At 35.2% G+C, this 56,961-nt stretch carries 72 protein-coding genes and 3 other annotated features (1 of these 75 cut by a window edge); of the genes, 12 read left to right on the top strand and 60 right to left on the bottom strand.

Annotated elements, in window-relative coordinates; all coding sequences use genetic code 11:
- The first annotated feature begins 121 nt into the window (after positions 1-121).
- Entirely contained in the window at positions 122-487 is a 366-nt protein-coding gene (locus ACFPM4_RS14905; RefSeq protein WP_382353302.1) for a hypothetical protein, read from the top strand.
- A 28-nt stretch (positions 488-515) separates the two neighbouring features.
- Here ACFPM4_RS14905 and ACFPM4_RS14910 read toward each other — a convergent pair whose 3' ends face one another.
- From ACFPM4_RS14910 to ACFPM4_RS14925, 4 genes are all read right to left on the bottom strand, one after another.
- Complete coding sequence (locus tag ACFPM4_RS14910) at positions 516-1,169, bottom strand: DNA alkylation repair protein (protein WP_382353304.1); 654 nt, start codon at positions 1,167-1,169, stop codon at positions 516-518.
- A 151-nt stretch (positions 1,170-1,320) separates the two neighbouring features.
- Positions 1,321-1,785, bottom strand: a complete 465-nt coding sequence (locus tag ACFPM4_RS14915) for a GNAT family N-acetyltransferase (protein WP_382353307.1) — start codon at positions 1,783-1,785, stop codon at positions 1,321-1,323.
- 71 nt (positions 1,786-1,856) lie between these two features.
- Positions 1,857-3,047, bottom strand: coding sequence for a hypothetical protein (locus tag ACFPM4_RS14920; protein WP_382353310.1), 1,191 nt, complete (start codon positions 3,045-3,047; stop codon positions 1,857-1,859).
- A 123-nt stretch (positions 3,048-3,170) separates the two neighbouring features.
- Positions 3,171-3,677 carry a GNAT family N-acetyltransferase gene (locus ACFPM4_RS14925; protein ID WP_382353313.1) on the bottom strand — a complete coding sequence of 169 codons (507 nt, stop codon included), beginning with the start codon at positions 3,675-3,677 and terminating at the stop codon, positions 3,171-3,173.
- A gap of 171 nt (positions 3,678-3,848) precedes the next feature.
- Between ACFPM4_RS14925 and ACFPM4_RS14930 the strand changes: the two genes are divergently transcribed.
- Complete coding sequence (locus ACFPM4_RS14930; RefSeq protein ID WP_382353316.1) at positions 3,849-4,289, top strand: hypothetical protein; 441 nt, start codon at positions 3,849-3,851, stop codon at positions 4,287-4,289.
- Between the two features lie 18 nt (positions 4,290-4,307).
- On the opposite strand, the gene ACFPM4_RS14935 is transcribed toward ACFPM4_RS14930, so the two are convergent.
- The 8 genes from ACFPM4_RS14935 to ACFPM4_RS14970 all read right to left on the bottom strand — a co-directional run bounded on the left by ACFPM4_RS14935 (position 4,308) and on the right by ACFPM4_RS14970 (position 10,774).
- Positions 4,308-4,898, bottom strand: a complete 591-nt coding sequence (locus ACFPM4_RS14935; RefSeq protein ID WP_382353319.1) for a GNAT family N-acetyltransferase — start codon at positions 4,896-4,898, stop codon at positions 4,308-4,310.
- A 185-nt stretch (positions 4,899-5,083) separates the two neighbouring features.
- The gene (locus ACFPM4_RS14940; RefSeq protein ID WP_382353322.1) at positions 5,084-5,590 is read right to left on the bottom strand and encodes an AAA family ATPase; all 507 of its coding nucleotides are present in this window, start codon (positions 5,588-5,590) and stop codon (positions 5,084-5,086) included.
- Between the two features lie 148 nt (positions 5,591-5,738).
- Positions 5,739-6,353: a DedA family protein gene (locus ACFPM4_RS14945; protein ID WP_382353325.1), complete on the bottom strand. Its 615-nt coding sequence runs from the start codon at positions 6,351-6,353 to the stop codon at positions 5,739-5,741.
- Positions 6,354-6,373: 20 nt separating this feature from the next.
- Positions 6,374-7,012, bottom strand: a complete 639-nt coding sequence (locus tag ACFPM4_RS14950; protein ID WP_382353328.1) for a permease prefix domain 1-containing protein — start codon at positions 7,010-7,012, stop codon at positions 6,374-6,376.
- Positions 7,013-7,026: 14 nt separating this feature from the next.
- The gene (locus ACFPM4_RS14955; protein WP_382353331.1) at positions 7,027-7,341 is read right to left on the bottom strand and encodes a PadR family transcriptional regulator; all 315 of its coding nucleotides are present in this window, start codon (positions 7,339-7,341) and stop codon (positions 7,027-7,029) included.
- A 428-nt stretch (positions 7,342-7,769) separates the two neighbouring features.
- Positions 7,770-8,477, bottom strand: coding sequence for a Crp/Fnr family transcriptional regulator (locus ACFPM4_RS14960; protein ID WP_382353334.1), 708 nt, complete (start codon positions 8,475-8,477; stop codon positions 7,770-7,772).
- A gap of 64 nt (positions 8,478-8,541) precedes the next feature.
- Positions 8,542-8,775 carry a heavy-metal-associated domain-containing protein gene (locus ACFPM4_RS14965; protein ID WP_382353337.1) on the bottom strand — a complete coding sequence of 78 codons (234 nt, stop codon included), beginning with the start codon at positions 8,773-8,775 and terminating at the stop codon, positions 8,542-8,544.
- A 130-nt stretch (positions 8,776-8,905) separates the two neighbouring features.
- Positions 8,906-10,774, bottom strand: a complete 1,869-nt coding sequence (locus ACFPM4_RS14970; RefSeq protein ID WP_382353340.1) for a heavy metal translocating P-type ATPase — start codon at positions 10,772-10,774, stop codon at positions 8,906-8,908.
- Between the two features lie 326 nt (positions 10,775-11,100).
- Positions 11,101-11,333 (top strand) — a binding site (T-box leader).
- 38 nt (positions 11,334-11,371) lie between these two features.
- Positions 11,372-11,604 (top strand) — a binding site (T-box leader).
- A gap of 38 nt (positions 11,605-11,642) precedes the next feature.
- Positions 11,643-11,876: a binding site (T-box leader), on the top strand.
- A gap of 53 nt (positions 11,877-11,929) precedes the next feature.
- Between ACFPM4_RS14970 and thrS the strand changes: the two genes are divergently transcribed.
- From thrS to ACFPM4_RS14990, 4 genes are all read left to right on the top strand, one after another.
- Complete coding sequence (thrS, locus tag ACFPM4_RS14975) at positions 11,930-13,141, top strand: threonine--tRNA ligase (protein ID WP_382353343.1); 1,212 nt, start codon at positions 11,930-11,932, stop codon at positions 13,139-13,141.
- Between the two features lie 302 nt (positions 13,142-13,443).
- Positions 13,444-14,925, top strand: coding sequence for a spore germination protein (locus ACFPM4_RS14980; protein ID WP_382353346.1), 1,482 nt, complete (start codon positions 13,444-13,446; stop codon positions 14,923-14,925).
- 8 nt (positions 14,926-14,933) lie between these two features.
- Positions 14,934-16,028 (top strand): GerAB/ArcD/ProY family transporter, encoded by a 1,095-nt coding sequence (locus ACFPM4_RS14985; RefSeq protein ID WP_382353349.1) that lies wholly within the window; start codon positions 14,934-14,936, stop codon positions 16,026-16,028.
- A 4-nt stretch (positions 16,029-16,032) separates the two neighbouring features.
- A complete protein-coding gene (locus tag ACFPM4_RS14990; RefSeq protein WP_382353352.1) occupies positions 16,033-17,163 on the top strand; it encodes a Ger(x)C family spore germination protein in 1,131 nt (376 codons plus the stop codon).
- A 322-nt stretch (positions 17,164-17,485) separates the two neighbouring features.
- On the opposite strand, the gene bioB is transcribed toward ACFPM4_RS14990, so the two are convergent.
- The 33 genes from bioB to ACFPM4_RS15155 all read right to left on the bottom strand — a co-directional run bounded on the left by bioB (position 17,486) and on the right by ACFPM4_RS15155 (position 42,434).
- On the bottom strand, positions 17,486-18,508 hold the full coding sequence (bioB, locus tag ACFPM4_RS14995) for a biotin synthase BioB (RefSeq protein WP_382353355.1): 1,023 nt from the start codon (positions 18,506-18,508) through the stop codon (positions 17,486-17,488).
- Between the two features lie 18 nt (positions 18,509-18,526).
- Positions 18,527-19,126: a biotin transporter BioY gene (locus ACFPM4_RS15000; RefSeq protein WP_382353358.1), complete on the bottom strand. Its 600-nt coding sequence runs from the start codon at positions 19,124-19,126 to the stop codon at positions 18,527-18,529.
- A gap of 206 nt (positions 19,127-19,332) precedes the next feature.
- Positions 19,333-19,680, bottom strand: a complete 348-nt coding sequence (locus ACFPM4_RS15005) for a DUF4260 domain-containing protein (RefSeq protein WP_382353360.1) — start codon at positions 19,678-19,680, stop codon at positions 19,333-19,335.
- A 38-nt stretch (positions 19,681-19,718) separates the two neighbouring features.
- The gene (locus ACFPM4_RS15010; RefSeq protein ID WP_382353363.1) at positions 19,719-20,267 is read right to left on the bottom strand and encodes a GNAT family N-acetyltransferase; all 549 of its coding nucleotides are present in this window, start codon (positions 20,265-20,267) and stop codon (positions 19,719-19,721) included.
- 70 nt (positions 20,268-20,337) lie between these two features.
- A complete protein-coding gene (locus ACFPM4_RS15015; RefSeq protein ID WP_382353366.1) occupies positions 20,338-20,577 on the bottom strand; it encodes a DUF3923 family protein in 240 nt (79 codons plus the stop codon).
- Between the two features lie 158 nt (positions 20,578-20,735).
- Positions 20,736-21,578, bottom strand: a complete 843-nt coding sequence (locus tag ACFPM4_RS15020; protein ID WP_382353369.1) for a DUF2785 domain-containing protein — start codon at positions 21,576-21,578, stop codon at positions 20,736-20,738.
- Between the two features lie 201 nt (positions 21,579-21,779).
- Positions 21,780-22,280 carry a GNAT family N-acetyltransferase gene (locus tag ACFPM4_RS15025; RefSeq protein ID WP_382353372.1) on the bottom strand — a complete coding sequence of 167 codons (501 nt, stop codon included), beginning with the start codon at positions 22,278-22,280 and terminating at the stop codon, positions 21,780-21,782.
- A 12-nt stretch (positions 22,281-22,292) separates the two neighbouring features.
- Positions 22,293-23,333 carry a glutathione S-transferase family protein gene (locus ACFPM4_RS15030; RefSeq protein WP_382353375.1) on the bottom strand — a complete coding sequence of 347 codons (1,041 nt, stop codon included), beginning with the start codon at positions 23,331-23,333 and terminating at the stop codon, positions 22,293-22,295.
- A gap of 166 nt (positions 23,334-23,499) precedes the next feature.
- Positions 23,500-24,009, bottom strand: coding sequence for a GNAT family N-acetyltransferase (locus tag ACFPM4_RS15035; RefSeq protein ID WP_382353378.1), 510 nt, complete (start codon positions 24,007-24,009; stop codon positions 23,500-23,502).
- Between the two features lie 56 nt (positions 24,010-24,065).
- The gene (locus tag ACFPM4_RS15040) at positions 24,066-24,512 is read right to left on the bottom strand and encodes an NUDIX domain-containing protein (protein WP_382353381.1); all 447 of its coding nucleotides are present in this window, start codon (positions 24,510-24,512) and stop codon (positions 24,066-24,068) included.
- Positions 24,513-25,042: 530 nt separating this feature from the next.
- Complete coding sequence (locus ACFPM4_RS15045; protein WP_382353384.1) at positions 25,043-25,849, bottom strand: aldo/keto reductase; 807 nt, start codon at positions 25,847-25,849, stop codon at positions 25,043-25,045.
- Positions 25,850-26,002: 153 nt separating this feature from the next.
- Positions 26,003-26,803, bottom strand: coding sequence for a hypothetical protein (locus ACFPM4_RS15050; protein WP_382353387.1), 801 nt, complete (start codon positions 26,801-26,803; stop codon positions 26,003-26,005).
- 204 nt (positions 26,804-27,007) lie between these two features.
- A complete protein-coding gene (locus ACFPM4_RS15055) occupies positions 27,008-27,862 on the bottom strand; it encodes a carbohydrate ABC transporter permease (protein ID WP_382353390.1) in 855 nt (284 codons plus the stop codon).
- The gene (locus tag ACFPM4_RS15060) at positions 27,859-28,770 is read right to left on the bottom strand and encodes a carbohydrate ABC transporter permease (RefSeq protein WP_382353393.1); all 912 of its coding nucleotides are present in this window, start codon (positions 28,768-28,770) and stop codon (positions 27,859-27,861) included. The genes ACFPM4_RS15055 and ACFPM4_RS15060 overlap by 4 nt, the downstream gene beginning before the upstream one ends.
- Positions 28,771-28,905: 135 nt before the next feature.
- On the bottom strand, positions 28,906-30,123 hold the full coding sequence (locus tag ACFPM4_RS15065; protein WP_382353396.1) for an ABC transporter substrate-binding protein: 1,218 nt from the start codon (positions 30,121-30,123) through the stop codon (positions 28,906-28,908).
- 751 nt (positions 30,124-30,874) lie between these two features.
- Positions 30,875-31,378 (bottom strand): DUF6199 family natural product biosynthesis protein, encoded by a 504-nt coding sequence (locus ACFPM4_RS15070; protein WP_382353399.1) that lies wholly within the window; start codon positions 31,376-31,378, stop codon positions 30,875-30,877.
- Positions 31,379-31,447: 69 nt separating this feature from the next.
- Positions 31,448-31,837, bottom strand: coding sequence for a tautomerase family protein (locus tag ACFPM4_RS15075; RefSeq protein ID WP_382353402.1), 390 nt, complete (start codon positions 31,835-31,837; stop codon positions 31,448-31,450).
- Positions 31,838-31,901: 64 nt separating this feature from the next.
- Positions 31,902-32,423 carry a DUF6886 family protein gene (locus tag ACFPM4_RS15080; RefSeq protein WP_382353405.1) on the bottom strand — a complete coding sequence of 174 codons (522 nt, stop codon included), beginning with the start codon at positions 32,421-32,423 and terminating at the stop codon, positions 31,902-31,904.
- A complete protein-coding gene (locus ACFPM4_RS15085; RefSeq protein ID WP_382353408.1) occupies positions 32,420-32,596 on the bottom strand; it encodes a hypothetical protein in 177 nt (58 codons plus the stop codon). The genes ACFPM4_RS15080 and ACFPM4_RS15085 overlap by 4 nt, the downstream gene beginning before the upstream one ends.
- Positions 32,597-32,913: 317 nt before the next feature.
- The gene (locus ACFPM4_RS15090) at positions 32,914-33,360 is read right to left on the bottom strand and encodes an NUDIX domain-containing protein (RefSeq protein ID WP_382353411.1); all 447 of its coding nucleotides are present in this window, start codon (positions 33,358-33,360) and stop codon (positions 32,914-32,916) included.
- Between the two features lie 64 nt (positions 33,361-33,424).
- Entirely contained in the window at positions 33,425-33,625 is a 201-nt protein-coding gene (locus ACFPM4_RS15095) for a hypothetical protein (RefSeq protein WP_382353414.1), read from the bottom strand.
- Between the two features lie 369 nt (positions 33,626-33,994).
- Positions 33,995-34,915: a GNAT family N-acetyltransferase gene (locus ACFPM4_RS15100; RefSeq protein WP_382353417.1), complete on the bottom strand. Its 921-nt coding sequence runs from the start codon at positions 34,913-34,915 to the stop codon at positions 33,995-33,997.
- A gap of 266 nt (positions 34,916-35,181) precedes the next feature.
- A complete protein-coding gene (locus ACFPM4_RS15105; RefSeq protein ID WP_382353420.1) occupies positions 35,182-35,631 on the bottom strand; it encodes a DUF4871 domain-containing protein in 450 nt (149 codons plus the stop codon).
- Positions 35,632-35,850: 219 nt separating this feature from the next.
- Positions 35,851-36,162: a spore coat protein gene (locus ACFPM4_RS15110; protein ID WP_382353423.1), complete on the bottom strand. Its 312-nt coding sequence runs from the start codon at positions 36,160-36,162 to the stop codon at positions 35,851-35,853.
- 20 nt (positions 36,163-36,182) lie between these two features.
- On the bottom strand, positions 36,183-36,386 hold the full coding sequence (locus ACFPM4_RS15115) for a spore coat protein (protein WP_382353426.1): 204 nt from the start codon (positions 36,384-36,386) through the stop codon (positions 36,183-36,185).
- Positions 36,387-36,562: 176 nt separating this feature from the next.
- A complete protein-coding gene (locus tag ACFPM4_RS15120) occupies positions 36,563-37,351 on the bottom strand; it encodes a MetQ/NlpA family ABC transporter substrate-binding protein (protein WP_382353428.1) in 789 nt (262 codons plus the stop codon).
- 22 nt (positions 37,352-37,373) lie between these two features.
- Positions 37,374-38,036, bottom strand: a complete 663-nt coding sequence (locus ACFPM4_RS15125; RefSeq protein ID WP_382353435.1) for a methionine ABC transporter permease — start codon at positions 38,034-38,036, stop codon at positions 37,374-37,376.
- The gene (locus tag ACFPM4_RS15130; protein WP_382353438.1) at positions 38,029-38,784 is read right to left on the bottom strand and encodes a methionine ABC transporter ATP-binding protein; all 756 of its coding nucleotides are present in this window, start codon (positions 38,782-38,784) and stop codon (positions 38,029-38,031) included. The genes ACFPM4_RS15125 and ACFPM4_RS15130 overlap by 8 nt, the downstream gene beginning before the upstream one ends.
- A gap of 134 nt (positions 38,785-38,918) precedes the next feature.
- Positions 38,919-39,959, bottom strand: a complete 1,041-nt coding sequence (locus ACFPM4_RS15135) for a C45 family autoproteolytic acyltransferase/hydolase (RefSeq protein ID WP_382353441.1) — start codon at positions 39,957-39,959, stop codon at positions 38,919-38,921.
- 442 nt (positions 39,960-40,401) lie between these two features.
- Positions 40,402-40,839 carry a VOC family protein gene (locus ACFPM4_RS15140; RefSeq protein ID WP_382353444.1) on the bottom strand — a complete coding sequence of 146 codons (438 nt, stop codon included), beginning with the start codon at positions 40,837-40,839 and terminating at the stop codon, positions 40,402-40,404.
- Positions 40,840-40,873: 34 nt separating this feature from the next.
- On the bottom strand, positions 40,874-41,272 hold the full coding sequence (locus ACFPM4_RS15145) for a group-specific protein (RefSeq protein WP_382353447.1): 399 nt from the start codon (positions 41,270-41,272) through the stop codon (positions 40,874-40,876).
- An 18-nt stretch (positions 41,273-41,290) separates the two neighbouring features.
- Positions 41,291-41,572: a hypothetical protein gene (locus ACFPM4_RS15150; protein ID WP_382353450.1), complete on the bottom strand. Its 282-nt coding sequence runs from the start codon at positions 41,570-41,572 to the stop codon at positions 41,291-41,293.
- A 22-nt stretch (positions 41,573-41,594) separates the two neighbouring features.
- Entirely contained in the window at positions 41,595-42,434 is an 840-nt protein-coding gene (locus tag ACFPM4_RS15155) for a hypothetical protein (RefSeq protein ID WP_382353453.1), read from the bottom strand.
- A 168-nt stretch (positions 42,435-42,602) separates the two neighbouring features.
- On the opposite strand from ACFPM4_RS15155, the gene ACFPM4_RS15160 reads away from it, so the two are divergent.
- The gene (locus tag ACFPM4_RS15160) at positions 42,603-43,304 is read left to right on the top strand and encodes a DUF3888 domain-containing protein (protein ID WP_382353456.1); all 702 of its coding nucleotides are present in this window, start codon (positions 42,603-42,605) and stop codon (positions 43,302-43,304) included.
- Between the two features lie 239 nt (positions 43,305-43,543).
- Complete coding sequence (locus tag ACFPM4_RS15165) at positions 43,544-43,714, top strand: hypothetical protein (RefSeq protein WP_382353459.1); 171 nt, start codon at positions 43,544-43,546, stop codon at positions 43,712-43,714.
- 276 nt (positions 43,715-43,990) lie between these two features.
- Here ACFPM4_RS15165 and ACFPM4_RS15170 read toward each other — a convergent pair whose 3' ends face one another.
- Positions 43,991-44,176 (bottom strand): hypothetical protein, encoded by a 186-nt coding sequence (locus ACFPM4_RS15170; RefSeq protein WP_382353462.1) that lies wholly within the window; start codon positions 44,174-44,176, stop codon positions 43,991-43,993.
- A 121-nt stretch (positions 44,177-44,297) separates the two neighbouring features.
- Here ACFPM4_RS15170 and ACFPM4_RS15175 point away from each other — a divergent pair, with 121 nt between their 5' ends.
- Together ACFPM4_RS15175 and ACFPM4_RS15180 are read left to right on the top strand one after the other, a co-directional pair.
- Positions 44,298-44,783 (top strand): hypothetical protein, encoded by a 486-nt coding sequence (locus ACFPM4_RS15175; RefSeq protein ID WP_382353465.1) that lies wholly within the window; start codon positions 44,298-44,300, stop codon positions 44,781-44,783.
- A 197-nt stretch (positions 44,784-44,980) separates the two neighbouring features.
- Complete coding sequence (locus ACFPM4_RS15180) at positions 44,981-45,229, top strand: PepSY domain-containing protein (protein ID WP_382353468.1); 249 nt, start codon at positions 44,981-44,983, stop codon at positions 45,227-45,229.
- A gap of 252 nt (positions 45,230-45,481) precedes the next feature.
- Here the strand turns inward: ACFPM4_RS15180 and ACFPM4_RS15185 are convergent, their stop codons facing one another.
- From ACFPM4_RS15185 to ACFPM4_RS15200, 4 genes are all read right to left on the bottom strand, one after another.
- Positions 45,482-45,703 (bottom strand): YjcZ family sporulation protein, encoded by a 222-nt coding sequence (locus ACFPM4_RS15185; protein WP_382353471.1) that lies wholly within the window; start codon positions 45,701-45,703, stop codon positions 45,482-45,484.
- 140 nt (positions 45,704-45,843) lie between these two features.
- A complete protein-coding gene (locus ACFPM4_RS15190; RefSeq protein ID WP_382353474.1) occupies positions 45,844-46,608 on the bottom strand; it encodes a protein-glutamine gamma-glutamyltransferase in 765 nt (254 codons plus the stop codon).
- Positions 46,609-46,776: 168 nt separating this feature from the next.
- On the bottom strand, positions 46,777-47,283 hold the full coding sequence (locus tag ACFPM4_RS15195; RefSeq protein WP_382353477.1) for a hypothetical protein: 507 nt from the start codon (positions 47,281-47,283) through the stop codon (positions 46,777-46,779).
- Between the two features lie 51 nt (positions 47,284-47,334).
- Positions 47,335-47,817, bottom strand: a complete 483-nt coding sequence (locus tag ACFPM4_RS15200) for a GNAT family N-acetyltransferase (protein ID WP_382353480.1) — start codon at positions 47,815-47,817, stop codon at positions 47,335-47,337.
- 204 nt (positions 47,818-48,021) lie between these two features.
- Between ACFPM4_RS15200 and ACFPM4_RS15205 the strand changes: the two genes are divergently transcribed.
- The gene (locus ACFPM4_RS15205) at positions 48,022-48,438 is read left to right on the top strand and encodes a VOC family protein (RefSeq protein ID WP_382353483.1); all 417 of its coding nucleotides are present in this window, start codon (positions 48,022-48,024) and stop codon (positions 48,436-48,438) included.
- A 77-nt stretch (positions 48,439-48,515) separates the two neighbouring features.
- Here ACFPM4_RS15205 and ACFPM4_RS15210 read toward each other — a convergent pair whose 3' ends face one another.
- From ACFPM4_RS15210 to ACFPM4_RS15255, 10 genes are all read right to left on the bottom strand, one after another.
- Positions 48,516-49,589 carry a Ger(x)C family spore germination protein gene (locus ACFPM4_RS15210; RefSeq protein ID WP_382353486.1) on the bottom strand — a complete coding sequence of 358 codons (1,074 nt, stop codon included), beginning with the start codon at positions 49,587-49,589 and terminating at the stop codon, positions 48,516-48,518.
- A complete protein-coding gene (locus tag ACFPM4_RS15215) occupies positions 49,586-50,659 on the bottom strand; it encodes a GerAB/ArcD/ProY family transporter (RefSeq protein ID WP_382353488.1) in 1,074 nt (357 codons plus the stop codon). The genes ACFPM4_RS15210 and ACFPM4_RS15215 overlap by 4 nt, the downstream gene beginning before the upstream one ends.
- The gene (locus ACFPM4_RS15220) at positions 50,652-51,956 is read right to left on the bottom strand and encodes a spore germination protein (RefSeq protein WP_382353491.1); all 1,305 of its coding nucleotides are present in this window, start codon (positions 51,954-51,956) and stop codon (positions 50,652-50,654) included. Before ACFPM4_RS15220 ends, ACFPM4_RS15215 begins: the two co-directional genes overlap by 8 nt.
- A 201-nt stretch (positions 51,957-52,157) precedes the next feature.
- Positions 52,158-52,490, bottom strand: a complete 333-nt coding sequence (locus tag ACFPM4_RS15225; RefSeq protein WP_382353494.1) for a DnaJ family domain-containing protein — start codon at positions 52,488-52,490, stop codon at positions 52,158-52,160.
- A gap of 68 nt (positions 52,491-52,558) precedes the next feature.
- On the bottom strand, positions 52,559-52,993 hold the full coding sequence (locus ACFPM4_RS15230; RefSeq protein ID WP_382353497.1) for a hypothetical protein: 435 nt from the start codon (positions 52,991-52,993) through the stop codon (positions 52,559-52,561).
- A gap of 59 nt (positions 52,994-53,052) precedes the next feature.
- Positions 53,053-53,451 (bottom strand): GyrI-like domain-containing protein, encoded by a 399-nt coding sequence (locus ACFPM4_RS15235; protein ID WP_382353500.1) that lies wholly within the window; start codon positions 53,449-53,451, stop codon positions 53,053-53,055.
- 28 nt (positions 53,452-53,479) lie between these two features.
- A complete protein-coding gene (locus tag ACFPM4_RS15240; protein ID WP_382353503.1) occupies positions 53,480-53,812 on the bottom strand; it encodes a peptide ABC transporter permease in 333 nt (110 codons plus the stop codon).
- A gap of 55 nt (positions 53,813-53,867) precedes the next feature.
- Positions 53,868-54,221 (bottom strand): hypothetical protein, encoded by a 354-nt coding sequence (locus tag ACFPM4_RS15245; protein WP_382353506.1) that lies wholly within the window; start codon positions 54,219-54,221, stop codon positions 53,868-53,870.
- A 43-nt stretch (positions 54,222-54,264) separates the two neighbouring features.
- Positions 54,265-55,131 (bottom strand): serine/threonine-protein kinase, encoded by an 867-nt coding sequence (locus ACFPM4_RS15250; RefSeq protein ID WP_382353509.1) that lies wholly within the window; start codon positions 55,129-55,131, stop codon positions 54,265-54,267.
- Between the two features lie 135 nt (positions 55,132-55,266).
- Positions 55,267-55,866 carry a class I SAM-dependent methyltransferase gene (locus tag ACFPM4_RS15255; protein ID WP_382353512.1) on the bottom strand — a complete coding sequence of 200 codons (600 nt, stop codon included), beginning with the start codon at positions 55,864-55,866 and terminating at the stop codon, positions 55,267-55,269.
- 516 nt (positions 55,867-56,382) lie between these two features.
- Here ACFPM4_RS15255 and ACFPM4_RS15260 point away from each other — a divergent pair.
- Positions 56,383-56,961 carry the 5' portion of an STAS domain-containing protein gene (locus ACFPM4_RS15260; RefSeq protein WP_382353514.1) on the top strand. Its footprint extends 243 nt past the window's final position, so only the first 579 of its 822 coding nucleotides appear in the window; it begins with the start codon at positions 56,383-56,385; the stop codon falls past the right edge of the window.

Genomic DNA, 56,961 nt, shown 5'->3' on the forward strand with positions numbered 1-56,961 from the left:
CAAAATAATTTGCAGCCAACCTGAATCATAAAACTGGCTTATTTCTGTAAAAAAAGGACTTTGTTCTATATATGTGGAAGTCTATCATACAAATAAAAAATCAAATTAGAAGGCGGATAAGATGAAATTTTTTAAGGCTTTTATTATTAGTTTACTCTACTTTATTTCCACGTTTTTACTTATATTTATGTATCATAATGGTACGAAGGAAATTATCTCTGCACTAATTTTTCAAATCGTATATGTAACTCCCTTTGTTCTATTACTTTGTGCCATTTTAAACAGTTATTTAAAAATAGAAAATAACAAAAAATCGACTGTAGTATTCATAGGGTTTCTGTATGGGATCATCATATCCATACTTTTTTCCGCTACTGTAGCGAGTACCGAGATTATGCTTCATATCATGTACGGCTGTATTTTCAGTTTTGGTTCCTTCCTATTTACGATGATAAGAGTAAAACGAAATCCGCAAATCCCAATGTAAGGATTTGCGGATTTTTCACCTAAAATAATTATTTTGCTCTTTTGTTAACTTCCATCTCAATGAACTCCGGTAAATAGTTAGGAGTACATCCTTTCGATACCATTTCACCTTTATATAGACCCGTTTTCTCACCAATTTTAATGCAACGCTCGCGATACTTTTCATCATAAACGCCTATCCAGCCAGCGGTAAAATTCATTGCCCATTGAACTTCTGGTTCTTCCTGTGCAATATTAGCTTCAATTGCAGTTACTAAGTCTTCTGTGTTATCAGGAGGAGTTTGTCCTGTCCATCTCAAACGCGCTTGATAATACCAGAAAACTCGTCTTTGAAGAGCAGAAGGACTATTTTGCCATGACTCCATCAATGTAATTAACTTCTTGCTTTTAGTAAGCTGATTAGCCATTAACCAATCCATTATGTTATTTCGTTCATCTACAGTGTGAGTCTGCATATCGTTATCAAGTTCATTTAGCACATCTTCTGTAAGCAGCTTTTTGTCCATAATTAAGACGGCTAATAGTCTCGGCAAGTATTTTTCACTTGACCATAGTTCCATTGCTAGTTCATGATCTCGTTTAATCTCCTTCGCGATTTTCCGTAAGTCGCCCAGCTTCGTATCACTATTGATCTGAGATAGAACCTCTTCTGCTTTGGAAGAAAGTTTTATTTCTGTACTCATCATGTATAACTCCTTTATTAAAAGATGTTTCGTATGTAGTTATCTTATATTCAATTTCGTTATAAGTCTTCTTGCAGTGATGTGACTACAATGTTTACCTGCTAATATTGTAGCATATCTCTTATTAGAGCTTACTCTACCTGACTTTCTTCTAAAAGTGCAATTTCAATCCTTCATGCGATGCTTTAAAACCTAACTTTTCATAAAAATGAAGTGCTTCCGGTCTCTTTTTATCTGTTGTTAATTGTACCATATGACATCCTCGATCTTTAGCTCGTTGGATTGCCCATTGAATCAACATCGACCCTATACCCTTTCCACGTACTAAAGAAGCAGTACGGACACCTTCAATTGTCGCTCTCCATCCTCCCTGATACGTAATGAATGAAGTAAAAGTAATCTGTTGTACACCAACTATCTCTTCTCCATAACAAGCAACAATCAATTCATTATTGGGGTCAGAATTAATTGATTGAAATGCTTTTATGTAACTTTCTGGTAAAGGTTGCTTATATTGTTCTCTTTTATTCCCTAACACGTCGTCTGAAAGCAAATACACAATCCTATCAAGGTCTTCTATTGTTGCTTCTCTAAAGATAAGTTGATTTTTATTCATTTAATATCCTCTCCATGGAACCTTATTTGACATACTATATCCCCTTTAACCGTTTTATATTATCATCTATATCACTCTAATATAGAAATATCATAGGTTCCTAATCCTCCTTTCTGAATGTTTTCTAAGTAGATTTTAATATCAGGTAAAATTTGTTGGGAAACTCGTTCGCCATTGTCCAGGTTATATTTTTCTAATGTATACTCGTCTTTTCCGGTATTAAATCGAAAAAAATACATGAAGTTATTACTTATATCAACCAATTCTTCATGTAGACTATTTGGACTCGCCTTCTCATATTCAAGAAACTGAAAGAAAGGCTCTGCTGTTTTTTCACTTGTATTAAACTTATAAACGTGGCCCAATCCATCAACATAATACAAATTATCATCGTATATATACAAATTTTCACTAGTCATAAAAGGAGTTTTAGCTGACTGATCCTCACTACTCTCAAATTCATCTATAAAAAAATCTTCTCTTTCAAAAGTTTGTTTATCCATTTGAACGAGGTATGCTTTATTTCTTTTTGTAGCAACGAAGTAAATGAAGTTTTCATCTGCAACGATATTGGAGAAGTAGCGAAAATAAGTATATTCTCCCCAGCTTGTAAGATTTTCATATGTCATTTCTTTATTCAAACTAACTTTATCAAGTCTTACAGATTTATCATCTTCATATATAGTATAAATATGGTCATCACCCTGCCCGGAGGATTTTATAAAATAAGGTAGAACGTCATTATGTAATTCATTATCATTAATCCAATATATATCTGACCCATATCCTCCATCACTGGTAAATCCAGAATTAAAGATGGTATAAAAAATATTGTTTTTATGTAAATAACCAGATTGTTCCCCAGTATGTTGGTCGTTTTCTAAATCAAACTTTTTACTTTGTTCTCCAAGAAGTAATAGTTTTTCGCTATCTGAGACTAATAAATTTTTATTATGACTCGCCAAAGTGCCAACTTCCAATCTATTAGTTTTTAAGAAAGATGCATCACCCTTATCATCGACGAAGGTGACAAGTCCACTTCCTTTACCGAACATATTTTGATCTATAGTCATTGAAAAAAATACTGCAATACTCTTATCATTCAAAAAATCTTTTTCTTTCACATCATTTTCATCTAGTATAGTTAATTCTAAATTATCAATCTGTACTTCAATAGAACGTGTTATCGCATATTTAATAACGAATATCAGGATAACTGTTAATACACATGAACCCATAATAAGTATCCATTTTTTCTTCAAACTCATCACTCCTTCATATAAAGTAAGCGCTTCCTTTTTAATAGACTACTAATACAATAGCACATATATGTATGTTTGTAAGAAAATTACAGGAGATAATTTCACATCCTCTCCACAGTCCCCTTATATTTCCCATTCATGTTCCAAAACACTGTATAGCAATGAATCCCGCCAGCCATCTCTAATCAACAAATCTTCACGAATTCTGCCTTCCTTTGTCATTCCTACTTTCTCCAAAACTTTTGATGACCCTATATTCCTTGGATCACAGGTTGCAAATATTCGATGGAGATTTAATTGCTTAAACCCAAAATCAATTAATAGAGTTGCCACTTCTGTTGCTATTCCTTTCCCCCAGAAATCAGGATGAACCACATAAGCAACTTCCCCTACTTTATTTGTTTCATCGCGAATGTTAAGCTCCCCTGTCCCAATCATCGATTCATTATAGACAATTGCCAGAGCAAACCTTGTCCTTGGTTCTTTTGCTGCATCTTGTATCACTTGATACACAAAATCCTTCGAGTCTGATTCTGTATTAGGTCCCCAAGGTTGAAATTGACAGACTATCTCTTGTGATGCGTACAAATGTAGATCAATCCAATCACTTTCTGTAAATTCTCTTAACAATAACCTATTATTTGAAAGACTAATATTTTTATATTCGATGATTAATCACTCACCTTCGTTTTCCTCATATACAAACAGCAAGAATGATCTATAACTATTGCACTACATTCCATAACAGGAAGTAGTATTAAATTCACTTCTTAGGAAATGCTAACCTCTAGGGTGATATAAATGGTTCGTAAAACGCTAATTTTATTGGGTATTTTGTTGCTTCAATTTAATTTATGTATGGTGAAGGCTCAAAACCAAAATCTTGTTTTAGTGCTAGATATTGAAACTAATAAGATAATTAAAACAACACCTCCAAACCCTAACGTACAACTAGAAACTGTAAAAATCATGAAAGCAATTGACGGTATCGTAAAAAAAATAAATCCTATTCCTAACAAAGGTTTAATGGTGAAGATCCCTTTAGAGCCATCGTTTCACTTAGAAAATAAATGGGTGAATGCTCTAATTGATGAAGTAATCATAATTATTCCAGAAGATGAATTGCCCTATTTACTCCTATTTGATGATGAAAATAATTCATATTTTTTTACCTTTGAAACTAAAATCGATATGTTGATTAACAATATAGATATTCCCAGAACCAGTAAGGATTCCACTTAACAAGACATGATTTAAAAACTATATATTATTCAAATATTTTTCATAACAAACACATTCATGAATTCGTTGGTTGGAATTTTTAAATTGCTCTATGTCTTCTCCAACATAATGTGCGAATGAACTAACTAAGTAGAGTTTCGGATGGCTACTTTGAATTATATTTTTCATTTCATTTCCTTCAAAGTAAATATGGTAATATGAGTCAACTTTATTAAACGACATTTTTTCATACCAACTCTGTACCCAAGCGTCGTCTCTCGTCCATGCTTCAAAACGATTTAAACCTAAATTGATTGCTCGCTTTTCCGCTTCTTGAAGTAGCTGCTCACCAATTCCTTGTCGATAATAATCTGGATGAACTGCAATATGCCAGATCATTCCCCCTAAACCTTCTCCTCTTGAACAAACAGTCTTTTCTTCCACTTCATACTCTACATCCATGAGACCAACAATTTGTCCTTCTAATTCTGCAACTAGTTCGATTGCAGGGTTTTCATAGCTTTCCTTTCTATTTAAAACATTATCGTAGTAAGCTGTATTTAAAAACGATAGCGTTCTACATCGAACCCAGCCTATTTCATCAGTATCTTTATAGTCACGAATAATCAATTTACATCTTCTCCCTTTGATACAACATTTATGAATTTATTGGTTAAGTTAAGACCTTCCAGACGATCCCTTACTTGATTAAAAAAAGCAATCCTTCGTAATTGAAGCATTGCATCAACTAGAACTTCTCATTACTTTCAATCATAAAATTCGCTGGAATATATTGATTATACTTATTCGGTTCTTCATTTAACTTCTATACTACCAATCCACTTTTTTATTTTATGAGCAACTTCATTAGGGCTGGATTGAGTCGTATGAACAGTAGGCATTGGTGGGTTATATGCTATATCACTATTCTCTAATAACCACTTCGCAAATTTCTTATGATCCGCAATGAGTTCCTCAGCCCAACCTCTTTCACGCAAACGTGCTTCACGAGTTTCATCATCACAATGAAGGTTTAAATAATAAATAGCACTGAAATCAATATAGCTATCACATTTTTCAACATCCCATGGCATCATCGTTCCACAAAGGACTGTCATTCGGTTACTCTTCGCTATATTACTAGCAACTTTCAACCATACATTTTTCAACTTTTGCCAATCACCAATATCAGCATAAATATTATCAATATCAAACACATCAAAATCAGGCAAGATCTCGCGAAGGTATGGGACAACTGTACTTTTACCTGTCCCACTTGCCCCAGTTAAAATAAATAAAGGCAACTTTTTATCATCTAACAAAATGGCCATCTCCTCTATCTATATACGTTATTTTATACCAAATATCTATAACTACATTCCACATATTACTTACAATATCCTTTGTTCTTTGCTATCTTGTTCCATAAAAAAGACGTCTTCCTTTTACAGAAGACGTCGCTTGAAGGGCTTATTTATTTAGTATCATTTTCTTTCTTATAAAGAAAACTACAAATATCAAAAATAATAAAGCTAGCACTACGTACACTATATTGGAGTATACATCCATATAACCAACGATAGTTTCCCATGATTCTCCAACAGAGGCTCCTACACTAACTAGTACTACATTCCAAATTAACGTTCCTAAAGTTGTTAATACTAGAAACACTCCAAAATTCATGTGTGCCATTCCAGCAGGTAAGGATATTAAACTTCTAATCAATGGAATAAAGCGGCAGAAGAATACTGTCCATACGCCATACTTAGAAAACCATTCATTTGCTTTATGAATATCTTTTTTTGTAAGTCTAAGAATATGTCCCCACTTTTCAACAATTTTTTCTATTCGATTGATATCAATAAGTACCCCAATTCCATAAAGTACGATTGCCCCTGCAACTGATCCAATTGTTGAAGCTACAACCACTCCAAATACACTCATCGATGTATGGGTAGTCATGAATCCTCCAAAAGTAAGAATGACTTCCGACGGTATCGGTGGGAATAGGTTCTCTACTGTAATTAATAAAAAAATACCTATATATCCGAATTGCTCCATTATATCTGTAATCCAATTTTCCATTTCAAATTCCCTTTCTACTATTAAAATATATCATGAAACTTCTTATATATAGTGACGTCAATAATCTTATACAAGAAAAACATTCCAAAAAGCCCTATGGCATAAACTATAAAAATACTTTCAATTGTGAGCATCATGGATGGATAAGGTAAAATAGTAGCTTCTAGTACCCAGACCAAAATAGCAGCTACTATGGATACCATCATCCAACCAAATAAATAGTAATGGGCATGCAAATTAAAGAACATTGTATTTTTTGATAGTGATAAAAATTCTTTTACCTTGAATTGATTGATTGCATCTCTTATAGCTTCTTCTTCGCTATTCCCTTGCTGTATCAAATCTTGCACATAATCTTCTAAATAAGTTTGTAACTCTAACTTATCTTCCTGACTCATCGCTAACTGGTTAACATACAACCGTATGTCATCTTGTTTCTTATACATACTGTTCAAACGAATATGACTAATATAATTTAGCGCTCCCCAAAGAACTGCAATGGAAAACGAAATCCAATAACTAATAAGTATCCAAAGTGGATCATCTGAATACAATCGATCGATAAAATTTGTGATTCCAAAGAGAATGGAAGAGGATAGTAAGACCCAGCTATATTTGATATCTCTGAGGCTAAATATTTTCCATATGTATTGACTCATTATTTGTCCTCCTATTAAATAAACCTTTTAACGATTTCCGTAACCTTTTTCCAATCACTTGTAAGACTAGCCAATAATTGAACACCTTCATCTGTTATGGCATAGTATTTACGCCTACCTCCATGGCTTTCTGTCCCCCAAGAAGATGATAATGCCCCCTGCTTTTCTAATCTTTTCAGTGATAAATATAGAGTAGCTTCTTGAATTTCGAATTCTCCATCGGTTTTTTCCTTTATAGTTTTAGAGATTTCAAAGCCGTAACTCTCTTTTTCTTCCACTACCGAAAGAATAAGAAGATCGATATTTCCCTTTAGTAGCTCTTTGTTCAACACATATATCCTCCCCACCAACTACTTAACATTATTAAGTACTTTGTTAGTATAAGTTAAAGTACTTAAAATAACAAGGTACTTTTTTATCTAATGTAAAAAAACCAGCACTAATTTGCTGGTTTTAATCATTCTAATATACCTCCAACAAAAATAAGCAATCCATTTTATATGCTAATTGGATTGCTAGAGGTTTGTAATTTTTAAAGTTCATTGTTGTTAACAACTTAGTTGATTGTAGCGGATGTACACGAGACTCCTGCGGGAACAGCACGAGCCGAAGATCCACTTGGCAAAGCGGTTTACTTTGCCAAGTTAGCTGAGGCCGTGCCCGCGGAAAGCGAGTGTACTGGAGCGCAAATCAACAACAGAGTTTAACAGAGCTAATTTTAAAATTAACAGTTCATTCTTCTGCAGTATGATGACATTCATTTAGAATGAAGTAACAATTGATCTAAATCGATTATTTTAATTTCCCTTTTCGGTAACTGTTTAATTAATCCCAGTTCTTCGAAAGTGGTAAATTTACGGCTGATTGTTTCTGGTGTGGTTCCTAGATACGAAGCTAAATCCTTTTTCGACATTGGTAAGGTAACGGTTGGACTATCGCCGCTCCCCATTTCAATATTTTCAGCTAAAAAGGATATAATGCGGGATTCTACATTTTCAATCGCTACTTGTGTCGTTTGTTTTTCAGAATCCTTCAAGCGTAACGTTACTTCTGACAGTATTTTTAATGCAATCTGCGGATATTCCAACAAATACTTCTGTAAGTCCTCTCGTTTTATTAAACAAATCGATGTATGTTGGAGAGCTTCTGCATAACTTTCATGTATACTTCCAGGTTGAAAAATGGCCACTTCACCTGTAAAATCACCAGGATTTAATATGCGAATTAGTTGTTCTTTTCCAGACTCCGATAAGCGGTAAATCCGTGCCTTACCAGAATTGATAATATATAAAGTATCATCTTCTTCACCTGCACGGAATAACATTTCCCCTTTTTGTAGATGAAGTGTCTTGGCAGATTCAGCAATCAAATCCATTTGTGCGTCTTCTAGATGATTGAATATGGGAACGATACGAATACATTCTGCATGTCCATGCTGGTGATGACAACATTGGTTTTGTTCCAAAACAACCTCTCCTTTATATAACAAGCTTAAGAGAGCACCTTAGGCTTCCATTCTATTTACTCCATTATACAGATTTCACTTTTGATTTGATAACAGGATATCCTAAGTCTTCGATTGCTTTTTCAATATCGTTAATAGCAACTACTTCTGAATCAAAATCTACTTTTACCTTACTGGCATTGAATAATACTTTTAAACTATCTTGATGAACACCGTTTATTCCTTTCACACCATTTTCAATCTTTTGCATACAAGATGGACAAGATAGGCTGTCTAATTGAATAACTGCTTTTTGCATAATTTATTTCTCCTTTCATTTTTTAGTTTTTCTTATTCTTCTATACAATTTAAGTATAGCTCATGTACAACGAAACGAAATTGACGCAAATCAAGTTTTAAGAAAAAATGATTCGTCGTGTCTTTAAAATTTATCCTCTGAAACGGTATCGAAGCAATCTCATGCCATTCAAGATGACGATCAATATACTAGCTTCATGCACTAACATTCCAATGGACATATTCATCCATTCACTAAATAGGAGGCTGGCAAGTAAGACTAATACGACACCGACTGCTATCGCGATGTTTTGTTTCATGTTTCTTGCTGTTGATTTTGTTAAGCCTAATGCATGTGGTAAACGACTAAAGTCTGAATTCATTAAAACGACATCCGATGTTTCGATTGCAACATCTGTTCCACTTCCCATGGCGATTCCGATATCCGCTATTGCTAAGGAAGGACTATCATTCACACCGTCACCGACAAAGGCAATCATTTGACCTGTTGCTTGCATTTTTTCAATATATGCGGATTTTTCTTCTGGAAGCATATGACCATGTGCTTCTGTTAATCCAAGTTCTCGAGCAACTACATCTACAGTTCCTTGGTTATCCCCTGAAAGAACGACTAGGTTTTGGACTCCAAGTTTTTTTAGATTTTGAAGCACTTTTTTTACACCTGGACGAATTTGATCTCGAATCCCCATCAGAGCTTTTAATTCTCCGTCAACCGCTGTTAGCACAAGCGAATTACCATTATTCTCAAAGCGCTTGACGTCCTTTTTAGCTTTTTCGCTTAATGTCACATTTTCTTTTTCCATCAAAGCTATGTTTCCAACGGCTATGCGATGAATACCTATTTTTGCTACAATTCCAGCCCCTTTCACGACTTCGGTTTCTTCAACAGTAGAGAAAGTTGTCTCCCCAATATCCTGTAAGACAGCTTTTGCTAGCGGGTGATCTGATTCACGCTCCACACTTGCTAAGTAGCCTAGAATTTCTTCCCTATTGTTGCCGTAAAATTCTTTTTCAGCAACTTCCGGGTTTCCGACTGTCAATGTACCTGTTTTATCAAAAACGATTGTATCAACGATGCTAAAGTCATTGATTACTTCACTCCCTTTTAGGAGAATACCATGACGTGCACCATTTCCAATACCGGCAACATTAGATACAGGAACCCCGATAACTAATGCACCTGGACATCCTAAAACAAGAATCGTGATTGCTAGTTCCATATCTTTTGAGAATAGCAAAACAATAAAACCGAGGACTAAAACAGCAGGGGTATAATATTTAGAGAATCGATCAATGAACCGCTCCGCTTCTGATTTTGAATCCTGCGCTTCTTCTACTAACTCGATAATCCTACCGAATGTTGTATCTTCCCCAACACGGTCAGCTTGAATGCGAATCGTTCCATTTTCTAAAATAGTTCCAGCAAATACTTTCGAATCTATCTTTTTACTCACTGGAACAGACTCCCCGGTAATACTTGCTTCATTGATGTGACCTTCCCCTGCCAAAACGGTTCCATCTACAGGGACTTTTGCACCCGTTTTTACTAATAAAATGTCACCTTCATCTACATCGTCGACATCAACCTCTACAAATTCTCCATCTTCTATTTGCTTTAAAGCACTCTCTGGTGCCAGCTCTGTTAATTCCTTAATGGCAGAACGTGTTTTGTTCAAGGTTCGTTGCTCCAAGTAAGAACCAAATAAGAATAAGAAAGTCACGATAGCTGATTCCTCATAATTTTGTATCAAAACAGCCCCAATTACTGCAATGGTAACTAAAACATCAATACTAACAACTTTTACTTTTAATGCCTGATAGGCTTGAATCACAATGGGTGCAACACCAAGAATAGATGCAACGATGAGCGCCCAATTAAAAATGAACATGTTGTTTAAGAAAAATCGTCCAAAGAATGCAAGTGCAATCAAAATGGCACTAAGCAGTGTAATGGGATTCTTTTGACTTAATATATATCTTTGAATTTTGATTCCCTCCAAGTCATTTGTTTTTCTTCTGGATGACTTTAGTATAGGAGGTTTCTGTGAATTAAAAATTGATTCGTATCAAGTAATAAAAGAATCGTAAACAAAAAAACGCTCCGAAAATATTCAGAGCGTTTTTAGTTATTACTTTATTATATTTTTTTCATCTTATCGTTCTTAGAAGTATTCACCTTGCTTCTCCCCTCACTTTTATTTCCAATTTCCGCTTATATATAATTTCGTCATAAAAACACTAATACCTTTTAATTATTGGGTTACATTGCTACTTGACCTTTTTCATTTTGCGTATTAAAATATTACACAATTAAATTCGTAAATGTAATGAAGCTATGAAAAGGACATGAATCATTCTTCATTTTCTTATCAGAGAACAGGGCCATTGGCTGGGAGCCTTGAAGAAAAGTGAATGATTTACCACCTTAGAGCTATTATGGGGAAATGACTTAACGTCAGAGTATCTATAATCGGATAATCCGTTATCTTTCTTGAGCATAAAACAGAATGTTCTGTTTTTTGGAATCAGGGTGGAACCACGACCGCACTCGTCCCTATTGTTGGGATAAGTGCGGTCTTTTTTTTATAAAATCAAATAGTTTGGCGTTGAAAAGGACATGAATCATTCATGTATTTCTTTACAGAGAACAGGGTCTTTGGCTGCGAGCCCTGAAGAAAAGTGAATGATTTACCACCTTAGAGCTATTATGGGGAAATGACTTAACGTCAGAGTATCTATAATCGGATAATCCGTTATCTTTTTTGAGCATAAAACAGCTTGTTCTGTTTTATGGAATCAGGGTGGAACCACGACCGCACTCGTCCCTATTGTTGGGATAAGTGCGGTCTTTTTTTTATAAAATCAAATAGTTTGGCGTTGAAAAGGACATGAATCATTCTTCATTTTCTTATCAGAGAACAGGGTCTTTGGCTGCGAGCCCTGAAGAAAAAGGAGTGATTTACCACCTTGGAGCTATTATGGGGAAATGACTTTAAGTCAGAGTATCTATAATCGGATAATCCGTTATCTTTCTTGAGCATAAAACATTTTATTTTTGTTTTATGGAATCAGGGTGGAACCACGACCGTACTCGTCCCTATTGCTGGGATAAGTGCGGTCTTTTTTATATTCAATAAAAATTAGGAGGAATGAAAATGGTTCATCAATTAGAAGCAGAAAAAAGAAATCATCGAAAGTTAGGTCAAGAATTAGAACTTTTCACTTCGATGGAAGAGGCTCCAGGAATGCCTTTCTTCTTGCCAAATGGAATGGTAATTCGCAATGAGCTTGAAATTCTTTGGAGAAAAAAACACCAAAAGGCAGGCTATCAGGAAATTAAAACACCAATCATGATGAAACAGGAACTTTGGGAACAATCCGGTCATTGGGATCACTATCAGGAGAATATGTACTTCTCTAATGTAGATGATCAAAATTATGCGATTAAACCAATGAACTGCCCAGGTGCAATTTTAATTTTTAACAGCAAAAGAAGGAGTTATCGAGAATTACCCATCCGATTTGCAGAGCTTGGATTAGTTCATAGACACGAACTTTCAGGGTCCTTAAATGGACTTTTAAGAGTTCGTTCCTTTACTCAAGATGACGCACATTTATTTGTTCGTGTTGATCAAATTGAATCCGAAATTGATAAAGTTCTTTCACTCATTGATGAGTTCTATTCACACTTTGGTTTTGACTATAAGGTAGAACTCTCCACAAGACCTGAAGAATTCATGGGTTCTGAGGAAATTTGGGATAAAGGAGAACTAGCGTTGGAATCTGTATTACAGAACAAGGGTGTTGATTATCAAGTTAATCCAGGTGATGGAGCTTTTTACGGTCCAAAAATTGACTTTCACATATTAGATTCCCTTGGGAGAAGCTGGCAATGCGGGACTGTTCAATTAGATTTTCAAATGCCTGAAAAGTTTAATTGTGTGTATATCGACAATGATAACAAACTGCAACGCCCAGTAATGATTCATCGAGCTATTTTTGGTTCTGTAGAACGTTTTATGGCAATTCTAATTGAGCATTTTGCTGGAGACTTTCCACTTTGGCTGGCACCAATACAAGCAAAAATTATTCCTATTTCTGATTCACACGCAAATTTCGCAAGTGATGTTAAGTCCCAACTCGAATCAGCAGGATTACGTGTGGAAGTCGATTACAGGGTGGAGAAAATGGGATTAAAAATAAGAGAAGCTGAAAAACAAAAGATTCCTTATATGATTGTGATTGGGGATAAAGAGATGGAACAACAGTCTTTATCATTAAGAAAAAGAAAAGAAGGAAACCTCGGAATGATGAGCATACAAGGAATAATGGAAAAGCTCATTAACGAAATTAACCAAAGTATTTAAATGTTAAAGCCCAAAAAAGATTAAGTTCCTTTTGGGCTTTCTTTAAAATCCCTTTAATCACTATTCTGTCCTACTTCTGTTAGTTCATAGTTTATACATTCGAAATATTCCACCTTGACAAACTGTATATACCCGTTATTTGAAGAAGGATGAAGTATTACTATATAAGTAAAATTCTAGACACGATAATAGTTTATCACTGTCCATGATAAAGTAGTGGTTAGCTGTCCCTCTATCCATTTTTTGTATAAATTAATTGTTTTTACAGACACTATTAAAAACGGTTGAAGGATATGTTAAGAATGACAGATCGTCATAATAATGATAACTTTCCACGCTATGAAAAAATTAAATTGATTCTTAATGAATCGCCCGACTTGAATTGTCGAAAGATGGAAGCAGGTCAAGAGGGGATTCATATTATATACATGAAAAATTTAATTAAACCAGAGATTCTAAATGAATATGTCATAAAATACATAGAAAATCTTCCTAGAAAATTCTTACGTTACACCTATTTAATGAAAAACATACCTATAGAAGAAATAAAGGTAAATATAGGGGAACAAGAGGTAATCTCTTCCCTCTTAGATGGATTTGCTTATATTTATTTCTTAGACGAGAAAAAGGGATTCATTGTGAATTGTGCTAATCCCATTGAACGCTCTATTGAAAAAGCAGAAACAGAATCGTTAGTATATGGACCTAAAATTTCGTTTACAGAATCATTAACTTCTAACGTTAAGATAATAAGACAAAATCTAAAAGATAATAATTTGTGCACGGATGAAATGAAAATCGGGGAACGAGTTCAAAAGCAAGTAAGAATTGTATATATAAAAGATATCGCAAACGATGACACACTTCAGCTACTCAAGGATAGGATTAGTCAGTTAAAAACGGAAAATATAATTGACAGTTCCGTTCTGGCTCAATGCTTAGAAGATAATCATTACTCTTTATTTCCACATTTTATTTTAACAGAGCTTCCCGATCGGTTCATCTATTCGATTTTAAACGGCAGAATTGGAGTTTTAATAGATGGTAGCCCAGTAGGTATAATTGGGCCTGCTAATTTTTTCTCATTTTTCGAATCAACAGAAGATATCTATTTGAGATGGTCTTTAAGTACTTTTATTCGTTTAATCCGAATTATTGCTATGATAGGATCTCTTTTTTTAACAGCCATATATGTGGCTACCATGACTTATCATTTTGAACTTATACCATCTAAATTGTTAATTATCATTGGACAATCACGTTCACAAGTTCCTTTTCCACCCTTATTAGAAGCACTCTTACTAGAAATTTTAATTGAGTTACTTAGAGAAGCTGGGGCTCGTCTACCTTCAAAAGTTGGACAAACAATGGGAATTGTAGGAGGAATTGTTATTGGCCAAGCAACGGTTGAGGCAGGGTTAACTAGCAATATTTTAATTATTATTGTGGCATTTAGTGCATTAGGAGCATTTTCCGCTCCTATTTATGAAATGGGCACTGCTATCAGAATTGCTAGATTTCCAATCATTATTTTAGCGGGTGTTTGGGGATTAAATGGAATCATAGTCGGTATATGTATTCTCATGGTTCACTTGTTAAAATTAACTTCTTTAAATAAACCATATCTTGCACCTCTATATCCGCTAATAATGAAAGACTTGCAATATTTTTTAATACGTCTCCCCCACCATCTTTATATGAGACGACCGTTAGTAAATCGTCCAAAAGACTCCATTCGCCTTAAGAAGCGATTAAAAAATTCTACAGATTTTGATGAATCTTGAGGTGCAGAATGAAATCAAATACACGTATTATTAACGCTTTTATGGTTTTTTTCATCATACACACTTCGCAAATAGGTATGGGGATTCTTGGAGTTCCAAGAATTATATTTCTAGAATCAAAACAAGATGCTTGGATATCCATTTTACTTTCTGGGCTATTTATTAGCTTAATTACATGGCTAATGATAGCTATTCTAAATAAAAATGAAGGTGATACACTATTTGAAATTCATGTTCATATTTTTGGGCGCTTGATTGGTAGTATTTTCAACTTCCTTATTGTCATTTACTTTATTGCCGTATATTATTCCATTACGATTAGTTATGTCGAGGTATCACTAATATGGGGATATGAAGGAGTCTATGAATGGGTCGGGATTTTGGCTTTATTAATGTTAACCATTTATGCTGTATCAGGTGGATTCAGAGTAGTGACCGGTGTATGCTTCTTATCCTTTTTAATGACTATATGGCTATTATTTGTTGTTTACCAACCACTTCAATCCATAAACTTAACTAGGATTTTACCTATAATGACGGCAACACCTTCAGAAATTATGAAAGGAATTTTTAAGAGCAGTTTTACAATGATAGGTTTCGAAACATTGCTTTTTATTTTTCCATATATAAAGGAAAAAAATAAACTTCAACTTTTTAGTCAAATAGCAGTCTGGTTTACGACCATTCTTGTTTTAATAGTAACTGTAGTCTCTATATTATTTTTTAGCGCTAAAGAATTAGAAAAGAATATATGGCCAGTTGTCAGTATGATTAGTACTGTCCGTTTTCCGTTTATTGAACGTTTTGAATTTGTTGCGGTTCCCTTATGGATTTTAGTTATCTTTCCAAACCTATGTATTACTCTATATATTTCTTCCAAGGGTATTAAACAAATTTTTCATATAGAACAAAAATATGGGATATTGATCATCTCTATTGTCATTTTTATCTGCAGTTTTTTTATTACTAAAAGAGTAGATAATAATTATTTATTTGATCAAATTGGCAAAACTGGATTTTTCCTTTGGTTTATCTATCCGATTTTCTTGTATGGAATCACCGTTATAAGATCAAAATTCAATACTCGTACTAGACGGAGTTGAGGAAATGAAAAAAATTCTTATTCTGCTGTGTTCTCTTCTTTGTACTGCATGCATGGCACCTGAAAAAATAATAGAAATGCAAGGGATTTCAACGATTATTGGTTATGACTTGCTTGATGACGATACATACAAAGGCACTATCAGTTTGTTACAATTTGACCGAAAAGAAGAAAAGACCAGTGTAACCCTTTCAGCTGACGGAACGACTAGTAAACAAATCAGACAAAAACTAGAGGAACAGACAAGCCATGACATTACGTATGGTCAATTAAGGACCATACTGTTTAATAAAAATATGGCAGAAACAGTGGGAATTGCTTCTTTTCTGGATACATTGCAACGAGATAGTAGTATCGGTTCATTAATCTTTTTGGCCCTTACTGATAATGCTGAGAAAACGATTAACAATACAAACTATGAAGAATATCCCGAAATGGGATCCTATATCTATCAACTATTGGATAAACACGAAAAGAAAGAAATGTTAGTCAACTCCAACTTACATGACTTTATCACTACACTATATGAAATTGGTATCGATCCTACACTACCCATGATTACAAATGCAAATGGTGATGCACCTTCTATAGGTGGTGTTGCATTATTCAAAGATGATAAAATTGTCGGGTCTATTTCGTTGATAAACACCTTTTACCTAAAACTATTTACAAATAATAATGCTTTTTTAGGTGATATAACTTTAGAGATACCTGCTGTTGAACTAGAGATAAGAGGTATGGCAAAACTCAACCATCCTAAAAGTGATATTTATAAGATCACACTTCATCCGATAAAGTATAAAGGAAACATTGAAATAAAGAACGAAGAATTTGTTAATTTAAATGCAACGATATCCGTTTCAACATTAGAATTTCAACCCTCTATTTCTTTGAAAAACAAAGATTCACTAAACAGTATGGAGCAACTAATTGGTGAAGTCCTAAGCAAAGAATTTGGTTATATACTTGAGGAATTAAAAAATTTAAATACGGATCCCATTGGCATCGGAAGAAAAATAAGAAGTGTTAGAGAATATTCCCATTTGACTGAGGAAGATTTAAGACAAAAATATTCAGCACTAAACATAACGCCAAATATAAAAGTGGAAATTATGCGAACTGGAGCAGTTGATTAACATGTTTTTAGGAACAAAATCGGCAAGTGCAACATAACCACGACCCAAAATTCTGCATCAAGCGATAACAAAACAAAAACTCACAAAGTAAGGATTGATAGATATCTATCAACTTTAAGAGTCACGATTCTTAAGTGACAAGTCATCGAGCAGGTATCAATAAGAAAATTCATCAATAGGAGGGCGCCACAGTTATGCAGCACTCCTATTGATGTTATTCAGAGCTTGCTAGGACACTAAAAAAACGAGATCACTAGCTCACCAAACAATGATGTTTCAATAGTAAAGATAGGTACTTACAAAAAGAAGTACCTATTCCGCCCTAACCATTTGTAATCGATTCTTTTTGTTGGGACAGTGAACCTGACCCCATGTCCCAATCGATTTCGAAGCCAAGGTCTTCGAGCATTTTGTGGTCTGCGGTGCTTTCTTGGCCACTTGTTGTGAGGTAATCACCTACGAAGATGGAGTTTGCTGCAAAGAGGCCTAGTGGTTGTAAGCTTCGTAAGTTTACTTCCCTTCCTCCTGAGATTCGTATTTCCTTCGTTGGATTGATAAAACGCATGAGGCACAGTACCTTCAGACAGTAACGTGGATTAAGCTCGTTAGTCCCCTCCAAAGGTGTTCCATCAATGGCATGCAGGAAATTGACTGGTATGGAGTCTGCATCTAAGGCGCGTAAGCTTGTTGCCATGTCTACCACATCTTGCTTTGTTTCTCTCATTCCCACAATTACTCCAGAACAAGGTGAAATTCCTTGTTCTTTAATAAGTTCCACTGTGTTCACTCGATCTTGATACGTATGTGAGGTTGTAATGCTATCGTGATGATTTTCGGACGTATTGATGTTGTGATTATAGCGATCCACACCTGCTTCTTTTAATTTTTTTGCTTGCTCTTCTTTTAAGATTCCTAGACAGGCGCAAATTTTCAAATCATATTGTTCCTTAATTTCTTTTACTGCTGAAACGACATGGTCTATTTCCCTATTACTAGGTCCACGTCCACTCGCCACGATACAATAAGTCCCAATCTTCAATTGATGAGCTTTTTCCGCTCCTTTCAAAATCTCTTCCTTATCCATCATTCGATATTTTTTAATTGGCGCAGTTGAAATACTAGATTGCGAGCAGTAGCCACAATTTTCCGGACAAAGTCCTGACTTTGTATTGATAATCATATTTAACTTCACTTTATTCCCATAGTAATGATGACGAATGACGTATGCACCCCGTAGCAGCTCTAGTAATTCTTCATCCGGAGAGTGTAAAATATCCAACGCCTCATCATTACTTAATTCATATCCGTCTATTACTTGTAAAGCTAATTCCTTCCATCTACTCATCAGTTTTCCCCATCCTATCTATTTAAACGTTTTTTTCAAACTCGCAAAATACCCCCGACTTACAAACGTCCGCTCAAAGCGATGAGCAAATATCGCTGCTCCAACCGCGAGCGCAATATCTTTTGGTAACGGGACAATCATCCACAACCATGCCAGTGAATACGTAAATCCTTCTGGCGCTTCCGCCCAAAATTTATAAGAAAAATACATCCAGTTTGTTCCGAAAAGGTAATTAATCGACATCCCAAGGAGCGATGCAATGATATATGTATGAAGTCCTCTATTTTTCCCGATGATTAATCCTGTTACATATGCCGTAAAAATAAATGAAACGATAAAACCAAAAGTCGGACTAAATAAATGAGTAAACCCTCCGCTGAATTTTGCAAATACAGGGACACCTACTAAGCCAACAAATGCATACACACACATACTAATTGCACCAAGTCGTTTACCTAAAATGGAACCAGCCAAAATCGCGAAAAAAGTTTGCAATGTGATCGGAACCCCACCAACAACCATAAAAGGTGCAATCGAGGTAATATTTGCGCCGATTGCCATTAACGCAACAAACATTCCTACTAAACTAATATCAACCGTTGATAACTTCCTCTTCAATACCCTTAACCTCCTTTCAACATACAATAAGAATAATGAGAAAACTGATTATATGTCAACCTATTTTTATTTATAGGTTGACACATTTTGCGAAAAAATTGGAGCCTCTTTAGAAGAGACCCCTTAAAGATACTCATTTTCTCCTATTCAATAAAAAACTTTACTTCTTTTTGAAGTAAAGCCCAGTTAATGAAAATATCTAGTTTTTATACACGATTCAGATGATTGTCTTTAAAATCCGTTGGGTATTTTAATCCATATCCAAACATTCTATCCATACCAATATGAGCTGACCATATTAAACCGATTGCTAAAACCGTTTGATTCTCAAATAATACTCCACAGAAAATAACAATTATCACTATGGTGTATGTATGAAAAAGATTATAAACCCTTGCACCAATCTTATTATTAATTAAATAACCAAGCATAGAAATATCAGGAGCTAATAATAAGACAAAAAACAATAGCCAACTAAATTCCCCGTAACCGTAAAAATAAAGACTTAACACTAAGACCGCAAGACCTTCTATATGCAACAGAATTTTATTCAAACAAATCCCCCAAAAATATTATTTAATTAATTTCTTCTTCACTCCATTGAAAATCTCCTGTTATTTTTTAATAACGAATAAACATATGTATCATATGCATCTCCATTTTGATACATATAATCCCTTAGAATGCCTTCTTGTTGAAATCCCACTTTGAGGAGCAAATTAGAAGAAGCTTCATTATCTTTAAAAACTACAGCCCCAATACGGGTAAGACCTAAGTTATCAAAACCATACTCCATCACTTTTAATACAGCTTCCGATACATAACCCTTTCTCCAATGTTCGGGATCAAGTTCATATCCTATTTCTGCTCGTTTGTGTTTTGGTGCCCAAGCATTGAAACCAATCGTTCCAATAATTCCTTGAGTTCCTTTTCTTTCAATTCCCCAACGGATTCCTCTTTTTTCTTTATAGCTATTTGCAAAGAAATCAACAAAAGATTCCGCTTGTTCTATACTGTGTAGAGTCTCTTGACCATAATATCTAGTTACTTTTTCATTAGAAAAACAAGCGAATATGCCCTCAGCATCTTCCTTCGTTATTTCTCTTAAAAGCAACCGATTGGTTTCTAATGTTGGAAACAATTTTTTCTCCTCATCTCTTCATAATCTTATTCAAGTTACTAGCCCGTTTGTTCCATACATATGAAACGATTCATACGTTTACTTTTTCACTATTACTCTTTCTTAATTTAACAATTAGCCACACAACCTGAATAGCCAATGGGATCATAAACGCCATTAATAAAACGATAAATGCCACCAATTTAAGCAACGGGGTTTGCGTAACACCTGCACCATCGACATCTCTGACCCAAACAAAAACGGTCCCTATTACAAAAAGCACAAACCAAAAAATAGTCGCAATCCACCATGCTCCCCAACCTTTTTTCACGTCTTCATTCCTTTCATTTACTTATCTAAATTTTTCAATGACTTAGGTACGTTTTAGAAAAATTAAGGTTTCATTATTATACAGTTATGTCACTTTAAATCTAAAAGACTACATATCCCTTAAGAAAAAAGCTTTACTTCTTCTTGAAGTAAAGCATTTCACTCATTTGGACTATATAATTGGTTATGCCATTGTTTCAGAAAATCCGCAATACTTGTCCTCAACTCTGGAAACTCACCTCTATACATCAGACGGAAATATAACCCTCTCAAGAAAGTTATCATGTTGGACTTTTTCCAGAAAAAATTCAAACTATATCCTTCATTTCTTTTTAATTCTTCAAGAGTATCCGAGACATCTACAATCCAATTTTCTAATTCACTAATTGGAAGACCTTTGTCTATGAGTGCTTCCAAGACAAATAGTAGTCTTTCTTCCTCATCATCCACATAAGGAGTATTAGTTGTAGTCTCTTTAAATAGACATTGTTTAACGGCTGCAAGACAATCAACAAATAAATCATTATTAAAACTTGGATGTCTGACAGCCGCAGCTAATAAATCTGCTCCGTGTGCAATACTATGTGCCCAACCTTTTCCTTCCACATAGCCACGGATATCTTTTTCAAGGTTCAAATACTCCATACTTTCCTCTATTACCTTAATGGTAATGTCCCTCGGAAGAAATGGACTTTGTCTATCCTTTTCTAAGATGAGTGCAATAACCAAAGAGGAAAAAGAACGGGTAAAAACGAAATCACTTTCCTTTTCTTCAATCCCCAAAAACAAATTTTTGCGGCACACTTCGATGATATGTTCCATTTGATTGTCTGTTAAATAATCCTCTATAATCAATTTTCCAAGTGTATTAAAAATCAGTGTATCTCTCAACTCGGGGTCAGTAGAACCTATATGATCCAACATTCGTTCAATTAAATCATTATTTACATTATGTTTTCCTACAGCATTATAATCGATTGCTTTTAGTTCTGATTTTAGCATCCATATCCTCACTTTTTTCTATTTATATCTTTTGAATGAACGTGCACTTTATTTACATATGCTAGTTTACATGATTGCTATTATATTAACATATATGTATCCCTTTTATTATGTTGGCCACAAAACAAGCAGTCCGAAATTAATTGGACTGCTTGTGAAGGTATATTCAACTCTTCTAATCGTTTTTTTGTTAGGCAAACACTAAATCGCCAACCGAAACGCTTTAACGACAATCCCATCGTCTGCAGGGACAAAATCATACTGTGGTAAGCGCTCGAAGCCGTGTTTTGTATAAAGCTGTATTGCCTGCTCCATAAACTCGCCTGTATGTAATCCGATGTATTGGTAATTTTTTGCTTTGGACCGTTTAATGCATTCTGCAATTAAAGCGGAAGCGATGCCTTTTCCACGATTTTCAGGAGTGACGGCAAGCATTCTAATTTCTGGGTAATCTAACTCCTCTACTTGGCCTTCATATGCATCCGTTTTTGCTGGAAACAACACAACACTCCCGACGATTTCCCCTTCCACTTCACACACTATCAATTCCACACCAGGTTGACGATCCGCTTCGGAAGAGATTGCCTGCTTTAGTGCTTCCCAATGTGCATCTGGAATAACTGCAGCATGCTCTACATATGCCGCTACGCGTTGTTCGCGGATAAAATCCAGTTCCTTTATTTTTGCATCACGAATAATCATTTTTGCTGTCCCCTATCCTTTTATTAAAAACTTTTCTTTATGATTGCTCAGCTTTTCGCGATTGTGTTCTGTTAACCATACAGATGTATCAGGTCCTTTCGGAAGTATCATCACTTCCCCTTTTCCAGGATCAATCGTAATCGAGAGGTGGTAATGGCGTTTTATCGAGTCAAAATCAGTCGTTTCACCAAACCCAATTGTTTGATACAAATCACGCGCATAGCCCCATAAGTTCGTAAACTCTCGAATTAAGTTTCGGTTCGTTCGGAATGCCGTATAGTAAGCAGCATCGAAGCGAACCAATGTTGTATATAGACGCACATCGGAATCAGTAATAATATCCCCGAATAAGAAACGACGCGTTGATAAGCGTTCCTCTAATTCATCTAATCTAGCAAACAATGTATCATATGCTAATTCATATGCTTCTTGCGATTGGGCAAATCCACATTTGTACACGCCATTGTTTACATCATGAAAAATCATTTCATTCAATGTATCAATGTCCTCACGCAGATCTTCTGGATATAAGTCTGGTGCATTTTCCTTATGGAATGGAGACCATACTGTTTCGAAATAGTTTGTCAGCTTAAAATAATCATTGTTTACTGCTTTTTTCGTTTCAAGATCGACCATTACTGGAACTGTTGGTCTACCTGCATAGTCCGAATCAGCATTCAAATAAACTTCACTTACATACTGAACACCTAATACAGGATCTACACTATCTTTATCTAAGGAAAATTCCCAATCAACCCGCTCTATTCTTGGCCTTAGGGGACTTACTTTCCCTACACTAATCGTGTTTTCCAATCCCAGAATTTTTCGAACAATAACAGCGCGATGTGCCCACGGACATGCAGCCGACCAAAGCAACCGATAACGTCCTGCCTCAACAGGTAACTCACCAAGATTATTGCCAAACGGAGTTGTAAATCGATTCGTTTGCCGGTTAAACGAACCGTCTGCTTTTATTTCTGCTGGCTTCTCGGATGAATCATTGCTAGATTCATTGGGAATCGCACAGCTAATGGACGAATCTTTTTCTGTCATGTAACTCTCCCCCTTAATACAAAGTAACTCAATCTGTTTAATGTAATTTAGCCATTCTATACAGCATACGTCAAGGGATAATGCTTAAGACATAATATTTTCGCTAAAAAAAATCCCCTGTTAACAGGAGATCATTATGGTGGGATATCCTTTTGTAAAATAAAGCCTAATTTAATTCTTTCCCCATGATCACATATGGCTCTTTCGAATTTCCTGGATAAAAAGGGGCTTTTAATACTTTCCATTGCAAAGATTCATATAGGGAACGTGCGGAAGTGTTATCCATTTGTGTTGTTAATATGGTAGTTTTATTGTTAACGTCTTCTAATAGTTTTGTAATTAGCATTTTTCCATAGCCCTCTTTTCTAAATGACGGATGGACTGCTAATTCCACAAATTCAAAACAATCTTGTAGCCAAAGCTTGTATTCTTCTTCATTCAATTCCTTTGCAAGTAACTCGTGATAAAACTGGCCGGGTAATGAAGTATAGCCATATGCAAAGCCTATAACCCTATCTTCTTCAGTCATAATTATAAAGCCTCGAAAACCCTCATATGTACTATGTTTTAAAATCCGTTCTTTTATGGATAAATCTTCACTCTTCCAAACTTGCATATAAAGTTCGGATACTTGTTGTACTATTTCGTTGCTAGCTAATTCTAGTATTTTTACCATCCTACTCCCTCCAAAACAACGTACTATTTCAATAAGAAGGGTAGCTGCCCTCTAGCTTAATCATAGTTTTTTCGAATTTTAATATGTGATATATTATTGCTATTCTCCACCACAACGTCCAAAATTCCTTCTGGATAAAATGGCCTTTCACTTAATTGAGAAATTGTCCGCCAAACAAGTTTTACATTCGGATTCTCATTATGGATTAAATCATGCTCTATTTTCTCATGAATGGAACACCAATGAATTAACGTGCAGTGATGTTGCTTCCTACCATCATATTGAATAATGCTTTCATTCACACAGGCAAGTTCTCCGATATCAACAGATAGTTCGAATTCCTCTATCAGCTCTCGTTTTATCGCTTCCTCCGCTGTTTCTTCCAATTCAATCGTTCCACCAGGAAGACGATAAAATCTTTCATCTACATCACATTGCACCAGAATTTCTGTCCTATTTTCATTTATGATAATCCCTTCTGCCCTCAGCAAAGGCCTACTCATATAACCAACTCCATTATCGATTTACATGATTATTTCTACCTACTAATGATGAACTCCTGCATCAAAAAAAGATCCACTTGGGAAGTAGATCCGATACCTGCAACTTTTCCATTATCCAAAAAAATTTTTAATAGCTTCATAACGTATTTTATTATTACAATCTTCGCAACAATAAGTTTTAGTCCTATTTTTCTTAGCTAGTTGATAAGATGGTGAACCTTCATATGCTTTATAAGTTTTTTTACAAACATAACAAGTTAACGTAAAATAAAACATTTTCTTATCTTCATCATAAAACATATAAACCTCCAAAGAGTACATTACTTTTTAGTAATTGTGTCTCTTTATTATTTTAGTACAGGCGCACTAAAAATCGAATAAAAAATTCCATTTTGACAAAAATTATCCAAATCTTTTTTTACATACGACCTAAACAAATAAAAAAAGACCGCCGTATTGGCGATCTTATTGTTGTATTAATCCTCCCTAAGTTAAATAAAATGGAGAAACTTATTATGAAGGCTAACGAATTATAAGTTTTTAATTTTTTCCACATCTTCTGGAGTTAATTCGAAATCGAAAATATCTAAATTAGCAGCTTGGTTATCACGGTTGTGTGATTTCGGAATAACGACGATACCACGTTGGATTTGGTATCTTAATAAGACTTGGGAACCAGTTTTGTTATAAACTTTCCCGATTTCATCCAACACTTCTTTTTGGTGAGCTTCCGTTTTCATCGGTCCCCACGCAACAGGTGTAATACCTTCATCTTCTAATACAGCTAGGAGTTCATGGTTAGGTTCTTTTAAGTTAATTTGTATTTGATTCACAGCTGGCTTCACTTTAGCGAATTCTTTCAATTGATCGAGATGATGTTTTTGAAAGTTTGAAACGCCGATTGCTTTTAGTTTACCTGCCTCGTAATATTCTTCAAAAACTTCCCACGTATTTTTTAGTAGCTCTTTGTCTTCAATCGGGGAGTGAATAAGAAGCAAGTCGAGATAGTCTGTTTGAAAGTTTTTCAGACTGTTATCAATTGCTGCACGAGTAGCTTCCTTTGATGAAGTATACTCTTCAGCAGCTGGAACCTTCGTCGTAATGAATAGCTCTTCACGAGGCACATTGCTTTCTGCTAACACTCTTCCGACAAGCGCTTCGTTTCGATACGAAATGGCACCATCTATTGATCGGTATCCTAACTCAAGCGCTGAAACAAGTTCAGGAATATCATTTTTTATAGCACCGTTATATTCATTATTTTCTTTCCCATACGTATTTGTGCCCGTACCTACAATTGGCATTTCCAACCCATTATTCAGTGTTATGTATTCCATTTTTTATCCACTCCCTCTGCTAATTAACTTCCTTACCAAGTACATCATAACAAAATATTGAAATTTTAAAAAATGATAAAGACTATGGGAACAGAAAAAAATTCCAGTTTCTCGTTTTGGAAACTGGAACTATTTTTATTGACTCATCTTAACTTAAAACTCAACCCTAACTGTAGGACCCATTGCTTCTAAATAAATTACATTGTATTCTTCTACATACCCTCCATCGGTACTCATTCCACCTAGATCTAACTCTATCCAAGATAAATCATCGGCTGTATCATATTCTAGGAGTGAAATAATATTGGATACATAATCACTACCTACAATAGTAGCACTACTTTCAAAATTATCTGGTTCTTCCCACATCGTCTCATCTGTTGAATCTGGTACGTATTGAATGATTTCTTGACCTTCACTCGTTACTATTTTAGATATTCCCGGATACGAAATTGGAGAAAGATCCGATGCGGACGGGCGTACATCTTCCGCAACATATGTAATCTCAATACCGTATAAAGGTTTTCCTTCTTCTACCTTTACTTTTGAATATTTATCAATACCAATTTGCGGGTCAATGAATTTAATAATATTCACATTCTTTATTTCTACACGTAGTCCACCGAATTCATGGCTTTCATTTACGTTTACTTGCTTCACCAATTGAATTGTTTGATTCGCATCACGTGAATCGGTAACTTTCCATTGCCCAATATTCGTGAATTCTGCATTCTCTTCAATTTGATGCTCTTCCGGAAGTATCTGTATTTCCTTTTCCTCATTACCTTCCGCCGTCTGTGAATCTATTGATGACGATTCTTCCACTTCTGTTACCTCTTCACCTGAATGTACTTCAGTTGGTTTATTTGCTTCTGCGTCATTTTCATTACTGCATCCAATGATTAAAAGCAGCATAGCAATACCAATGAAAAGCATTATTCCTTTTTTAAGCATATTCTGTTCCCCCTTTGAAGCTATACACTATTAATTTCGGTATAAAATCTCCATTGTTAAGTAGCAATTATTTCCTTTCATAATAACAACTATATACATGGCGGTGACTCTCTATATACCCCGAGCTCAAAAGAAAAAGAGTTGCCTCAGCAACCCCTATATGACCTAATATTCATCCAGATTAACTTGCTATATTCCAATCGATTATTTTCCACCCGATTGCAAATTGATCCCTTGAATGAAGTACTTTTGGAAAAAGAAGAACAACAGTATGACCGGCAATAAGACTAGCAGAGACCCAGCCATCAAGTAGTTCCACTGTGTACTCATTTCACCTTTAAACACCTGAAGTCCAAGCTGCAATGTATACAGATTCTCATCATTCACGTAAAGAAGTGGTCCGAGAAAATCATTCCATGCTCCATTGAAAGAAAAAATCGCAACCGTTGCTAGTGCCGGCTTCGTCAATGAAATACCGATCTTTCGCCAAATATAAAAATGGCTCGCACCTTCTATTCTTGCTGCTTCAATCAATTCATTCGGAATGGTCAAGTAAAACTGCCGTAACAAAAAGATGTTGAATGCACTCCCGAAAAATGCTGGCACTACGAGAGGGTAATATGTATTAAGCCAGCCCAGGTTGGCAAAAACCACATATTGCGGTATAAGCGTGACGAATCCCGGGATCATCATCGTCGAAAGTACGATAGCAAACAGGACGTTACGCCCTCTAAATGGGATTTTCGCGAAACCATATGCTACAAAAGAATTAACAAATACTTGTCCTAACACAACCAAGATAGTGATAGTTAATGTATTCATTGTATACGTGACAAACGGGGCAGCTTCCCACGTTCGGATGTAGTTGTCCCACTTCCATTCTTCCGGGAAGAACGTCGGTGGAAAACTCATCACTTCCTTCATTGTTTTCAATGAAGTTGAAATCATCCACCATAAAGGGGACAGGAATAGAAGACTCCCGAAACAAAGCAGGACGAAGATGCCTACCTTAAACAGCTTTTCCCGATTTTTCATACTGTCGAAGTAAGATATTTTCATCGTTTCGCCTCCCCTTCGTAATGCACCCAACGTGGAGCAAGTTTAAGATTAATCATCGTCAGGATGAAGACGATAATGAATAGAATCCATGACATAGCCATTGCATAGCCCATATCAAACACCTTGAATGCTTTATTCCACATGTAATAGTTATAGAATAGTAAGGAGTTTACAGGCCCTCCAGTTCCGTTCGACATGACATATGCTTCCTGGAAAATTTGAAAGCCGCCAATCAAGCTTGTTACAACATCGAAAAAGATGACAGGAGTAATCATCGGGAGCGTAATATAGCGGAATTGTTGCCACTTCCTCGCCCCATCGATTTGCGCTGCCTCATAGAGAGATTTCGAAACCCCTTGGAGACTCGCCAAGTAAAGGAGCATTCCCCCGCCTACTCCCCAAAGCTTCATGAAAATAAGTGATGGTTTCGTCCATTCCGGATCGAATAGCCAGTTCGGACCTTCGATGCCTAACCACCCTAATACCAAATTGACTAATCCCGTACTCGGATCTAACAGCTGCATCCATAAGAGATATACTCCGACACCAGAAAGCACTGCCGGCAAGTAATAGATCGTTCGAAAAAAACGAAGACCCGGTATGTCCTGATTAAGAAGAACGGAAAGGAAAATAGCTCCAATTGTCGTGAAAGGAACAGAGAACGCCACGTAGTAAAGGGTATTCCAAAGGGATGTCCAAAAGAGTTGGTCATCAAATAGTAATTTCTCGTAATTTTGCGTTCCGACAAAGTCCATCTGAGATGTAATATTGTAATTGGTAAAACTTGCGACTAAAGAAAATAGGAGCGGTCCAGCCGTAAATAGTAGGAAGCCGATGATCCACGGAAGGACGAACACGTAACCTGCAAGCCCTTCCTGTCGCTTATAATTGAACTTTTTCCTTTTCATTTCTCAAACTCCCCTACATATTTCTGGTTGTCTTTTTTGTACTTACCATTAGAGTTTTACGCTTAACTAAGTATAAAGTTAGAGAGCAACACGGCCCTCCGGATATGCCCGGAGGAGTACTACTCTCCTTTTCTTTTACTTATTTTCTTCCACTAACTTCTCAACCGCAGCTTGGGCATCCTTCAAAGCCTGCTCTGGTTTCTTCTTACCTAAGAGGGCATTATCGATTTCTGGATTCAACAAATTCGGAAAATCAGGTGCCAATAGCGGGTATGGAGTAAGCAATGTGTTTTGCATATTATCAACGGCCATCTGGTATACAACCTGATCCTTCTCAGGCATTTCTGAACTTTTCGCCGCCGCTTCTGCTGCTTCCATATTTGCTACATTGTCATAGTTTTTGACAGCCCAGTATTCCTGCGCTTCTTTATCCGTCAAATACTTGATGAACTCCCATGCCTCTTCTGGATGACTGGAGCCTTCGGGAATCTCGGCTACAAAACCGCCGCCCCAGCTCGTGTGTCCGTTGCCTTCCTCTTTTTCAGGAAGCATCGCTACACCGAAATCGAGATCTGGTGCATAATCTCGGATTTGCGTATAGAACGTTGGTGTGTTGATGAACATAGCTAATTTGCCTGTGAAGAACGGGTTTGCTTGTTGACTGTCGATTTGAGACTTTACGGAATTAACAACATTCTCACCATATTGATTTTTCCAGTCCACCAACCAGTTCAATGTTTCAAGGTTAGTCTCTGTATCAATTTGTACTTCACCTTCAGGACTTACAAAGTTTTGACCGCTTCCGTTCAGCATCCAGACGTCATAGCTAATACCGAAAAGCGGATAGAATCCTACTCGTTCATATGTATCGCCATTCTTCTTGTCCAACTTCGCTGCATACTCTTTAAGCTCTTCCCAGGTTGTCGGCGGTTGTTCCGGATCTAAGCCTACTTCTTTAAACGCTTCTTTGTTGTAATAGAGAATTCGTGTATCGGTATTAAATGGAATTCCATATGAATCTCCATCATGTAATGTTGCTTCCCAAAGCCCCGGATAGAAGCGTTCAGAAATATCGTCCTTCTCCAAGAACTGCGATAAGTTCATCGCTTGTTTCTTTTGACCACGGACAGCAGTTGCATTAATGTCATTGATGACGACATCAGGTGGATCTCCCGCTGCTATCGCTGCAAGTTCTTTCGTCCAAATATCTCCCCAAGGTACAAATGTATGCTTAACGACAATATTGTCTTGAGAATTGTTGAAATCATCGACAATTTTCTCAATTACTGGTCGTCTAATTTCCGACCCCCAAAACGTCCAAAAATCAACGACTACCTTGCCCTCTGCATCCACTTCCGTAGTGTTATCAGTCTGGAAGCCGGCACAGCCTGAAAGGATGAGCAAACTAGCCAACAATGAAAATAGCAATCTCTTTTTCAACAATTCATTCTCCTCCTTAAGAAGTTCAATTCAAATATCAATGCATTTCCATATTCCCTCCACTTCTAAAAACAAAACTCTTTTTTCGGTAAATATCGACAAACGAAGAGAAGGTCCTACTAATTTAGTAAGTTATAAACAAAAAGGCCTATTCCTCTACTAAGGAATAGGCATTGGTTCATGAAGTATGCAATTAAGATAACAGTCGTGATAGCGGTACTCTCGACCTTTCCCACCACTTCTTACATTCAAATTGGGTGTGACAACCTGTCTCATGTCCGATATCATTGCTAGTTTGATATATATCGGTCGTGATAACGTGCCTCTCGACCTTTCTCACCACACTATTCATTCAAATTGGGTGTGACAACCTGTCTCATGTCCGATATCATTGCTAGTTTGATATATAACGGTCGTGATAACGTGCCTCTCGTCCTTTCTCACCACACTCTTCATCCAAATTGGGTGTGACAACCTGTCTCATGACCGATATCATTACTAGTTTGATATATATCGGTCGTGATAACGTGCCTCTCGTCCTTTCTCACCACACTCTTCATTCAAATTGACATGTATTTTAATATTGGAAATCCACTTCGTTTACCCAATTGGAATAAGTGCAAGTGTGAGTAAAGATTGCGCCTCTGTTAGCGAAATTGACTAATTATAAGAAAACAAATATTCCAACTATCGCAACTAAGATACCACCAACTCGATTTGCAATTAATGCGAACTCACTTGGTTCCGCATCACGTAGTTTCCAACCAATTTCTAGATACCAAGTAGCATGCGGGAAGATTGCCCCTAATAAACCAATTAAAAATAATACGATGCCTAACAGATATTTAGATGCATTATTACTAGGTATGGTAGCATCTCCATTTATTTCCTCATATTTATCGATAGCCTCTCTTGCCAACATCATCTCTTCACCTGTTAATTCATAAGTGCCACCACCATAACCAGCATCTTCTGATTGTTCATAAAAGTATCTATGACCATTCTCAAATTCAACTTCATATCGGTAACCTTTAGCGCGTTGTTCAAAGAATACCTTCACTATTTCTCCATTCGACACTTCAATTTCTTCTGGAGAGTTTGCAGATGTATTCATTGTGAAGAAAAGGCTTAAAAAAATCATTACAATTAATTGAATGGCAAGCCTCATTGAGTCACATCCTTTAGTGTGTCAAAAGTAAAACTTAATTTAAAAACACCTTCTAATTACAGATCTAATTTACACATTAACTTTATAATTTAGTGTAAGTTCATCTCCTGGTACTCCTCTAATTCCCCAATTATGTTTTGGTGTTTCAAATAAAGTGATTTCAACATCTTGATTAGATATATTTAACTCGTTGTTAATTCGTTCAAATAATAGATTTATTAATTTCTTCTTACTATCTATTGTCCTACCTTCAAAAATACTAATTTCAATGATGATATAAGCCTCTGTTCTATCATTAGGATACATAAAGTCTTCTTTGTTCATCGGAAAGAAGCGATGGAACTTCTTTTCCGCTGGATACTCGAATGCATCCATTACACAAGAATGAATTACCTCTGATAACTCTTGCCTTATTGGGGTTAAACTTTCTTTAAGACCATACACTTTGATTTGTGCCATTCGTAACTCATCCTTTCTATCCTTTTTAGATATTAAATGCCTTTACCAATGTATTATTGTTTTGTTATTTTTTTCTCTCAGCAAAACCCATTCTACACATGGACCAATCAAAACTGGTGTTTTGAATTTTATTGCATAAGTCCCATAGATTATCAATAATTCTTACTTCTACATTTCTATTTATAAGTTCCTTAAATAAGTCATCTATAATAATTTTATTAATCGGAACTTGAGCCTTCTCGCTTACATAATAACCAGCACACCTATCTTGCAAATAAAAATCGGTAGTCTCAAATTCATATAGATATAATGTAGTATTTTTCATCCTGTCAAACCATTTATGTTCAATAGCAATCACATGATTGATTGTTTCTGATGAAAGATACGTCTTTTTATCATACTCAGTGGTGTTTTCATTACAATTGAATGTAACTCTTGGACAATTACGTGGTGTTAAATAATTGGGTAAACATTGTTCATTAATAGCCCACACCAATCCTTTTTGCTGATCTAAATCATTTCTTTTGGGTATTCGTGGTGTAAAAATAGGAATATCATCCTCTTCACTCACATGAAATAACCTCATATTAACCTCCCTCTAAAAGTCAAAGTAAAAATTTTAATATTACGTTCTTTTAATAAATTAATAGCTTCCATCGTATAAGGATATAGATTAAAATCCCTAGGATGAATGAAATGGCCAGTTCCTCCCATTGTTCCATCTCTGTCTATGAATACTGCTTTGATATTATGTTTCATTTAACTAATCCCCTTCCAATGATCCTTTTTAATAGCTCCACCAAGGAGACGGTAAAATTGCACCTAAATCATACTCCTCAAGAATACCAGTCCTATCTTATTTACAATATTTCCTTCGCCTCTCAGCAAAAGCATATACGACATAATCAACTCCTAAAGGTATACTAAACATCTTCTACCTTTCGATGCATAACTCCTTCTTCAATGTAAGATTATTAAGAAATTCATACCCGTAGAAATAAAAAAGATCCCCTTGTGTAAAGTGAACCGGTACCTGTGGATATTCAATTAAAGCACCCGTTAGTTGAAGTAATCTTTTAGACATATTCTAATATCTGTATATCTACTGAATCAAAATAGCCTATTTCTTCACATAGGTCCCAGAGTTTAATCTCCAATGTTTCTTCGTTTACTTTAAATGGTTGTAGTTTTTCTATAGTAGTAAAATAAACTGGATTAAATTTAATGTTTCCATTCATTGTATTTTTTACCTTTAATAAACCTTTAAATTCTAAATCCGTTACTGCTTGTCCTGTTTCTTCATAAAGTTCCCTTATGGCACATTCCTTAGGAGTCTCGTCCCCTTCTCTACGACCAGCGGGTAATTCCCATTGTTTACGCCAAATGTTATAACAAATAAGGTACTTTCCTTCACACTTGAGTACCGCAAATGAACCTGCTAATGGTTGATAACTATTTATTTCCTTCTCTTCTATGCTTATAAAATTAATAAATTCAAAACCATTGTTTTTTATGATATTCAAATATTTCATCCCCTACGATTAGATAGATATTTACTTTTGAAACATCACAATCGCACGCGTTAGTTTAAAAAAGCACCCCTCTATAAAATAACTCTGCAAGTATATAAATAATCGGTGATATCACGAAGAATGTATATACCGTACCAAGTATCATTTGGTTACGCGAATCTCTATTTTCCTTGATGTTTTTTATGAGAGTTACTAAATTTAGAAACCATAAAACAGCTGCTACTATTGGAATAGCAAACAATACGAATAACCCCATTTCCTCCCTCTCCTCCTAAATTATTGTGAAAAATTACATTCTACATCCATTTCCTTCTTCAACTATCCTGCCCCGTTACTTCAACAACTGTTACCTCAATACCAACATAATTTTACGAAAAGAAAATCGGATATTCTGAATGAAAAAGACGATCAATTTTGATCGTCCTCTTTAACTCATGCACCCGAGAGCTTAAGTAATTGTATTTGTTCTCACTAGTGTTGATTTGAATGAAAGTTAGATCAAAAACACCTCACAAATCCGTATTTCATGAGATTCTATGTGAAGTATTGTTCACTTTTTATATAAAAGTTTTATCAATTCTTTTCTTAGTTTCCACAATCGCGCCCTTTAAGCTCCAATAAAATTCTATTTAAGTACTTTATAAAATCGTACTTCTTCACTTACGATCTTAAATCCAACTGATTGGTATAAAATTAATGCATTTTCATTTGTCGCATCGACAGTTAATTTTACTTTTTTCAAACCACGTTCTTTTAAATAGATCATAGCCTTTGTTAATAAGCATTTTGCAATGCCCTGTTTACGCCATTGTTCTCTTACGAATAAATCTTCGATAACTCCAATATCGTTATTGTCTTCATTTTCTTTCCACACCATTACACTGCCTAAAATAATTCCATTTTCTTTTACAATTATGGAAGTCCATAAAGCATTTTCCTTGTATTCTTTAAGTCTTTTTAATCCGAGGGATGCATCTGGCCATATTTCAGCTTCAATCTTAAGGTACATTTCTTCTTCTATAGTTGTTTCCATATTCCAATAGTTCACTTCGAATGTATTACTTTTCATTTCTACATTTGCAATATCTTTCCTTAAATCTGCTTCCATTGAATATTGACTATTTTTATATTTAAAACCTTTTTCTTGTGTGAAAAATAGATTGTTTTCTGTTTCATTTTTAAAATTACCTACGCATAGATTAGTTTTATAATCTGGATTTAACGTTTCTTTTAGTTCTAATGCTCGTTCATACAATTGTTCGTACACTTTATTTAATACTTCTTTATTAACGTCTGGCAAGCTCTTTAAATTAAGGTAAATTGAATGTTTGCTTGTTTTGGGACGTCCTTTTGGTATTACGCTAATAATATTTACTTGGCCCTTTACAACCATAGTATTGTTTTCAAATGCACAAAAGACATTAATCCAATTTTCTTTATCGCCTATCCACCAGAAAACGACTTGTTCCTTGGTAACTTGGTGATAAAAATCTCCTAATAATGGCAAGTCTGATTCCGTAAAATTTCTTATTTCCAAATTACTCATTTGCAAATCCCCAATTCTCTTTTTATTCAATTCCTGGGTTATTATTTGCTTGCAAGCAAGCACCCATCGGACAATTCGTCTTTTATCCACCAATTCAAAGAATTTTCAGAACCTCATATAAAGATTAGCTTTTTATTCGCTAAATTCCTCTTTTTGGAATGTCAATTTTCTTTAACTAAAGCTACCCATTACTTGAAGAAGGTTTGAATTGATATCTAATTATACTTGGGAATATCTCCAATTTTTTCATATAAACTACTATTGTTTTATTCTTGAGTAATGTCTACAATAATTTCATCGAAAAATTTATCGTCAATATAAACCTTTAACTTCCATAGCCCTGATGATGTAAACAATACTGCTGAACGAGCGTGTCCGTTTATTTCTTCACCACGAGGAATTAAATGTTCATCTTTAAATGTTATTGGATTTATACCTTCTTCTTCTCCTTGTTTAAAGGCTTTTACTTCCCATTCTTTGTTGGATATATCTTCGGTTCCCCAAAAATGCCACATCCACTTTTGTCCATTTTCTGTAACAGTTTTAGGACCAATTATTCCAATACTACCTTCCTTACCAAACATATCTCCAATCTCATTAGTAAAAATCGGGCTATTATCTTCCCATTTTTCTTCTTTAACCGTTTCTTCCGGTTTACAACCTACCATAATAAAAAACATACTAATTAGAATCACAATCAACAGTTTTTTTCTCAAAATAATCCCCCCTTCTTCAACTATCCTGCCTCGTTACTTTAACAACAACCCCTCAAATACTATATTAAACGTATAAAGCTATTTCCCTTTATTCTTTTTCATTGAAGCTACAAAAACCCTATCCACATAGGATAGGGCGCTCGTACTTTAATCTAAATCCGATTTAAATAACAAACTCGTCTTAAGCAATCGATTCGAGTGTCAATAACTCATTTAACGTTACTTTGTTAATTTTATTGCATTATCTGCTTTTTCCAAATCATGTTCCAATTGTTCGTCTAAATCATATGCATGATACATTTCATTTTTAATCATATATTGGGCAATCTTGTCATGCGTGTCGATTGCATTATCTAATTCACGTCGTAACAGTTTTTTCACAGAAGGGGTAGCTGTTTCAGTAATTGCGATAGCTAGATTTCTAACACCAGATTTGGCACTAAGAAGTAAATCAGTAGCGATTGCTAAGTCATCAATCATATCCAAGTCTTGTTGTTCAACTTTTGTTTCCTCCGATTTTTTTGTAGCCATCTTATCGTCCTCCTGTTCTATTATTTACTTGCATCCGCAAGAACTTTTCTTAAATCTTTAATTGCCTTTGTGGATAGCTCTATATCTTCCTCAACAATTTCTTTTAGCTTCTCATCTTGAACTAAATCTACAAATAGTGAACTTTTTGTCAAACAAGATGTCTTAAAAATTAGCACTTCATGGACTTCTAATTGTTCGTGTAATGCTAGTTCTTTTGAAGCCATTCTATTACCTCCTAAATCATAGTATGTTTCCCTCCATCTTTACCCAGGCAAAACTATGTTTAATCACTAGAATAATAGAATCCTCCAAAATTTATCGAAAAAAAGAACAAGGTTCAGTATCTATCAATAGATAGACTGAACCTTGTTTCTCATTCCATACTATTTGAGCTGATTTTTTAAAATGCTGGAATAGCGGATTCTGGATAATTTTCCTCTAAAAAGTCTTTTACTGCTTGGCTCGTCATCGCCTCTGCCAATTTTTGAATCGGTTCTGAGTCGACATTATCTTCTCTTGCCACTAATGAAATCGCAAATTCATCAATAGGATTTTCTGTTAGTAGTGCATCACGGCTCGGTAACAAATCAAGCGGTGCTGCATAAGACGGATACATAACAGATGCATCGGCATCGTCATACATTCTTGCAAGCATGAGCAAATCTACTTCCTGGAACTCATAGTTGTTTGGGTTTTCTTCAATATCTTGGACTGTTCCATAAATTCCTGCACTTTCTGTTAACTGAATTACTCCCTGCTCATGAAGGAAAGCTAACGAACGTCCACGATTCGTAGGATCATTTGGAATTGCAATTGTTGCACCTTCAGGTAATTCCTCTATAGAGTCATAGTTTTTCGAATAAAGGCCAAGTGTAGCATGATAAATCGGTTTTACAACAACTAAATTTCCATCACTGTTTTCGTTGTACATTTCCATCCACAAACCATGCCCGAAGAAGTTGGCATCTACTTCCCCTGCATCTACAGCATTATTCGGTTGAATATTATCACTGACGCTAACAATTTCCAGCTTAATTCCTTCTTCTTCCAATATAGGAGCAGCAATTTCAAGTATTTCGGTCATAGGCGGATTAATGGATGCCACTTTTAATACATTTTCATCCTCATCCTTACCACAAGCTGCTAAAGTAATAAGTAAAACTGTTAATAACATAAGAAGTCTTTTCACGTATATTGCCTCCAAATAATAATTATCTTTTATCTATTGCCTTAGAAATAGTTGTACCAGTAAATTGAATGGCCTGAACGAGAATGATCATGATTAGAATCATGTAAAACATAAGCTCGGTTTCAAATTGCTGATAGCCGTATCGGATGGCAAAGTCACCAATCCCTCCACCACCAACAACTCCGACAATCGTTGAGTAGGAGATGAAACTAATTGTAGAAGTCGTTAACCCTAAGACGAGGCCAGAACGAGCTTCCACTATTAAAAACTTAAACACAATTTTAGGGATGGAAGCTCCCATAGATACCGCAGCTTCAATGACACCTTTTGGCACATCAACTAGTGACTGTTCCACTAGTCTAGAGTAGTAAGCAATGGCCATGATCGCTAGAGGAACGGTCGCCGCAGCTGTACCAATCGCAGTCCCAATCAACCATCTTGTAAAGGGAATGAGAAATACAACAAATAATAAAAATGGAAATGAACGCACGACGTTAACAAACAAGTTCAATGCCGAGAACACGATGCGATTTTCCATCAGTTGACCTTTCCTCGTTAAAAAAAGCAAGGTCCCAACAGGCAAACCTAAAAAGATGGCGAACAACAACGACACACCTGTCATCGTAAATGTTTCACCAATAGATTGCCATATTTCTGCTTGATATTGGACTAAAACTTCAGGCACGACTTCCATCCTCTCTCAATTGCTTTAAAAACCATTCAGGTGTGTGATCTGAATCGCCAATTCCTTCCGGTTTCAGTCCAATCGTTTCATACACTTTACCATTGTCCATAATGGTGACCAAATTACAGATGCTTTTGATCACATCCATTTCATGGCTGACGATAACAATCGTGACACCGAGTTCTTGATTGATTTTTCTTAGCACGCTAAGTATTTCTCGGGTTGTATTCGGATCTAGTGAAGAGGTCGGTTCATCACATAATAATAGTTTCGGTTTATTGGCAATAGCTCTTGCAATGGCAACCCGCTGTTTTTGACCACCACTAAGCTGACTAGGATATTTTGCAGCATGATCTTCTAAGCCGACAAAACGTAATACTTCGAGAGCCCGTTCCATTCGCTCTTTCTTCGGATAATTGGCTAACTCTAATGCAACAAGCACATTATCCAAAATCGTTTTATTGGAAACAAGGTTAAAATGCTGAAAAATCATACCAATCGACTGCCGGGCAAGCCGTAATTGTTTTCCTGTTAATTGTGTTAAGTCTTGTCCATCGACAACGACCGAACCCTTTGTTGGGATTTCTAATAAATTGATCATCCGCAGTAACGTAGACTTTCCTGCTCCACTCCTGCCGATCACTCCATAAATATCCCCATTCTTGACGGAGATTGTTACATTGTCAACAGCATGGAATTTCGTTTTATGTTGTATGTACGTTTTCGTAACATTTGTTAACTCAATCATAGCTGCTCACCCTTTCCTCCAAAAACATGACTGCGGACTTAAACTATTATAAAGAAAAATCGATTATTTTGCCGTTAATAAGCCTAGCAACATAATACTAGTATGGTAGACATATGTAAAAGAAGAAGGAGAGGTCAGCGATTAATAAATCCGTTTGTTGCCTCCAATTCACCTTTAATCAGTTTGACTGGAAAATCTTGTCCATTCCGCCACTTATCAAAATCTAGTATGAGCGGCAATCGCTTCCCACCAAACGCGATCCAGGCTTGCTGTTTGGATGGCAAATACGCAGCGGTATGAATCGTCCCTGCCCAAGCTCCGTATTTATGGGAAAAAACCTCGTGTTCCGGGTCGTTCAATAACTGAAATGCATCATAAGGGGTTTGAATGCTAGATTGCTTCCTATCAATAGCTTCATACCTGTTCAGTGAATCATCCATTCGATTTCGGTTTTCCTTTGTTAATGATTGAAAATGATTCGTGCAAATCGTCCCACTTCTAGTCACTACTTCACTCGCCGAAGCCTCAACAACCAGCTGCTTACCTGTTGCATCTACTAAACAATAACTAAAGGAAATTCGGTGGGGAAGTTCCTTCAGCATTGATACAGCTTCATCCACCGTTGCACAATTCTCCAAGACAAGCCTACCGATCATATTGCAGACAAATCCGTCATTAGAACGGAGGCGGTTAATAAAGTTATAGCCCATCGCCAGTCCTTTTTCATTCATTCCATCTGTCCGCCCGGTAATCTGCATGGACGGCCCGATAGTCGCGTACCCGCCATCACTTGGAGCGTAAACGACATACCGACCTTCATAGGTGATTGGATCACTGTCGTAGTTGCGAATCATGAAGGAATTTCCCATTAAGATGGAACAACCGCTTTGTCCATATTCAAAATAGTAGCCGCCAAAGTTGCGGAGAGCAGTTTCCTCATCCATTTTTAATGCATCAGCAAGTCCTGTGATCTCCTCCCATATACCGGGACTGAAGTGTTGAATTATCGATTTCACTTTTTCAACGTCGACAATCAAATGCCGATGCGCTGAGCGACTCCATAGTTCCTTCCTGGCATCAAGAATAGGTGAATCTATTAACAGCTCTCCCTGATACAGTCCAAAATCGTAATGACTCCCGCGAAACTGGACAACATCACTAACTACTTTTTTCAATATGATTCCTCATTTCACTGGATTGTTTATAGGTCGTTCTCTTATTTCAAAAGATTAAGTTTCACTTCTTTTCTTTGCTCTTTAACAAATAAGTTGGAACCAATACGACAGATATATCCTACTACCCAAGGAGCACCATCTCTATTATTGTACAAACACCCTCTCAGTTTATCATGAAAGTCTCATATCATCATCGGATTGCTCTTTTAGCATTAAAAGCAGAAGATTACTGTTATGTATCTGGTCATACTCAGGTAAGATTTGTATGTTAACTGTACGAGCTATTTGGTAGCCACTCCATTAGCATTAATCTAAGCTAAAAAAAATGCCCCTTCACACATGACGGGGCATTTTTTACTCTTTATTCGATTTATTAAATAAATAATATAATGTTAAAGCTGACGAGCAGAAATCTTTAACCTTTTTAAAGTCCATTCTATATTTATCCAAGTTTCTCCGCCAATTCTAAAATAATCCCCTCTGGACCACGAACATAGCATAACTTATAACTTTCTTCATATTGTTCTATCTCACTAAAAATTTCCGTACCCCGCTTCTTCAGTTTTGCAATAATAGCATCAAGATCTTCAACAGCAAAACAAATATGTATGATACCTAGCGTATTAGGAGAAGGTTGCTGGTGAGCAGTTTCATTTAATGGCGAATGATATTTGACTAACTCTATCCATGTCTCTCCGTCAGGCATCCCCAATCCGACACATTCCGTTTTAACACCTTTAAGCCCAACAATTCTATCCAACTGCTCGCCACCCAATTCCCATTCCGCATGCACTTGGAGCCCTAAATCAAGAAAAAACTCTTTAGTCCCTGCAAGATCGTTTACGTTTATACTGACATGGTCCATTCTATGGATGTTCATTTTAGATACCTCCATGATCAATATCACAACAAACCTACATCAATGTTTTATGTGATGTGACAAATTCAATTAGCTCATCAATTGTTCCAATACATCTTTGCACTTCTGGTACATGATAAAACGTACTAGTAGTATCAACATTATTTACTTCATTATTTGGAGAATGGAGGTATATTCTTTTACCTTGACCAAGCGCAATACCTAATTCAATATGACTACCTTTACCTGCAGGTAATAAGACAATAATAAAATCTGCTTCCTTAACTGCATTTAATTCTTGTATGCCTATATCTCTTAAATCCTCTATTGTTGACGCCCTCTCATTTCTGGTCCAATCATACGTCTGGATAAAACCTTTCTCTTTTAACAGATTACTAACTAAACGAACTTCATTGATGTTTTTAAAACTCGATGCAACATAAAACTTATTCATCTTTTTCACCCTTTATCTCTACTCCACCATGTTATGTCCGTATTTCTTGTTAATGAGGTCAGCTATTGTCCTTAAAAATTCGTTAACAGTCATTTGTTCCACATCTCTTGTATACCATGCTAGTTTCGCATCTTTATGTTGCCCATCATAGCTAACTTCTAATGGCCAATATGTTTTTGTAGTCCGTGAATAATCGAAATGAATATAAAGCTCCTTTGCATTTGGACATTCTAAAATGACTTTATATACTGGATTTTTCCCGTTCGTATTGAGATTCACCTTTCTAATTCTAGACCGCATCCTCCCACACCCCTTTATCCATTTAAAGAACCATATCTATTATTCTTTGCAAATGTTCTTCATTTGCTTCGATATTCACTTGTTCGCTCAAGGATTTGTTCAAGCGAATGATTTCTGGAACCAGATCACACATCGTTTTCATTATTTGATTTGGATGCCGACCACAATCCCAACTTTCTAAATCAGATAATTGCTGCGCATTTAACTTACTTCTTTTGCCTTCGAGTTTTGACCAAACACCGTAAGGACTATCTAAATGTTGCTCCATTTCCATATACCAACCTGAAACGACGAGCCAACGGATTCTATCTAAATTTGATAAAGCATAGTATAGTTCATCCCGCATAACAGCGCGGTACGTTTCGTGAATGAATGCAAGGATTTTCCCTCTCCAAAATTCAACTTCTTCTATGGATGTCTTATAATCTTTAGCGGATGACTGCTGTATGATGGAACTTATGATGGAATGGGGGTCATATAAAACTTTATATCCTTTTAACCAAATGGACGCTGTTATTTCATCAGGGGATTGATACCAACTATCTACTTTTACAAAAGAATCGTAGTGCGTAACGACAACTGGAGAAGCAGGATTAAAATCTTCGTAAAATAACACATTGCCCCATTTACTTGCCCTCTGTCTTTTGTTTTTAATAAAATCAGCTTTCGTTTCTGGAGTAACAATCGTGTGCAAATCAATATCCGAATAATGGTCAAAATTACCTTTTGCCAATGAACCAGCTTGATATATCGCCAGGACATTCGGATCCGATGTTAAATCGGTTAATGCTTTTTCCAAAAGAATATCGCGTTGCTTTGGTAAAGATAAATCTCTTTCTGCATGTTTACTTACAAATCCCACACATACATAACCATCTCCTTAGAAATTTAATGAACCAGTTCCAATACATATTCTCTGTATGGGGAAAATATCCTCTTTTCAACAGTGAAGTATTTTACTCTACAATTTCCCCGGTAGTTTATAAATAAAAGCACTTCATTTGTGAAATATACAAATGAGGTGATTAACTTGAGGCTGAAAAAATATATAGGTTCTTTAATAATAATCTTATTACTTGCTTCCTTTGCCAATAATGTAAAAGCAGACAAACAGCAACTGAACGATAATTCTAACGGTTTTAATATTGATTTAACAGGCTATGAAGTTTATTCATTTGGTGATTTTAATCAAATTGGCTATAAGATCACTCCACTTTTACAATTATTTTTAGGAATAATTCAAACAGAACAAGAGTGGATTGATAAACCACGTTTTTATATTAAAGGGAATAAGGGATACTTCCATCTTTGGAAAAAAGATGGAACAAATGTATTGTACACAATTGAAAAGCAAACAAGTGGGGATTTAATAGGAACTTGGCAAATTGTAGATGTCAAAAGAAAAAAAATAAACAGAATTCCTGTTCCAAAGAAATTGCTTAAAGAAGCATTAATTGAACGATTAGTTGACTCAATTAGTAAGGCAATTGAAAGTCATTTTGGTGAATCTAAACTTTGGTATAGAGGCGATGAAAAGGTACTTAAAATTGAAAAAGATGAAGATGGTATCATCCTGACAGTACAAGTAATGACTTTCGAAGGAGCTCATAATCCTCCTTATGGAGAAGAAACAATAACCTTCCAGATTTCAAGTGGTGGTACTGTTAAAGATGTTCATTATGAACATAGAGACATCCCAGAAAAAGAGTGGACTAAGTTACAAATGAGATAAAAGAGCAACGCTTTTAATATGCGTTGCTCTTTAATATTCTAAAAAGGCTCTTATAAGACAGGTGTCCCGATCAATAATAGATGCGTTAAATAACTGTGAATTAATATTACTTTTTACCGCGTTTAAATTAAATGATTATTTAAACAATTCAGATGAATCGGATGGGATTTAATGTTAATATGAAACTACTAATTAACATAAAGCAGGAAAGTTATTATATCTGGTCAGGAGGTATGAATTTGTATATTGCATATGGTGCAATTTTAAGTGGATTTCTATTGTATATTGTTACGATGAAACTTATAAAACAGATTTTAAATAAACATGATGATACCGGTCCACTTACTTTTCTTGGTGCTGTTTTATTAGGGTTTATTGTGTTTTCTATCATTACCCTGTGCGGAAATTGATACTTTTCTTGTACTATTAGTAACTTGCTGGATAATCAAATTTTAAACAACAAAGGGAGAAAAAATATGGAGTCATTGATTATTATTTTCTTTAATATTGGTTTCTTGTTTATGCCCATTTTATGTATTATCTTTTGTTTGAATTTAGTATCTATTATAAAAAAAGTAAAAAATAATGATAACACTAAAACAAATACAATATGGTTGACTATTTCATTTACACTTATTATGTGGAGTATTGCAATGCTTGGTGTGGCTGGAACTTATTAAATCATATCAACTATATAATAAAGAAGCAGGATAAGTGTGGTTCCCTCCAAAGTTAAAGTCTGTAAAAGCCAATACAAATGAGTGATCCATTTGTATTGGCCTTTTGCAAACAGATACCTTTTCTAATTTCTCCCATTCAATTTCACTTCTTATCTTAAAACCTACTTGAATCTTTTCAATATTTTTTTCCAATCACTATTACAGATTACACCTCCAGACTGATATAAAAATCGAACTGAGGGACCAAGTTACGATACACGGAAATGATACATTTGAATTAAAGATTGGAAGATTTGAAAAGGAGATTTACTAGATGAAAAAAGCAAGACAGTCATTAACAGATTCAAGTGCAACGAGAAAGCTTCAAATTACCATCTTTTTATGTTCCGTTATTTTTACCATCGGCACCACTATCCACAATTTTGTTATTATAGATTCGTCTTTAATTGAATCGATGATGCAAATGGCAGGTGTAGCTGACCCAGCAAGTGAAGCTTCTGGATTTACATTGGATTTTAGAATCGTTGGATGTGTATATATTTTAGGAAATGCATTAGGATTATTAGCACTAAATAGCCGTTCCAATATTTTATGGTGGGTTATATTACTCGTAAATATTACACAAGCTACTGGACCAATCATGATTCCCTCATCCATGTGGACTGCTGTATATGACGCTTATGGGGTATTAGGTATTTTACCTAGTGCTATTACAGATGGTGGAGCCATTATCTTATCATTCATCATGATTATTTCTATGATCAAGTATCGTACAACTTGGGCAAAGAAAGCAGCTTAACCAACTATAAAATTTTAGTACACCCTAAGTGATATTGTTTTTTACAAAAGAACTTCTATATTATTGGAAGTTCTTTTTTGTTTTTCATTTCAACAAATCCCTTTAACAGCTCCTTAAACAATTCTAATATGCACCTATAATTTGTCTATTACATATGGATAATGGAGCTAAACTTATTAGAGGAGGAAAAAATTCCAATGTTTGAAAATTATTTTCATTATAACCAAGCACCAATGTATAGACAAAGAATTACGAAGCAACAAGCTCAAGACATTGCCCTGAAACGTGTGCCTGGGACTGTTCTACACGTAGATATGGATCTAGAAAATGGTGTTTTAGTGTATGAAGTGTTCATTTTAACCCCAGATAACAGAATCTTTGAGGTGGAGATTCTTGCAAAATCAGGAAGAATCATTAAAGTCGAACAAGAAAATGATTTTGACTAATACTTTAACTTTAAATTGTGGAAGGATTGAGTGCGGTGTTTAGGAAAACATCGCTTTTTTTATATTACTTCAGTCTGTAAAAATTCAAGCTATATAACGGTTAAAGTTTCCATACTACTAGTGTTTTTGATGATTTCAATTTTTGATAGACTCAAACTTTCATATGTATTTCCTCCTAAAACAGAACAAAAAATAAAGGCTTGAGGAGAGTGCCTCGAGCCCTTACATGATTTTTCATTTCTAACAACATTATTAGCAAAAGCTGTAACAAACTGCACCTACTATGATAAGTAATATAAACAATATTACAATTAGAACAAAATCGTTCCTTTCAGGAGGACATGCATAACTGTAAACTGGACAGCCATAATCATAAGCAGGAGCTGTATACGTAGGCATAGGAGCAACATTTGGAGCGACATTTGGTGGCATATTAGCCCCAACATAAGGTGCTGCGTTTAGATTTGGTTCCATTATCACACTTCCCTTCATCAAAGAAATATCTATATATAGTACTCCAGGAATTGGGTTTTGAGCCCGTCTATAAAAAAATGGGTAAATGTCAGGATGTGTGTGATACTGGGTGTTTAAATTCGATACTGTACAGTCAGCTACTACATTTTATTATTTCCATTGTTTGTATACCAACTTGTCACTCTGTATAAATAATTAAAATTTGGTCTTGTTACTAATTGTGTTAAATAAGCGGATTGCTGACTGTCCTCTTCTCTTTTTTCATTAAGAATTTTAATCATTTCTTCTGTTGTTACAATACTAAATCCATGTCCAAATAATGTATCATCATGAAGGAGAACAGCATTTACGCCTCTATACTGTGGTTTCTTTCGATCAAAGCCAGGATTATTCACGTACAAGACATCTCCAGGTAAAAAATTATCGGAATAAAAGGTATGGATACCTAGATCTGTATCTGTATGCCAACTGTAAAGATATAGATTCTGAAACAATGAATTAAATAATTTGCTACCAATACTATGCAATACAGCATGATAATAGATGATTGGTATCGATGTTGCACATTCAAATGCATAAAGTGAACTGTTCCGATAAATATCCACAATCGCATCAGACGGTCGTACATCGTTTCTTAAAAGAAACCCGCCAGCTCTTGTTAAGTGCCAGAACCTTGGGTTGCACTTCGCATTTGCAAAGTTTGTAAATGCTGCTTCACCGTTGTTCATTTCTTTCGCACTTTCGATAATATTCTCGCGCACTTTCAGTTCAAACAATAATTCATACTCGGAATAATAACTATATAAAACAGGGTCCTTCTGCATCTGTTGAATAATTGTTTTCTCCACATCCCCAAGCTGCCAATTTTCATTCTCTTGAAACTCGACACCTGAAATTTGAAGCATACAATCCCCACCCTATTCGGCATTTCACTGCATTCAATATCTAACATATTCTGATTTTAATGAAGCATGTTAATTATTTTTGTAGGTCAAGGGTTAAAAAAAGAACTCCATTAATTTAGAAGTTCTGAAATTCAGTTTCATTTTTAACAGATGCTTTTTATGAAATCCTTAAATATTTATATACTTATAAGCTTGGCCTTCTTCTCTTTTTTTGTTTATCATGTTCTGATCAAGTCCATTACAGATGGAAAAATAGCCATTGTTCAAGTGAAATCCTATCCCAACTAAAGAATCCTTAGTGTTTATTTCGCGTTTTTCTATAATCTCGATCCCAGTGACCCTTTTATCAATGGCAAAATGAAGGTCTTCTAACCTATTTTTTTCCCATTTAAGGTCTAAATCAGTTCCATACCAACAAAGTTCTCCAGGAACAGTAATCTCATCAAAAGAAACAGCGTATTCGTCCCATTTAAACGCACATAATTCAATTTGACAATCTTCAAATCTTATAATCACAGAACCGTCATTAAACCATTTATCTTCATCTTGATCCCACGCAACCCATATTTCTTCTACATTCTTACCAATCAGAGCTTCAAATCTAGTTCCATAGTCTTCTATTATATTGGATGCATTACTATATATTTTAGGTTTGTAATTATTAATTCCAAACATAGAAAAATCACCCCTATCTCTCTTCAAATGAAAAAGTAATCTTTAAATTACCTAGAGTTCGTTTCTCTTCATCATCGTCATAAATTCAGCCAACTCCGTACTAAATTCGCCTTGTTTAATAAAACCAAGCTTTTCATATAGACGAATCGCTCTTTGATTGAACTTTGCCACTGTCAGTCTAATTGGAATGCCTTTATAATCTTTTCCAATATAACGCAGAATAAAAGAGCAAAATTCAAATCCATTCCCTTTCCCTACATTTCTAGGGTTCATCCCTAGTCCCATATCAATGGCTTCTTCTAAATAAACACCCATTTTTCTCCCAAAAGGAACCTGAGCATTTTCACCAGTACAAAAAAATCCAAATAATTCTTTATGATTATTCACAAGTGCATAATATGATCCATCCAGCAATTCCTTCATACCATCATCTGATACTTCATTATTATAGAAATCATATGGTTGCTCATATTTCCAGCTAAGTATTTCTTTTGCCATTTCTTCATTCATTTTTTCTGTAAATAACTTCATCATCTACTACCTTTCCACAAAGAGTGAATTCAATCTTACAATTAAATATGTACCCGAAATAATATTCTAAATTTTAAGTCAAGTCAAGATTCAAATTAATTCCAGCAATTCCCAATAAAAAGTTGACAACGCTACCATTTGTCTATACTATTTTGAGTGTAATTTTACCTTTGTAAATTACAATAATAACTAATGAGGTGATAAATCGTGACATTGCAATCAAGTATGACATTTATCAATCTTCCTGTTAAAGATTTACAGAAGACAATGGATTTTTTCACACACATTGGATTTGCATTTAACCCACAATTCACCGATGAAAATGCAGCTAGCATGATTATAAATGACAACACGTATGCCCACTTTCTTATAGAATCGTACTTTAAGACCTTCATCACAAAGGAAATTTCCGATGCTAAGAAGAGCACCGAAGTATTAATCGCTCTTGCTGCAGAAAGTAAGGAACAAGTAGATGAAATCGTAAATAAAGCAATTGCGTCTGGGGGTAGCCCTGCATCCGACCCGAAAGATCTCGGTTTTATGTATCAATGGAGCTTTCAAGATTTAGACGGTCACATTTGGGAAGTAGCTTATATGGACCCATCCGCTATGCAAGAAGGCTAATATTTTTCACAATCAAAAGGACGGTCTTTCTTCTCCTATTTTGGAGATAGAAAACCGTCCTTTTTTATTATGGATACTTATGCCCCAGGGTCTTTTAAGTTCCCTGAATTTCGTATATTTACTTCAATCTTCAAATCTAAGTCTAAGTTAGGTAGATATGTTGATCTCCAATCTTTTAATTTTGATCTGGGTATTTCTTTTCTAAATAGTTGGCCTACTCCAAGAATGTCTGCCTCGTTCTCCTTCATTTTGGTTAGCATATTTTCGAAACGGGACTTCAATAGCTTTTCTAGTTCATTTTTTATTTTTTCCTTCGTTGGTTCCCCTTTTACTTCTAAAATCATCACATCCAAATCAAGATCTAATGTTAACAACGGTACATCGTTTTCCAGCTGATAATGATAATTTAATTTATTATCTAGAATTATTACACTGCCTTTATCTAGAACCTCTATTTTTCCATGCGCACTCTCACCTTGATAGGCATTATATAACAGAGTTTCATCCGACGTAATCTTATCTACCATCACACCATTTTTTATAATCGCTGACCCTGCAAATTCTATTAAAGTAGATTCACCTAAGTGAATGATAGGGATGGCCACATCTAATGTATAGGAATGAATACTTCTATAGACATGCCATACTCTTGTTAAGGCAATTTGTGGATTCCAGCCAGCATTCTTTTCGAAATACTCCAATAGTGCACTTCCATCGGCTATTTTTACTTGCTTCATCGTCTCGAAAAATTGTTCAAAATCTTTATCACATATTGCTACTAGAGCTTTAGAAGGGACATCTCGGGACCTCATAATACCAGAAATAATGTCCTTTACACCCTCTTCCGCGAGTTCGCTATCTATTACAATCACTTTTATATGTAATAAATCGATATTGCTATCTAGGTTTGTGCTCAATTTGTCTATTACTTCATTAATCGTTCTTCCATTACCTGTGATAACTTGTGATCTAACCGTTTCTTCTTCCAAGATTGGAATTTGTAAGTAAAGCTTGTATTCGTCTGACTCCTTTGATACTCCTAAAACTACAGGCATTACTCGATTATTTATATCCTTATTGTCCCAGCACCCACTATTGATGAAAACTAACATGAGAAGTACAACAGAAAGTATTAGTCTCTTACCATTCATTTGCCGGCCACCTTTAACCTTAATCCAAGCAGGATGATTGATATAGGAACTACAATAATCACATAAAATTCTAATATAGTAGTCCATACAAACAATTTTTCAAGATCTTCCCAATTAGGAATAGACAAACAGATAGAATAGATCAAAATGGAAACAGGTAAGACGATATAAATAGGTTGTGTTTTGGATGGAAAGCATCTACTTAATATCCTTACAACTATCCAAAATACTAAGGACAAAAATAATAAAATAAAAATGAAGATACTCAGTAAAAAAAACACGGTTATGCGATCGAACATGACCCATGTCAAATTTACCGCATCAATTGTTACAACAAAGGGAAATAAAAATGTGGAAGCTGTTGCTTGTCCAAAGGTTAAGATTGGGATATATACAGCAATGAGGAATAAGGGGATAATCGCAACAACTGTGTACAAAATCTTCTTACTTTGAAATGCTACAAAGGGACGTATAAATCCAAGAAATAAAAAGCCTCCACCTACAGCAAAATAACTTATATAGTAAGATTTATTTGTCAAAAAAGAAAAATCCTCCACCCATAACGGATAAATATAATGCCAATCGACATTTTGAAATGATACAACGAGACTAAATGTAATAAGAGGAAACAAAAGGATAAACACTAGCAAACCTGTGCGAAAAATCGATTCTACTCCCTTAACTGCTAAATAACTAGCGATTCCAAGTACTAACGCCATGATCGCCCATAATGGTGTCTGAGATAAAAAGACAATCGTAATGATTTCTGAGTAACTTCGCACCTTTAAAATCATAACGAAAAGATAATAAAGTAACATTGGCAATAACATTAAAATTGCTATCATTTTACCTGCTTTTGTATAGATTGAAATAATATCCTCTTCCGTCGGGAAATATTGGAGCGCTTTTATAAACAAGACAAATATGATGAGATGAAATGCAACTTGCATCATGATCGGTAGCCAATGACCTTGAGAAGTACTTTCAATAATATTTTCAGGATACAAAAACAAAATAAAACCTGTATGGATTAAAATATACATAATGATGACATAAAAACTTTTATCCACTATTGATGTCTCCTTTAGTACTTATATAAGGTACTCCTAAAGTGGTTTTACTCGCAATATAAGCACATACGAGAAATAATCCTGTAAATACTCCAAAAACACCAAAGATAGATGCAAAAATTAGAACGAGATATTTGAACACCCGAATAGTATTGGTGTTTTGAGTCCCGACTATTGTAGAACTCGCAATTGTTGTTGCAGCTAATATAATGATAAGAAGATTACTTACTAACTTTGCTTCTACAACAGCTTGACCTAAAATAATTCCACCTACCATTGTGATCGAAGGACCAATACTTTTTGGTAACCTTTTGAGAGATTCTAGTATCAATTCCAGAACAATAAGCATAAATATTACTTCGATCAGTGCTGGATAAGGTACTCCTTCACGGGTTTTCGCAACAGATAACGCTAACTCTATCTTCAACATTTCCGGATTTATCGAGACAAGTGCAACATATAATCCTGGTAGAATAAGCCCTAATAACGCACCAATCACTCTCAATAATCTCACTACAGTCATTACCATATAGGATGCATTTTCATCATTTTTAATCGCAAACATATCCCATAAAGTACTTGGCGTGATAAGTGCATATGGTAGTCTATCAAGAAATAATACAACTCTACCTCTTTCCAAGTTACTGCACACTTCATGTGGTGATTCGGTTGTATGAAACGGGGAAATCAAATGATACTTTGGTAAGCCTAACATCCTTGTAGCATCTTGCATTGTGTGTACACTCTTATCTAAATTAGACTCCATTTGATTGATAACATTGTCCAATAATTTCGTATGCACCCGATTTTTACAATACAATAATGACACTTTTTTCTGGCCATTTCCTACAGTATAGGATTTGACTCGCAAGTTTTCAGACACATATTGTTTCCGAAGCAGACCAACATTTGTATCGAGGTCTTCATTAAACGCACTCAATGGACCAAGGTAATCATTATCACCGGATGGAGTCTCAATTGCTCGGCTTAGTGTTCGTGCAAAAGGTTCTACACTTAATACGAGTTTTAGCTTATGGATAAATATGATTAATTTACCATCGAAGATAGCTTTCAAGATTTCGTTTTTTTCTTCCTTACATTCTCCTATTTTGTCTACATGTCCGGGATCTCCATCACTAATCAACTGCTCTTCCAAAAACTCTAGTGTCTTTGGAAAGTCAATTAAGGAATTCAGACCTACTAACACAACTTCGATATTTTCATATTCTCTACTCAACTTTTGCACATCATCATTATCCTCTAAAGCATCCATGACTTCAGATAATATAGATTTCATGATAGTCGTCCTCATTTGCCAATACTTTTATCATTTAATATCTACCTATTTATAGAAATTATGTAATGCGGAAAATGAAGATATAGCTATTTTATGGAGATGTAGGAATTTGATCATACTGGAAAAAGAAAAAAACTCCGCCACTTCCAGCATGAAGCGGCGGAGTTTCTTGTAGAAAATCAAGAAATAGCAAAACGAACCTCACCAAATCTCTTTTGCTTTTTCTATTCCATTCAGGCTTATTGGGTATTTTTGCATTTGAAATGGACATATTTTATTATATTTTTTTATCTTTTTATTAATTATTTTAATATCTTCTTCTGTTTTACAAGCATGCACTAATTCAGATATTTCTTTTTGTAATTTTAACCAAGGCGGCAAATATCCTGCATCTTTTGCTATCCGTTGAAAGTGTTGATACGTATCCATTTGTAAATATTCTTTCGAGATTGGTTTGCCTTTCCCTTTAAAATTATCCTTTTCACCAGAAGCTTCTAAAATATCGCCAATTAGGTCATTATATTTTCTTTCCATAAAAACTCTCCTTCGTGGAAGTGATTGTCGAACTTCACTTGCTCTTCTTTGATTCATGGAGATGCGGACTATTTCATCTTCTCTAAAAGTAAGTAATCCTTTTTTTTATTCATTGGAATCTCATATCTACTAGCGAATACCATTAATTCATCATAAATATTCTGTGGCGTGAAGTTTAAAATTCTAAAGTTAAAACCTTTATCATGTTTTACAATCACACATTTCTGTGCCCAACCAGCACGTTTAAATGTCATCATCTTAATTTGTTGATGACTCACTGTTTTATGATAAATAGTGAATGTGAATACATTGATTTTAAATGTCAAACAGCCATCGTCTACTTCCAATCTAAAATCCAAAAAAAGGCTGATTAAAACAAACAGCGCAAATGGAATTAGATAATACAACATCCATAGTTCACCATCGATGCTTGGAAATACGGTAATTAGCATCATTAATATCATAACATATGCCAACCTCATCGTCTTTGCTTGATAAATCAACGATTCACCCCCAGCTGAACTGCCCATTTAGTTCGAAAAGAGCGCACTTGGCTAGTAAACTATCGAGTAGCAATATAAATTTCAATTCGACCATCCGGATAATATTTTTCATAATCATATGTATAAGCTCTCTTTACATTACCGTTCTCTTCACTTTCCCATATTTGCTTCCAACTGTTCAGTATCCCATTTTCAACTGATGTATCTACTTCAAAAACCTTATATTTAATTGTGTTCGGAATTTGAATGGAAGATACTTTATCTTCACTTTGTATTGCTACACTTAATGTATAATCCCCTTTAAAATCACTCTCGTAATCATGATAGAGTCCATATGTAACTCCGCCGTGATTTTCTAACACACTTGATGCCTCTTTCCATACATCTGTAATCTTTTGCATGACGGATTCGTCTTTAATATTATTAGTTCTTACACTTTTTATAATCTTTAAGTTCATCGAAAATACTCCTCCTCATGTTTTAAAATCAAGGATTTACAGAATACTTCTTTCGTTTCCAATAAACGCCTAACAATAACAGAACTAAACTATAGATGCTAAAACCAACTAGCATTACGGTAGCTTCACTTGTAAAACTAATTGGCTCTAATCCGCTATGACTGTTCATATGTTCCTCTTCCGATTTATAGAAATTCCAAATCATCGTAGAAATAAAAACATATAAAAATAGTAGGAATGCCGATTTTATATAAAGTACTGTTTTCTTTTTAGAAGAAATAGATAGCATAATATAAAAGAAAAGAGCCCCATATACAATCATCATGATGATTACTTCAGAAATACTGATTTTCAGATCCAATTTACTTCCTCCTGTTTAGACAAAGCTGTCCCTTCGTTTTAAAAATGAGTTAAGATTATGATTTGTTGCTTGTTCTAAATACCTTTTTAATTAGATGAGTAAATCCATATCCAAGAAATCCAATAAGCAAATATGCAAATATATAGAAAATCGCGCTGCTGTTCATCCATATAAGGAGAACAATAATGTAAGACGCAATCGAAATTCCTAATGATACGAAAATATTTCCCCTAACGAGTGAACAAGCTGAACCTTGCAGAAAAAATAATGTCGGGTAAAAAATCATTAAGGAAGAAAATGCCCAACTTCCAGATGCCAAATCGTCAGAAATAACAAAGGTGATACAGGCAAGCATAAAGATGAACAAGACTGGTACAGCAATATGAATAACACGAAGCATTTTTTTCAAATAGTTTCACCCCTAAATAATTGTAAACTAGAAATACCAAGCACTAGTTTAAAGCAGCTTCCCAAGATTGGAACAACTCTTTTACAGAGTTAAATCTGTCTTTCTTATTAGGTTGTATTGCCTTCATTGCGATATCATAAAGTTCTGGACCAGCATCCCATTTTTCATAGGAACGGTCGAGTTCGCCGCCAAATAAGCCAAATGCGATTGCACCCATATTAAATACATTTGTTTTTTCATCAATTTCAGCACCTTGTTGAAATTCTTCTGGTGACATAAATCTCGATGAACCCCATAGTCTTCCCATTGTATTGATAAATGGTTTTATCTGATAAAAATCAATATCACAAATTTTGGTGACGTTATTTTTAAAGTCATATAAAATGCTGCCATCATAAAAGTCGACCGCAACATAATTCTTTTTTTCCACGTGCACATGGAACTCCAATATCGTTTTATATGATTTCAAGCGTTGTTCTATCGGCAAATTTTTAAAACGAAAAAATGGAGAATCAGGATGTGTATATTTATGTGGAGGGGGAAATGACCAATGAGGATGAAGACATTGTCCATCAAACCAATCAAAAACTACTGCATAACCGTTGTCGGTCGCAAAATGTTCGCGTAGGTTTACTAAGTGCTTATGTTGTAAATCCTCATAAACAGGGATTGATTCCTTTAACCTGGATATAGCATCTTCTGGCTTCCCTTTATATTCCGTCGTTTTTGCACCGGCATATTTTACAAACTTTCTAACCCCATCCTTCTCAATTCCAAAGGATATATTTCCCGAATCTTGTTTATCGAACGCGGTGAATACTGTTCCCATCGATTCAAGCCATTCAAAGTCATGTTTTTCTTTTAATTGGAATGTGATCCTATCTAACTTTATGTCATGCAATTTGTCCATGAAAACCTCCCATTCTTGTTCTCTAATAAAACCTATTCTCCTTTTAAGCTAGATAATCCTCCTAACACCCCATTTTAATCATATAAAAAAGCATTAATCCTGCACGATTAATGCCACCAGTTCTTTCATATTTTCTTATGGTGTTGCCCATATCAAGTATAAGCTACCTGCCATAAAACGTTCTTCCTTCACTATTTGTAAATTAGACTCTTTTACTATTTCACTTATGTTCCTATCCTGGTGGCACCCTACTAATTTAAAAGCCAATGGATCTACTGTTTTTTGGAGCCAGGATAATGGCTTGTTCGTACTAATTCCATGCTCCATCATCAGTATTTTTCCATTTGGCTTACACCATTTTTGAAATTTATTTAAGACTTGGACAGGGTTTTGATAAGCACACAATGTTCCAGAAGTTACAATTGTATCGAAGCTATGTGCATCAAATGTAACAGCCTCAACATCTGCTTGAATAAACGCAGCTTTAAATGGATATTCCTTTGCGGCATCGTGTGCTACATCCAACATTTCACCGCTGAAATCTACTCCAGTTAATGATACCCCTTCATTGTAGAAAGGAAAATTCAGGCCAGAACCTACTCCAACTTCTAGCACCTTCCCTTCTATTCCTTGAAAAATTCGCTCCCGAAACTTATAGGCACCATCTTTGTTACGACGTCGCTTATATTTTTTGGCTTGCTTATCAAACTTTTGAATAATCGTTGTTCGCTCCAATTCCCTACTCCTTTCAAAATATAAATGGCTCTTGTTTAGTGAATTTAATAGAAGCTTTTATTGCACGATCTTTTACTTATAAAAAAATGAGTATTAAAAAGGACCATATGTTAATTTAGTATATGGTCGGTAGATTACTTGTATTAGTTTTATTTCGTTTTTTACTTGGAAAAAGGATAGTTAATATATTCGTTATACATTATATAAAGTCCTTCTTAGACAATGAATCTAGTAATTCGGAGGTAGTCCTGTCTGTTTCATTGGTTCTCACTTTCATATTACTCTGATGAATGAATTTTGCCCTTACGAATGATCACCAACATCGTTTCCTTATTTATAAACTATCATATTAAATAGTTCATACAGCGATAAAAAAACCTGATTTTTAATATTGTTTTTAATTATTTTCGTTTAGATGCATTTATTTTCAACTATTTAGTTTAACTATCATCCAAACGGGGTATATATATTTCGTTACATATCTATCAATTGCTACAAGGAGGGGGAAAAGAAGAAATGGCGATAAAAAAGATTTTAAAAAAAGATATAGAAACATATTTAAACGAGAACTGGTCGGAGCTTGAAGATAAATTACTTTCGGAAGCAGTAAATGTTTCTGGGAAAATCAATGATATCCTTGCACAAGGGAATATCGATTTATTGAAAAATGCAAGGAAGGTCATTTCCTATGTATTGAACAGAAACGAAAGTGAATTGATTGCTTTTGCCAAGCAGGAAGGGATTGCTTGGGCGGAGTATTCCTTAACACTTGCTTTGAAATTAGAATGGGTTCAAGCTATTAGAAGAACCGTTTGGCAGATAATTTCAGAAATCAACGAGGGCCAGCATGTATATTATGACCCATCCGAATTTCTTGATTTAGAAAAAACGATTAATGACCAAATTGACCAATTTCTTAATAACTTCTTCCTCAGCTACTCGAAATATAAAGATGGAATGCTCTTAAAACAAAGGGAAATGGTAGAACACTTATCTGTTCCGATAATCCCTGTAAGCGAAACTGTTTCGGTTTTACCGTTAATTGGTACAATAGATCCTTATCGAATGAAAATAATAGAAGAAAAAGTGTTAAGC

It is taken from the genome of Lederbergia graminis (assembly GCF_042655485.1).
Taxonomy (GTDB): Bacteria; Bacillota; Bacilli; order Bacillales; family Bacillaceae_C; genus Lederbergia; species Lederbergia graminis.

What these genes read in the sequence shown, in the direction of transcription:
- ACFPM4_RS14905 (WP_382353302.1), top strand. Translation starts at nt 122, where the DNA reads ATGAAATTTTTTAAGGCTTTTATTATTAGTTTACTCTACTTTATTTCC.
- ACFPM4_RS14910 (WP_382353304.1), bottom strand. Translation starts at nt 1,169, where the DNA reads ATGAGTACAGAAATAAAACTTTCTTCCAAAGCAGAAGAGGTTCTATCT.
- ACFPM4_RS14915 (WP_382353307.1), bottom strand. Translation starts at nt 1,785, where the DNA reads ATGAATAAAAATCAACTTATCTTTAGAGAAGCAACAATAGAAGACCTT.
- ACFPM4_RS14930 (WP_382353316.1), top strand. Translation starts at nt 3,849, where the DNA reads ATGGTTCGTAAAACGCTAATTTTATTGGGTATTTTGTTGCTTCAATTT.
- ACFPM4_RS14945 (WP_382353325.1), bottom strand. Translation starts at nt 6,353, where the DNA reads ATGGAAAATTGGATTACAGATATAATGGAGCAATTCGGATATATAGGT.
- ACFPM4_RS14950 (WP_382353328.1), bottom strand. Translation starts at nt 7,012, where the DNA reads ATGAGTCAATACATATGGAAAATATTTAGCCTCAGAGATATCAAATAT.
- ACFPM4_RS14965 (WP_382353337.1), bottom strand. Translation starts at nt 8,775, where the DNA reads ATGCAAAAAGCAGTTATTCAATTAGACAGCCTATCTTGTCCATCTTGT.
- thrS (WP_382353343.1), top strand. Translation starts at nt 11,930, where the DNA reads ATGGTTCATCAATTAGAAGCAGAAAAAAGAAATCATCGAAAGTTAGGT.
- ACFPM4_RS14980 (WP_382353346.1), top strand. Translation starts at nt 13,444, where the DNA reads ATGACAGATCGTCATAATAATGATAACTTTCCACGCTATGAAAAAATT.
- ACFPM4_RS14985 (WP_382353349.1), top strand. Translation starts at nt 14,934, where the DNA reads ATGAAATCAAATACACGTATTATTAACGCTTTTATGGTTTTTTTCATC.
- ACFPM4_RS14990 (WP_382353352.1), top strand. Translation starts at nt 16,033, where the DNA reads ATGAAAAAAATTCTTATTCTGCTGTGTTCTCTTCTTTGTACTGCATGC.
- bioB (WP_382353355.1), bottom strand. Translation starts at nt 18,508, where the DNA reads ATGAGTAGATGGAAGGAATTAGCTTTACAAGTAATAGACGGATATGAA.
- ACFPM4_RS15020 (WP_382353369.1), bottom strand. Translation starts at nt 21,578, where the DNA reads ATGCTAAAATCAGAACTAAAAGCAATCGATTATAATGCTGTAGGAAAA.
- ACFPM4_RS15025 (WP_382353372.1), bottom strand. Translation starts at nt 22,280, where the DNA reads ATGATTATTCGTGATGCAAAAATAAAGGAACTGGATTTTATCCGCGAA.
- ACFPM4_RS15030 (WP_382353375.1), bottom strand. Translation starts at nt 23,333, where the DNA reads ATGACAGAAAAAGATTCGTCCATTAGCTGTGCGATTCCCAATGAATCT.
- ACFPM4_RS15035 (WP_382353378.1), bottom strand. Translation starts at nt 24,009, where the DNA reads ATGGTAAAAATACTAGAATTAGCTAGCAACGAAATAGTACAACAAGTA.
- ACFPM4_RS15040 (WP_382353381.1), bottom strand. Translation starts at nt 24,512, where the DNA reads ATGAGTAGGCCTTTGCTGAGGGCAGAAGGGATTATCATAAATGAAAAT.
- ACFPM4_RS15045 (WP_382353384.1), bottom strand. Translation starts at nt 25,849, where the DNA reads ATGGAATACATAACACTGAATAATGGGTTGGAAATGCCAATTGTAGGT.
- ACFPM4_RS15050 (WP_382353387.1), bottom strand. Translation starts at nt 26,803, where the DNA reads ATGCTTAAAAAAGGAATAATGCTTTTCATTGGTATTGCTATGCTGCTT.
- ACFPM4_RS15055 (WP_382353390.1), bottom strand. Translation starts at nt 27,862, where the DNA reads ATGAAAATATCTTACTTCGACAGTATGAAAAATCGGGAAAAGCTGTTT.
- ACFPM4_RS15060 (WP_382353393.1), bottom strand. Translation starts at nt 28,770, where the DNA reads ATGAAAAGGAAAAAGTTCAATTATAAGCGACAGGAAGGGCTTGCAGGT.
- ACFPM4_RS15070 (WP_382353399.1), bottom strand. Translation starts at nt 31,378, where the DNA reads ATGAGGCTTGCCATTCAATTAATTGTAATGATTTTTTTAAGCCTTTTC.
- ACFPM4_RS15075 (WP_382353402.1), bottom strand. Translation starts at nt 31,837, where the DNA reads ATGGCACAAATCAAAGTGTATGGTCTTAAAGAAAGTTTAACCCCAATA.
- ACFPM4_RS15080 (WP_382353405.1), bottom strand. Translation starts at nt 32,423, where the DNA reads ATGAGGTTATTTCATGTGAGTGAAGAGGATGATATTCCTATTTTTACA.
- ACFPM4_RS15085 (WP_382353408.1), bottom strand. Translation starts at nt 32,596, where the DNA reads ATGAAACATAATATCAAAGCAGTATTCATAGACAGAGATGGAACAATG.
- ACFPM4_RS15095 (WP_382353414.1), bottom strand. Translation starts at nt 33,625, where the DNA reads ATGGGGTTATTCGTATTGTTTGCTATTCCAATAGTAGCAGCTGTTTTA.
- ACFPM4_RS15100 (WP_382353417.1), bottom strand. Translation starts at nt 34,915, where the DNA reads ATGAGTAATTTGGAAATAAGAAATTTTACGGAATCAGACTTGCCATTA.
- ACFPM4_RS15110 (WP_382353423.1), bottom strand. Translation starts at nt 36,162, where the DNA reads ATGGCTACAAAAAAATCGGAGGAAACAAAAGTTGAACAACAAGACTTG.
- ACFPM4_RS15115 (WP_382353426.1), bottom strand. Translation starts at nt 36,386, where the DNA reads ATGGCTTCAAAAGAACTAGCATTACACGAACAATTAGAAGTCCATGAA.
- ACFPM4_RS15130 (WP_382353438.1), bottom strand. Translation starts at nt 38,784, where the DNA reads ATGATTGAGTTAACAAATGTTACGAAAACGTACATACAACATAAAACG.
- ACFPM4_RS15140 (WP_382353444.1), bottom strand. Translation starts at nt 40,839, where the DNA reads ATGAACATCCATAGAATGGACCATGTCAGTATAAACGTAAACGATCTT.
- ACFPM4_RS15145 (WP_382353447.1), bottom strand. Translation starts at nt 41,272, where the DNA reads ATGAATAAGTTTTATGTTGCATCGAGTTTTAAAAACATCAATGAAGTT.
- ACFPM4_RS15150 (WP_382353450.1), bottom strand. Translation starts at nt 41,572, where the DNA reads ATGCGGTCTAGAATTAGAAAGGTGAATCTCAATACGAACGGGAAAAAT.
- ACFPM4_RS15175 (WP_382353465.1), top strand. Translation starts at nt 44,298, where the DNA reads ATGAAAAAAGCAAGACAGTCATTAACAGATTCAAGTGCAACGAGAAAG.
- ACFPM4_RS15180 (WP_382353468.1), top strand. Translation starts at nt 44,981, where the DNA reads ATGTTTGAAAATTATTTTCATTATAACCAAGCACCAATGTATAGACAA.
- ACFPM4_RS15185 (WP_382353471.1), bottom strand. Translation starts at nt 45,703, where the DNA reads ATGGAACCAAATCTAAACGCAGCACCTTATGTTGGGGCTAATATGCCA.
- ACFPM4_RS15190 (WP_382353474.1), bottom strand. Translation starts at nt 46,608, where the DNA reads ATGCTTCAAATTTCAGGTGTCGAGTTTCAAGAGAATGAAAATTGGCAG.
- ACFPM4_RS15195 (WP_382353477.1), bottom strand. Translation starts at nt 47,283, where the DNA reads ATGTTTGGAATTAATAATTACAAACCTAAAATATATAGTAATGCATCC.
- ACFPM4_RS15200 (WP_382353480.1), bottom strand. Translation starts at nt 47,817, where the DNA reads ATGATGAAGTTATTTACAGAAAAAATGAATGAAGAAATGGCAAAAGAA.
- ACFPM4_RS15210 (WP_382353486.1), bottom strand. Translation starts at nt 49,589, where the DNA reads ATGAATGGTAAGAGACTAATACTTTCTGTTGTACTTCTCATGTTAGTT.
- ACFPM4_RS15220 (WP_382353491.1), bottom strand. Translation starts at nt 51,956, where the DNA reads ATGAAATCTATATTATCTGAAGTCATGGATGCTTTAGAGGATAATGAT.
- ACFPM4_RS15225 (WP_382353494.1), bottom strand. Translation starts at nt 52,490, where the DNA reads ATGGAAAGAAAATATAATGACCTAATTGGCGATATTTTAGAAGCTTCT.
- ACFPM4_RS15235 (WP_382353500.1), bottom strand. Translation starts at nt 53,451, where the DNA reads ATGAACTTAAAGATTATAAAAAGTGTAAGAACTAATAATATTAAAGAC.
- ACFPM4_RS15250 (WP_382353509.1), bottom strand. Translation starts at nt 55,131, where the DNA reads ATGGACAAATTGCATGACATAAAGTTAGATAGGATCACATTCCAATTA.